42 protein-coding genes and 1 pseudogene are annotated in these 47,994 nt (G+C 72.4%); 28 read left to right on the plus strand and 15 right to left on the minus strand.

Annotated features, from left to right (window positions below):
• The first annotated feature begins 172 nt into the window (after window positions 1–172).
• From ABZ646_RS01860 to ABZ646_RS01875, 4 genes are all read left to right on the plus strand, one after another.
• On the plus strand, window positions 173–367 hold the full coding sequence (locus ABZ646_RS01860) for a hypothetical protein (protein ID WP_360511905.1): 195 nt from the start codon (window positions 173–175) through the stop codon (window positions 365–367).
• A 248-nt stretch (window positions 368–615) separates the two neighbouring features.
• Window positions 616–894 (plus strand): Sec-independent protein translocase subunit TatA, encoded by a 279-nt coding sequence (tatA, locus tag ABZ646_RS01865; protein WP_360237225.1) that lies wholly within the window; start codon window positions 616–618, stop codon window positions 892–894.
• 47 nt (window positions 895–941) lie between these two features.
• On the plus strand, window positions 942–1,886 hold the full coding sequence (tatC, locus tag ABZ646_RS01870; protein ID WP_360511907.1) for a twin-arginine translocase subunit TatC: 945 nt from the start codon (window positions 942–944) through the stop codon (window positions 1,884–1,886).
• 83 nt (window positions 1,887–1,969) lie between these two features.
• Entirely contained in the window at window positions 1,970–4,825 is a 2,856-nt protein-coding gene (locus tag ABZ646_RS01875; RefSeq protein ID WP_360511909.1) for a DEAD/DEAH box helicase, read from the plus strand.
• A 99-nt stretch (window positions 4,826–4,924) separates the two neighbouring features.
• Here ABZ646_RS01875 and atzF read toward each other — a convergent pair whose 3' ends face one another.
• The 4 genes from atzF to ABZ646_RS01895 are packed head-to-tail and all read right to left on the minus strand — an operon-like array spanning window position 4,925 to window position 11,549.
• Window positions 4,925–6,580 (minus strand): allophanate hydrolase, encoded by a 1,656-nt coding sequence (gene atzF, locus ABZ646_RS01880; RefSeq protein ID WP_360511911.1) that lies wholly within the window; start codon window positions 6,578–6,580, stop codon window positions 4,925–4,927.
• Window positions 6,581–6,598: 18 nt separating this feature from the next.
• Window positions 6,599–10,117 (minus strand): 5-oxoprolinase/urea amidolyase family protein, encoded by a 3,519-nt coding sequence (locus ABZ646_RS01885; RefSeq protein ID WP_360511913.1) that lies wholly within the window; start codon window positions 10,115–10,117, stop codon window positions 6,599–6,601.
• Window positions 10,114–10,728 carry an urea amidolyase associated protein UAAP2 gene (locus ABZ646_RS01890; RefSeq protein ID WP_360511915.1) on the minus strand — a complete coding sequence of 205 codons (615 nt, stop codon included), beginning with the start codon at window positions 10,726–10,728 and terminating at the stop codon, window positions 10,114–10,116. Before ABZ646_RS01890 ends, ABZ646_RS01885 begins: the two co-directional genes overlap by 4 nt.
• Entirely contained in the window at window positions 10,725–11,549 is an 825-nt protein-coding gene (locus tag ABZ646_RS01895) for an urea amidolyase associated protein UAAP1 (protein ID WP_360511918.1), read from the minus strand. Before ABZ646_RS01895 ends, ABZ646_RS01890 begins: the two co-directional genes overlap by 4 nt.
• A gap of 258 nt (window positions 11,550–11,807) precedes the next feature.
• Between ABZ646_RS01895 and ABZ646_RS01900 the strand changes: the two genes are divergently transcribed.
• The 6 genes from ABZ646_RS01900 to ABZ646_RS01925 all read left to right on the plus strand — a co-directional run bounded on the left by ABZ646_RS01900 (window position 11,808) and on the right by ABZ646_RS01925 (window position 17,329).
• Entirely contained in the window at window positions 11,808–12,437 is a 630-nt protein-coding gene (locus tag ABZ646_RS01900; RefSeq protein WP_360511920.1) for a helix-turn-helix domain-containing protein, read from the plus strand.
• 299 nt (window positions 12,438–12,736) lie between these two features.
• A complete protein-coding gene (locus ABZ646_RS01905) occupies window positions 12,737–14,359 on the plus strand; it encodes an ATP-binding protein (protein ID WP_360511922.1) in 1,623 nt (540 codons plus the stop codon).
• Window positions 14,356–14,763 carry a roadblock/LC7 domain-containing protein gene (locus ABZ646_RS01910; protein ID WP_046726726.1) on the plus strand — a complete coding sequence of 136 codons (408 nt, stop codon included), beginning with the start codon at window positions 14,356–14,358 and terminating at the stop codon, window positions 14,761–14,763. Before ABZ646_RS01905 ends, ABZ646_RS01910 begins: the two co-directional genes overlap by 4 nt.
• Window positions 14,760–15,188, plus strand: coding sequence for a DUF742 domain-containing protein (locus ABZ646_RS01915; protein WP_360511924.1), 429 nt, complete (start codon window positions 14,760–14,762; stop codon window positions 15,186–15,188). The genes ABZ646_RS01910 and ABZ646_RS01915 overlap by 4 nt, the downstream gene beginning before the upstream one ends.
• Entirely contained in the window at window positions 15,169–15,789 is a 621-nt protein-coding gene (locus ABZ646_RS01920; protein ID WP_360511926.1) for an ATP/GTP-binding protein, read from the plus strand. Before ABZ646_RS01915 ends, ABZ646_RS01920 begins: the two co-directional genes overlap by 20 nt.
• A gap of 22 nt (window positions 15,790–15,811) precedes the next feature.
• Complete coding sequence (locus tag ABZ646_RS01925; protein WP_360511928.1) at window positions 15,812–17,329, plus strand: cytochrome P450; 1,518 nt, start codon at window positions 15,812–15,814, stop codon at window positions 17,327–17,329.
• Window positions 17,330–17,408: 79 nt separating this feature from the next.
• Here the strand turns inward: ABZ646_RS01925 and ABZ646_RS01930 are convergent, their stop codons facing one another.
• Window positions 17,409–18,365 carry an RluA family pseudouridine synthase gene (locus ABZ646_RS01930; protein ID WP_360511930.1) on the minus strand — a complete coding sequence of 319 codons (957 nt, stop codon included), beginning with the start codon at window positions 18,363–18,365 and terminating at the stop codon, window positions 17,409–17,411.
• Window positions 18,355–19,896, minus strand: coding sequence for an amino acid permease (locus tag ABZ646_RS01935; protein ID WP_360511932.1), 1,542 nt, complete (start codon window positions 19,894–19,896; stop codon window positions 18,355–18,357). Before ABZ646_RS01935 ends, ABZ646_RS01930 begins: the two co-directional genes overlap by 11 nt.
• Before the next feature lie 409 nt (window positions 19,897–20,305).
• Here ABZ646_RS01935 and ABZ646_RS01940 point away from each other — a divergent pair.
• Window positions 20,306–20,449: pseudogene (locus tag ABZ646_RS01940) on the plus strand (ABC transporter permease); the annotation flags it as partial.
• A 47-nt stretch (window positions 20,450–20,496) separates the two neighbouring features.
• Here ABZ646_RS01940 and ABZ646_RS01945 read toward each other — a convergent pair.
• Window positions 20,497–21,342: a siderophore-interacting protein gene (locus ABZ646_RS01945; RefSeq protein ID WP_360511934.1), complete on the minus strand. Its 846-nt coding sequence runs from the start codon at window positions 21,340–21,342 to the stop codon at window positions 20,497–20,499.
• 123 nt (window positions 21,343–21,465) lie between these two features.
• Complete coding sequence (locus ABZ646_RS01950; protein ID WP_360511980.1) at window positions 21,466–22,395, minus strand: 5'-3' exonuclease; 930 nt, start codon at window positions 22,393–22,395, stop codon at window positions 21,466–21,468.
• 503 nt (window positions 22,396–22,898) lie between these two features.
• Here ABZ646_RS01950 and ABZ646_RS01955 point away from each other — a divergent pair.
• Window positions 22,899–23,468, plus strand: coding sequence for an XRE family transcriptional regulator (locus ABZ646_RS01955; protein WP_360511936.1), 570 nt, complete (start codon window positions 22,899–22,901; stop codon window positions 23,466–23,468).
• Window positions 23,455–24,195, plus strand: coding sequence for a helical backbone metal receptor (locus tag ABZ646_RS01960; RefSeq protein ID WP_360511983.1), 741 nt, complete (start codon window positions 23,455–23,457; stop codon window positions 24,193–24,195). The genes ABZ646_RS01955 and ABZ646_RS01960 overlap by 14 nt, the downstream gene beginning before the upstream one ends.
• Here the strand turns inward: ABZ646_RS01960 and ABZ646_RS01965 are convergent.
• Entirely contained in the window at window positions 24,107–25,225 is a 1,119-nt protein-coding gene (locus tag ABZ646_RS01965; RefSeq protein WP_360511938.1) for a TDT family transporter, read from the minus strand. The genes ABZ646_RS01960 and ABZ646_RS01965 overlap by 89 nt on opposite strands.
• A 70-nt stretch (window positions 25,226–25,295) precedes the next feature.
• Between ABZ646_RS01965 and ABZ646_RS01970 the strand changes: the two genes are divergently transcribed.
• Complete coding sequence (locus ABZ646_RS01970) at window positions 25,296–26,216, plus strand: LysR family transcriptional regulator (protein ID WP_360511941.1); 921 nt, start codon at window positions 25,296–25,298, stop codon at window positions 26,214–26,216.
• 71 nt (window positions 26,217–26,287) lie between these two features.
• Entirely contained in the window at window positions 26,288–27,244 is a 957-nt protein-coding gene (locus ABZ646_RS01975; protein WP_360511944.1) for an aminoglycoside phosphotransferase family protein, read from the plus strand.
• Here the strand turns inward: ABZ646_RS01975 and ABZ646_RS01980 are convergent.
• On the minus strand, window positions 27,228–27,917 hold the full coding sequence (locus ABZ646_RS01980; protein ID WP_360511946.1) for a gamma-glutamyl-gamma-aminobutyrate hydrolase family protein: 690 nt from the start codon (window positions 27,915–27,917) through the stop codon (window positions 27,228–27,230). The two genes, ABZ646_RS01975 and ABZ646_RS01980, sit on opposite strands and share 17 nt — an antisense overlap.
• Window positions 27,918–27,990: 73 nt before the next feature.
• Window positions 27,991–28,725: an FCD domain-containing protein gene (locus tag ABZ646_RS01985; RefSeq protein WP_360511949.1), complete on the minus strand. Its 735-nt coding sequence runs from the start codon at window positions 28,723–28,725 to the stop codon at window positions 27,991–27,993.
• 107 nt (window positions 28,726–28,832) lie between these two features.
• Between ABZ646_RS01985 and ABZ646_RS01990 the strand changes: the two genes are divergently transcribed.
• The 3 genes from ABZ646_RS01990 to ABZ646_RS02000 are packed head-to-tail and all read left to right on the plus strand — an operon-like array spanning window position 28,833 to window position 32,367.
• Window positions 28,833–30,191 (plus strand): glutamine synthetase family protein, encoded by a 1,359-nt coding sequence (locus ABZ646_RS01990; protein ID WP_360511951.1) that lies wholly within the window; start codon window positions 28,833–28,835, stop codon window positions 30,189–30,191.
• Between the two features lie 8 nt (window positions 30,192–30,199).
• Window positions 30,200–31,579 carry an aldehyde dehydrogenase family protein gene (locus ABZ646_RS01995; protein WP_360511953.1) on the plus strand — a complete coding sequence of 460 codons (1,380 nt, stop codon included), beginning with the start codon at window positions 30,200–30,202 and terminating at the stop codon, window positions 31,577–31,579.
• Window positions 31,576–32,367 (plus strand): 3-oxoacyl-ACP reductase, encoded by a 792-nt coding sequence (locus tag ABZ646_RS02000; RefSeq protein ID WP_360511955.1) that lies wholly within the window; start codon window positions 31,576–31,578, stop codon window positions 32,365–32,367. The genes ABZ646_RS01995 and ABZ646_RS02000 overlap by 4 nt, the downstream gene beginning before the upstream one ends.
• Window positions 32,368–32,410: 43 nt before the next feature.
• Here ABZ646_RS02000 and ABZ646_RS02005 read toward each other — a convergent pair whose 3' ends face one another.
• The gene (locus tag ABZ646_RS02005; protein ID WP_360511957.1) at window positions 32,411–33,613 is read right to left on the minus strand and encodes an amino acid deaminase/aldolase; all 1,203 of its coding nucleotides are present in this window, start codon (window positions 33,611–33,613) and stop codon (window positions 32,411–32,413) included.
• Window positions 33,614–34,608: 995 nt separating this feature from the next.
• Window positions 34,609–34,869, minus strand: a complete 261-nt coding sequence (locus ABZ646_RS02010) for a hypothetical protein (protein ID WP_360511959.1) — start codon at window positions 34,867–34,869, stop codon at window positions 34,609–34,611.
• A 739-nt stretch (window positions 34,870–35,608) separates the two neighbouring features.
• On the opposite strand from ABZ646_RS02010, the gene ABZ646_RS02015 reads away from it, so the two are divergent.
• A complete protein-coding gene (locus tag ABZ646_RS02015; protein WP_360511985.1) occupies window positions 35,609–36,472 on the plus strand; it encodes a hypothetical protein in 864 nt (287 codons plus the stop codon).
• Window positions 36,469–37,641 carry a type VII secretion-associated serine protease mycosin gene (gene mycP / locus ABZ646_RS02020; RefSeq protein WP_360511962.1) on the plus strand — a complete coding sequence of 391 codons (1,173 nt, stop codon included), beginning with the start codon at window positions 36,469–36,471 and terminating at the stop codon, window positions 37,639–37,641. The genes ABZ646_RS02015 and mycP overlap by 4 nt, the downstream gene beginning before the upstream one ends.
• Before the next feature lie 5 nt (window positions 37,642–37,646).
• Here mycP and ABZ646_RS02025 read toward each other — a convergent pair whose 3' ends face one another.
• The gene (locus ABZ646_RS02025) at window positions 37,647–38,639 is read right to left on the minus strand and encodes a serine hydrolase (RefSeq protein WP_360511964.1); all 993 of its coding nucleotides are present in this window, start codon (window positions 38,637–38,639) and stop codon (window positions 37,647–37,649) included.
• A 150-nt stretch (window positions 38,640–38,789) separates the two neighbouring features.
• Between ABZ646_RS02025 and ABZ646_RS02030 the strand changes: the two genes are divergently transcribed.
• Window positions 38,790–39,521 carry an SseB family protein gene (locus ABZ646_RS02030; RefSeq protein ID WP_360511966.1) on the plus strand — a complete coding sequence of 244 codons (732 nt, stop codon included), beginning with the start codon at window positions 38,790–38,792 and terminating at the stop codon, window positions 39,519–39,521.
• An 18-nt stretch (window positions 39,522–39,539) separates the two neighbouring features.
• Here ABZ646_RS02030 and ABZ646_RS02035 read toward each other — a convergent pair whose 3' ends face one another.
• Complete coding sequence (locus ABZ646_RS02035; RefSeq protein WP_360511968.1) at window positions 39,540–39,914, minus strand: DUF1844 domain-containing protein; 375 nt, start codon at window positions 39,912–39,914, stop codon at window positions 39,540–39,542.
• A 400-nt stretch (window positions 39,915–40,314) separates the two neighbouring features.
• On the opposite strand from ABZ646_RS02035, the gene infC reads away from it, so the two are divergent.
• From infC to pheT, 7 genes are all read left to right on the plus strand, one after another.
• Window positions 40,315–40,977: a translation initiation factor IF-3 gene (gene infC, locus ABZ646_RS02040; RefSeq protein WP_360511987.1), complete on the plus strand. Its 663-nt coding sequence runs from the start codon at window positions 40,315–40,317 to the stop codon at window positions 40,975–40,977.
• Window positions 40,978–41,114: 137 nt separating this feature from the next.
• The gene (gene rpmI / locus ABZ646_RS02045; protein ID WP_046726698.1) at window positions 41,115–41,309 is read left to right on the plus strand and encodes a 50S ribosomal protein L35; all 195 of its coding nucleotides are present in this window, start codon (window positions 41,115–41,117) and stop codon (window positions 41,307–41,309) included.
• A 100-nt stretch (window positions 41,310–41,409) separates the two neighbouring features.
• The gene (gene rplT, locus ABZ646_RS02050; RefSeq protein WP_360511970.1) at window positions 41,410–41,793 is read left to right on the plus strand and encodes a 50S ribosomal protein L20; all 384 of its coding nucleotides are present in this window, start codon (window positions 41,410–41,412) and stop codon (window positions 41,791–41,793) included.
• Between the two features lie 197 nt (window positions 41,794–41,990).
• Window positions 41,991–42,845: an RNA methyltransferase gene (locus tag ABZ646_RS02055; RefSeq protein ID WP_360511990.1), complete on the plus strand. Its 855-nt coding sequence runs from the start codon at window positions 41,991–41,993 to the stop codon at window positions 42,843–42,845.
• Window positions 42,846–42,898: 53 nt separating this feature from the next.
• Window positions 42,899–44,035, plus strand: coding sequence for an ATP-binding protein (locus ABZ646_RS02060; RefSeq protein ID WP_360511973.1), 1,137 nt, complete (start codon window positions 42,899–42,901; stop codon window positions 44,033–44,035).
• 134 nt (window positions 44,036–44,169) lie between these two features.
• Window positions 44,170–45,291, plus strand: coding sequence for a phenylalanine--tRNA ligase subunit alpha (pheS, locus tag ABZ646_RS02065; protein ID WP_360511976.1), 1,122 nt, complete (start codon window positions 44,170–44,172; stop codon window positions 45,289–45,291).
• Entirely contained in the window at window positions 45,291–47,813 is a 2,523-nt protein-coding gene (gene pheT, locus ABZ646_RS02070; protein ID WP_360511978.1) for a phenylalanine--tRNA ligase subunit beta, read from the plus strand. The genes pheS and pheT overlap by 1 nt, the downstream gene beginning before the upstream one ends.
• The last annotated feature ends 181 nt before the right edge of the window (window positions 47,814–47,994 follow it).

Genomic DNA, 47,994 nt, shown 5'->3' on the forward strand with positions numbered 1-47,994 from the left:
GCCTGCCCCCGCCCAGGGAGCGGGCGCCGGGCCTCCGGCACCGAGTACCGGGCCTCGGATGCCGAGTGCCGGGCCTCCGGCCTGGCCTCCTCGGGCGAGCGGATCGTCGAACTGCTCACCGGCGGCGGGGTCAGGACCCTGCGGCTGCATCCCACCGTCTAGGCTCGGTGCCATGTTCTGGGCGATGGTCGCGGTGGCTGTGGGTTTCGTGGGTCTCGCCGTGCTCGGTGTCCTCGCCGTACGGGTCTTCGTGGAGGCGCGGCGGCTGGGGGCACAGGTCACGGAGTCGGCACGGCGCATCAACCGCGCCGCGGAGGACCTGGAGCGGGCGGCCGGGAGCGCGGCCAGGACTGTCGACGCACTGTGAAGGCGGTGTGAGTAGTGGGCCGCAAGCGGTTTGCGTCACTTCGCCCTGTCACGTCGACCGCCCCGGCGGGTACGCTGCTGCTCGCGGCACGGAGAACGAGGCACGTTCCGCGGACCGGGAGTACGCACGGGGATTGCCTCACGTTTACCCCTGAGCGTTACGATCGCTGAGAGCACGATCACTCGGACGCATGTCCGACCGATCGGACAGCACCCCACCCAGCCGCCTCGGTGAGAAGGTAAAGACTTATGTTCGGAAGGCTCGGAGCCCCCGAGATCATTCTCATCCTTGTCGTCGTCATCCTGCTGTTCGGCGCGAAGAAGCTTCCGGACATGGCCCGCTCGCTCGGCAAGTCCGCGCGCATCCTCAAGAGCGAGGCCAAGGCGATGAAGGAAGAGGGCAGCACCACCTCCCAGGCGCCCGCCTCCGGCGAGCAGCCCCAGGCCCAGCGCACCATCCAGGCGTCCCCCGGTGACGTGACCAGCTCCCGCCCGGTCAACGAACCCTCGGACACCACCCAGCGCTGACGCAGGGCCGGTAGCCCCCGGCCTGCCGCACGAGATGAGGACGTGGGTTGCCCAAGTCTGCCCGCAAACAGGAGAAGGATCCCGAGGGGCGGATGCCTCTCGCGGATCACCTGCGTGAGCTCCGCAACCGGCTCGCGAAGGCCATGCTGGCCATCGTCGTTGTCACGGTGGTCGCTGCCTTCTTCTACAACGACATCATCGACTTCCTCACCAAGCCGGTCCTCGACTCGGTCGGGTGTGCGCAGAGCTTCGGGGAGCTGGCCAGGGCCAAGTCGCACTCCCAGCCGTGCGCCCAAATCACGATCAACGGTCTGCTCGCGCCCTTCACGCTGGCCCTCCAGGTCTCCCTGATGGCCGGTGTGGTGGTCGCCTCGCCGATCTGGTTGTACCAGCTGTGGGCCTTCGTCGCCCCCGGCCTGCACCGGCACGAGAAGAAGTACGCCTACGCGTTCGTCGGGACCGGTGCCCCGCTCTTCTTCGGCGGCGCGTACTTCGCGTACAAGGTCCTGCCGACCACTGCGAAGGTGCTCCTCCAGTTCACGCCGAACCGCGTGAGCAACCTGCTGCCGCTCGACGACCTGCTGCAACTGGTCACCCGTATGGTGATCGTCTTCGGTCTCTCCTTCGAGCTGCCGCTGCTCCTGGTGATGCTCAATCTCACCGGCATCATCAGCGGCAAGCGGATGCTCGGCTGGTGGCGGGCCATGATCCTCGGCATCACCGTCTTCGCCGCCGTGGCCACCCCGAGTACCGACCCGCTGACCATGCTGGCGCTCGCCGGACCGATCTGGGTGCTGTATTTCGGCGCGGTCGTGTTCTCGCTGCTGAACGACCGGCGCAAGCGCCTGCGCGACGAGAGCGGCCTCGACGACGACGAGGCCTCCCGCCTCGATCTCACCCCCGAGGACATCGGCGAGGTGGAGACCGTCTCCGCGAACCGCGCGCTGTCCGAGGCTCCGGAGCGCGTCAACGGCTACGACGACGTGACCTGACAGGCCCCGTCACCAGCCCCGGAGGTGCCCGCGTCCCAGGACACGGGCACCTCTTCGTCGTCCGTCGTCCCCTCTTCCGGATAATGATCGTCCTCTTGTCAGTGGGGACCGGTACGCTCGAAAGCACGATGACAGAGGATCTCTCACCGGCCGAGCGGTATGCGGCGGCCCGCAGGCGGGCCGCCGAGCAGGCCACCGCGCTCGCGTCCTTCCGCGAGATGTACGACTTCGGCCTCGATCCCTTCCAGATCGAGGCCTGCCAGGCACTCGAAGCCGGAAAGGGCGTACTGGTGGCCGCCCCCACCGGCTCCGGCAAGACGATCGTGGGCGAGTTCGCCGTCCATCTCGCCCTCATGCAGGGCAAGAAGTGCTTCTACACGACACCCATCAAGGCGCTGTCGAACCAGAAGTACGCCGATCTCTGCCGCCGCTACGGCGACGGCATGGTCGGCCTGCTCACCGGCGACAACAGCATCAACCCGGACGCCGCCGTGGTCGTCATGACCACCGAGGTCCTGCGGAACATGCTGTACGCGGGCTCCCAGACCCTGATCGGCCTCGGGTACGTGGTCATGGACGAGGTCCACTACCTCTCCGACCGGTTCCGCGGCGCCGTCTGGGAAGAGGTGATCATCCACCTCCCGGAGTCCGTCACCCTGGTGTCCCTGTCGGCGACCGTCTCCAACGCCGAGGAGTTCGGCGACTGGCTCGACACCGTCCGCGGCGACACCGAGGTCATCGTCTCCGAGCACCGCCCGGTCCCGCTGTTCCAGCACGTGCTCGCCGGACGCCGGATGTACGACCTGTTCGAGGAGGGCGAGGGCCACAAGAAGGCCGTCAACCCCGACCTCGCCCGGCTGGCCCGCATGGAGGCACAGCGGCCGTCGTACCAGGACCGCAGGCGCGGCCGCGCCATGCGCGAGGCCGACCGGGAGCGGGAGCGCCGGCAGAGCTCCCGGGTGTGGACCCCGGGCCGCCCCGAAGTCATCGAACGGCTCGACAACGAGGGCCTGCTGCCCGCCATCACCTTCATCTTCAGCCGCGCCGCCTGCGAGGCCGCCGTCCAGCAGTGCCTGCACGCCGGCCTGCGGCTCAACGACGACGAGGCACGGGAACAGGTCCGCGCTCTCGTCGAGGAGCGCACCTCGTCCATCCCGCCGGAGGACCTGCACGTCCTCGGCTACTACGAGTGGCTGGAGGGCCTGGAGCGCGGCATCGCCGCCCACCACGCGGGCATGCTCCCCACCTTCAAGGAAGTCGTCGAGGAACTCTTCGTACGCGGCCTGGTCAAGGCCGTGTTCGCCACCGAGACCCTCGCGCTCGGCATCAACATGCCCGCCCGGTCGGTGGTGTTGGAGAAGCTCGTCAAGTGGAACGGCGAGCAGCACGCCGACATCACCCCCGGCGAGTACACGCAGCTGACGGGCCGTGCGGGCCGCCGCGGCATCGACGTCGAGGGCCACGCGGTGGTGCTGTGGCAGCGCGGGATGAGCCCCGAGCACCTCGCCGGGCTCGCCGGTACCCGCACGTATCCGCTGAGGTCCAGCTTCAAGCCGTCGTACAACATGGCGGTCAACCTGGTCGAGCAGTTCGGGCGGCACCGCTCACGGGAGCTGCTGGAGACCTCGTTCGCGCAGTTCCAGGCCGACAAGTCGGTCGTCGGGATCTCCCGGCAGGTGCAGCGCAACGAGGAAGGGCTCAGCGGCTACAAGGAGTCCATGACCTGCCACCTCGGCGACTTCGACGAGTACGCGCGGCTGCGCCGGGAACTGAAGGACCGTGAGACCGAACTGTCCCGGCAGGGCGTGGCCCAGCGCCGCGCCGAGGCGGCCGTGGCCCTGGAGAAGCTCAAGCCGGGCGACGTCATCCACGTGCCGACGGGCAAGTACGCCGGGCTCGCGCTGGTCCTCGACCCCGGGCTGCCCGCCGGGCGGTCCAACGGCCACCGCGGCTTCGAACAGCACGACGGGCCGCGCCCGCTGGTGCTGACCGCCGAACGGCAGGTCAAGCGGCTGGCGTCGATCGACTTCCCGGTGCCCGTCGAGGCGCTGGAGCGGATGCGCATCCCCAAGTCCTTCAACCCCCGCTCCCCGCAGTCCCGTCGCGACCTCGCCTCCGCGCTGCGCACCAAGGCCGGGCACATCCCGCCGGAGCGGGCCCGCAAGAAGCGCTCGCAGGCGGCCGACGACCGCGAGATCGCCCGGCTGCGCACCGCGATCCGCGCGCACCCCTGCCACGGGTGCAACGATCGTGAGGACCACGCCCGTTGGGCCGAGCGTTACCACCGGCTGCTGCGGGACACCTCACAGCTGGAGCGGCGCATCGAGGGCCGGACCAACACCATCGCCCGCACCTTCGACCGGATCGTCGCCCTGCTGACCGAACTGGACTACCTGCGCGGCGACGAGGTCACCGAACACGGACGGCGGCTGGCCCGGCTCTACGGGGAACTGGACCTGCTCGCCAGCGAATGCCTGCGCGGCGGCGTCTGGGAGGGGCTCGGCCCCGCCGAACTCGCCGCGTGCGTCTCGGCGCTGGTGTACGAGGCCCGGGTCGGGGACGACGCGATGGCCCCGAAGCTGCCCTCCGGCAAGGCCAAGGCCGCGCTCGGCGAGATGGTGCGGATCTGGGGGCGGCTCGACGCCCTGGAGGAGGAGTTCCGTATCAACCAGACCGAGGGCGTCGGGCAGCGTGAGCCCGACCTCGGGTTCGCCTGGGCCGTGTACATGTGGGCCTCCGGGACGGGACTCGACGAGGTGCTCCGGGAGGCCGAGATGCCCGCGGGGGACTTCGTCCGCTGGTGCAAGCAGGTCATCGACGTGCTGGGGCAGCTGTCCGCGGCGGCGCCGGTGGGTGAGGGGTCGACGGTGGGGAAGGCTGCGCGCAAGGCCGTGGATCTGGTGCTGCGGGGGGTTGTGGCCTACTCGTCGGTGGGGTGATCGCTGAGCGGTGGGTGCGGGTGCCTGGGGGCTGGTCACGCAGTTCCGCCCCCAGCCTTCGGCCGGGGGTACCCCCAGCGCCCTTGACGGGGCGCCGTTCTAGGCTCCTGCCAGGAAGGCTCGCCAGCCTCCGTACCGGGTGATGTCCTCGGCGTCCGTCAGCGCGCTCGGTTCACACAGGAAGCCGGGGGCGGTGGTGCCGTCCGCCAGTTCCACGGTGCCCAGGGTCATCGGGCGGGGGAGGGACGACAGGAGGCGGCCCAGGCCCTCCGCCGGGAGCGTCCACACCTCCGTCTCGATTGCCGCGCCGCCCTCGCCCACGTACACCAGGCCCGGCTTGGGCGGGTCGGTCCGCAGGGCGTGGAAGCGGTACGCCGGGGCCGTGGTCGTGGTGCGGTCCAGTACCGCGCCCTGTGCCAGGAGCTGGGAGTTGAGGGGCTGGCCCGTGAGATGGGCGCCCAGGACCGCCAGGCTCACCCTCGGCTCCAGGGTGCGGGCGATCGTGGCCAGGCGTTCGTCCGTGAACGCCGGGCCGATCAGCATCACACCGAAGGGAAGGCCGTTCACCTCGCCGGCCGGAACCGCCACCGCCGCCAGGTCGAAGAGGTTCGTGGAGTTGGTGAAGCGGCCCAGCCGGGCGTTGGCGCCCAGCGGGTCGGCCGCCACCTCCGCCAGGGTCGGGTGGCCGGGTGCCGTGGGCAGGAGGAAGGCGTCCGCGTCGGCCAGCTCGGCCAGGGCGCGGGCGCGCAGGTCCGCGAGCCGCTCCTGGTCGGTGAAGAGCCGGTGCGCCGGGATGTCACGGGCCCGGGTGATGATGCCGGCCACGGTCGGGTCCAGACCCTCCGCACCCGATGAGATCGACTTGTCGACGAAGGAACCCACCGCTGTGTAGCGCTCCGCGACGAACGCGCCCTCGTAGAGCATCGCCGCCGCCTCCGTGAACGGGGCCAGGTCGAGCGGGCGGACGGCGGCGCCGGCGGCGCTCAGCCGGGCGACCGTCTCCTCGTAGGCCCGCGCCCAGCCTTCGTCCAGCTCACCGAGGTGTTCGAGGGGCGGGACCGCGATACGCCAGGGGCCGGGCGTGCGCTGGGGCAGGATCGGGAGCGGACGCTCCGGCGGCCGGGCGGCATGGCCCAGTGCCTGCTCGGCCTCCGCCAGGGTGCGGGCGAACACCGTCACGCAGTCGATCGAGGCGCAGGCCGGCACCACCCCGGCCGTCGGTACCAGGCCCCGGGTGGGTTTGAGGCCGACGATGCCGTTGAAGGCCGCCGGGATCCGGCCCGAACCCGCCGTGTCCGTGCCCAGGGCGAAGTCGACGATCCCGAGGGCCACCGCCACCGCCGAACCCGAGCTGGAGCCGCCGCTGATCCTGGTGGGGTCGATCGCGTTGCGCACCGCGCCGTACGGGGAGCGGGTGCCCACCAGGCCCGTCGCGAACTGGTCGAGGTTGGTGGTGCCGAGCACCAGCGCGCCCGCCGCACGCAGCCGCGCCACCACGGGCGCGTCGGCCGCCGGCTCGTACGCGTACGCCGGACAGCCCGCCGTGGTGGGCAGGCCCCGGACGTCGATGTTGCCCTTGGCGGCGAACAGCCGCCCGGCGAGGGGGAGTCGCTCGCCGGCGGCCACCCGTGCGTCGATCGCCCGGGCCTCCGCCTCGGTCTCCTCCCGCGGGCGCAGATCGATCCAGATCTCGGGACGGCCGACGGCTTCGATGCGCGCGTAGGCGGCGCGGACACGGGAGAGGGTGCTGGACATGTTCTGCGCTCCTCGGGGTCAGTTCGCGGCCGGGGCGGACGGGGCCAGGACGAGCAGTGCCGTGCCCGCCTCCACCTGGTCGCCGGGCCGTGCCAGGATCTCCGTCACCACACCGGCCATCGGCGCGTGCACCCTGGACTCCATCTTCATCGCCTCCAGGGCGAGCAGCGGCTGCCCGGACGCCACCTCGTCGCCCGGCCGGACGTTCAACTGCCATACCGATGCGGCGAACTCGGCTTCTATCAGCCTGCCGCCCGGTGGTACCGACACCTCGGCCGGTGCGGCGGCGGGGGCCGTGGCCGCCTCGGCCCGCGCGAACTCGCCGGCCGCCTCCCAGGCGTCGCGCTCCGCGGTGAACGCCTTCTGCTGACGTGCCCTGAACTCCGCGATGCCGTCCGCGTGTGCGGAGAGGAAGTCCTGGTACGACGCCAGGGAGAAGGTGCCCTCCTCGATCCGCGGCACGAACCGGCCGGAGGTGATGTCGGCCCGCAGGTCGAGGAGTTCGTCCGCGCTCACCGGATACCACCTGATCCGGTCGAAGAACCGCAGCAACCAGGGCGAGCCCGGCTCGAAAGCGCCGCGCTGCTGCCAACCCGACCACACCTGGGTCGTACGGCCCACGAACTGGTAGCCGCCCGGGCCCTCCATGCCGTAGACGCACAGGTAGGCGCCGCCGATGCCGACGGAGTTCTCGGCGGTCCAGGTGCGGGCCGGGTTGTACTTGGTGGTGACCAGGCGGTGGCGCGGGTCGAGCGGGGTGGCGACCGGGGCGCCCAGGTAGACATCGCCCAGGCCGAGGACCAGGTACTCCGCGTCGAACACGGTCCGGTAGACGTCCTCGACCGAGTCCAGGCCGTTGATCCGGCGGATGAACTCGATGTTCCAGGGGCACCAGGGGGCGTCGTCGCGGACGCCCGCCATGTAGCGGGCGATCGCCTCCCGCGTCGCCGGGTCGTCCCAGGAGAGGGGGAGGTGGACCGTGCGGGAGGGGACCACCAGTTCGTCGGTGGGCGGCAGCGCCGAGACGGTCTTGCGCACCGCGGCCAGGAGTTCGGCCTGCGGGAGGGTGGCCGGGTCCGTGCGGATCTGGAGCGAGCGGATGCCGGGGGTGAGGTCCGTGACCCCGGGCAGGGCCGCCGCCGTCACCGCCTCCATCAGCGCGTGGACGCGCATGCGGAGCGCCAGGTCCAGCTGCATCGGGCCGAACTCGACCAGCAGGTTGTCGTCACCGCTGCGGCGGTAGGTGACGTCCCCGTCCCGCGCCAGGACCCCGCCGTCGGCCATCTCGGGGCGGGGCTCGCCCGTCACGTCGACCGGGGTGAAGCGGACCGTGTCGCCGGGGCGGAGCTGGCCGAGCTTCCAGCGCTCACCGCTGAGGACGGTCGCCGGGCAGACGAAACCGCCCAGTGAGGGGCCGTCGGGGCCGAGCAGGACCGGCATGTCGCCGGTGTAGTCGACGGCGCCGACCGAGTAGGGGGTGTCGTGGATGTTGGAGGGGTGCAGGCCCGCCTCACCCCCGTCGGTGCGCGCCCAGCGCGGCTTGGGCCCCACCAGGCGGACCCCGGTGCGCGCCGAGTTGAAGTGCACCTTCCACTCGGCCGCGTAGAAGTCACGGATGTCGTCCTCGGTGAAGAACTCCGGGGCGGCATGCGGGCCTTCGACGGCCGCGAGGTGCCAGACGGTGGTGAAGCGCGGGCGTTCGGCCACGGGCTCGCCCGCCGTCACGGCGCCGCCGTGCAGGACGTCACCCGTGCGCAGTGCCCGCCCGCCGTGGCCGCCGAACCGGCCCAGCGTGAAGGTGCTCGCACTGCCCAGGAAGGCCGGGACGTCCAGACCGCCGCCGGCGAACAGGACATAGGTGCGCAGGCCGTGCTCGGAGGGGGCGCCGATCTCCAGCAGCGCGCCCGCCGGGACCGTCACCGGTTCCCACTGGGGGACGGCGGAGCCGTCGACGGTCACCGGAGCCGGGGCGCCGGTCACACAGACGGTCGTGGGGTGGGTGAAGCGCAGCGACGGGCCCTGCAGGGTGCATTCCAGGCCGGGCGCGCCCTGCGGGTTGCCGAGCGCGCGGTTGCCGAGGCGGAAGGAGCGGTCGTCCATCGGGCCGCTCGGCGGGACGCCCACCTGCCAGTAGCCGGTGCGGCCCGGCCAGTCCTGGACCGTGGTGAGGGTGCCGGCCGAGACGACCTCGATCCGGGGGGTGGGGTCGGTGACCGTGGCGAGGGTCGCGGTGGAGTGGGTGGCGGCACGGAAGGCGGGTTCGGTGAGCGCGGCGCGCACCAGGCCCAGGTTGGTCTCGATGCCGTCGACGCGGGTGCGGGCGAGCGCCCGGTCCAGCTCGCGCAGCGCCCCCGCGCGGTCGGAGCCGTACGCGATCACCTTCGCGAGCATCGGGTCGTACGACGTCGTCACCTCGGTGCCGGTCTCCACCCAGCCGTCGACGCGTACACCCTCCGGGAACTCCACCCGGGTCAGCAGACCCGCGCTGGGCCGGTGGTCGCGGGACGGGTCCTCGGCGTAGACGCGGGCCTCCACGGCGTGCCCGCGCGGTGCGCCCGGGTCGCGTACGACGTCGGTCTCGCCCCGCGCGAGGCGCAGCATCCAGGCGACCAGGTCGACGCCGTAGATCTGCTCGGTGACCGGATGTTCCACCTGGAGGCGGGTGTTGACCTCCAGGAAGTAGGCCTCCTCGCGGGCCGCGTCGTACACGAACTCGACCGTGCCCGCGGAGCGGTAGCCGACCGAGGCGCACAGGTCACGGGCGGACGTGGCGAGTCGGGCACGCACCTTGGGCGGCAGACCGGGGGCGGGGGCCTCCTCGACGACCTTCTGGTTGCGGCGCTGCAGGGAGCAGTCCCGGTCGCCGAAGGTGACGACCCGGCCCGCCCCGTCCCCGAAGACCTGCACCTCGACGTGGCGCGCGTGCTCGACCAGGCGTTCCAGGAAGACCCCGGCGGAGGAGAAGGAGGCGGCGGCGACCCGCTGCACCCGCTCCCAGGCCTCGGTCAGCTCGCCTGCCGATCGACAAGCCGACATACCGATACCGCCGCCTCCGCCGGTGGCCTTGAGCATGACGGGATAGCCGATGGCCGAAGCCGCGCGCAGCGCCTCGTCCCGGTCCGCCAGCAGCCCTGTTCCCGGGGCCAGCGGGACGCCCGCCGCCTGGGCCGCCGCCCGGGCCGTGTGCTTCGCGCCGAACAGCTCCAGCTGTTGCGGGGTCGGGCCCACGAACACGATCCCGGCCTCCTCGCAGCGCCGGGCGAACGCGGCGTCCTCGGAGAGGAACCCGTAACCGGGGTGGACGGCGTCGGCGCCGGTGTCCTTGGCCGCCTTCAGGACCAGATCGGCGTCCAGGTACGACTCCTTCGCGGGCGCCGGCCCGAGCCGGACCGCCTCGTCGGCCAGGCGTACGTGGGGTGCGGCGCGGTCGGGGTCGGAGTACACGGCGACCGTGCGCAGGCCCAGTTCGCGGGCGGTGCGGATGATGCGGACGGCGATCTCGCCGCGGTTGGCGACCAGCAGGGTGTGGAAGGTCATCCCGCGACTCCGGTGATCGTCATCTGTACGGCGGTCGGGTCGAAGCCGTTGCAGGGGTTATTGATCTGGGGGCAGTTGGAGACCAGGACCAGGACGTCCCGGTCGGCGCGCAGGGTCAGCTTCAGGCCCGGCGCCGAGAGGCCGTCGACGATGCCGAGGGTGCCGTCCTGCTCGACGGGCACGTTCATGTACCAGTTGATGTTGGAGACCAGGTCGCGTTTGCCGAGGCCGTACCTGGCGCCCTCGGCCAGGAAGTTGTCCACGCAGGCGTGCTGGGACCAGGTGTGGTGGCCGTAGCGCAGGGTGTTGGACTCCTTGGAGCAGGCGCCGCCGACCGTGTCGTGGCGGCCGACCTCGTCCTCGGTCACCGTCATCAGCGCGGTGTGCTCGTTGGAGAGCAGGACGCTGCCGGTGGTGAGGAAGATGCCGCCCTGGGCGTGGATGGTGTCGGGCGCGCTGTAGCGGACGGCCGTGTCGTGGGCGTCGTAGGCGAGGAAGTCGACGGCCTGGTTGCCGTGCAGGTCGGTGATGGTCAGCGTCTCGCCCTCGCGGATCACGCCGGACCAGGCGGCGCGGGCCGGGACGACGGCGGTCCCCCTGTCCGTGCTCATGCGAGCCCCCTCGCGGCGAGGAATCCGGTGGTGTTGAGGAAGGCGCGACGGCCCTCGGGGGTGGCGTCCCACAGCGGGTCGCCGGGCGACGTCGGGGCGGCGCGCCAGGCCAGCACCTCCAGGGTGGTGCTGACGTAGTCGGGGCGGGGGTCGGCGGGGTGCGGGACGTTCGCGATCAGGACGGTCAGGTCCTGCTCGGCGCGGAGCGTGACGCTGCCGCCGGGGCCGGCCGAGCCGGTGAAGTCCAGCGTGCCGTCGTCGCGCACCGCCACGCCCTGGAAGAACGACAGGGAGGGGGGCAGGTCGCGGGGTTCCAGGCCGTTCTTGGCCGCCGCCAGCTTGAACAGCTCGCGGCCGGCGGGGGAGGGGGACTGCGGGGTGCCGTCGCCGTAGCGGTCGGTGTTGCGGACCAGGGTGGAGGTGCCGCACAGGGCGTCGTGGCGGCCGGAGGTGTCGGCGACGACCGAGGCCAGTACCCGGCCTTGGTCGGACAGGAGCAGGACCCCTTCGCCGAGGTAGGCGTTCCACTGCACCTTGACCGTGTCGGCGACGTTCAGCCGCTCCCAGGGGCGGTCGGCGACGTACAGCAGCAGGTGGGCGCAGGCGTCGCCGTGCCGGTCGGTCAGGCGCAGCTCGGTGCCGCGGGCCAGGACGCGGTGGGTGTAGTTGCCGCCGGCCACCGTCTCGGCCCACACCAGGTGGCCGGCCTCGCAGGGCGGGTCGGGCCAGTCGGCGGCCGGGACGACCGGCATCGCGTCGGCCCGGGTGCCCTCCTGCGCGCGGGCGTGCGCCCGGGCTCCGTATGTGGTCGCTGTCGCCATCGCTCGACCTCCGGTCGCTTGGGCTCGGGTTGTTTCTGTCGCCCGACAGAAATTAGGGGCGGGCCGCGTCGGGCGCGTTGCACGGGCGTTCCGGGGCGGTTACCGAGGGCTCACGGGGGTGTGGGGTGGTGGCCGGGGGGGCGTGTGGCGGTTCCGGGCCGTGTGGTGCCGCGGTCCTGTTCCGTGCGGGGTGCCGCGGTTTCGTGTCGTGCGTGGGCGCGTGATCGTCGGGTGGCGGTGTGTGCGAGGATCGAACGCATGGGGACGAGCAGCGGTGGCCGTCGGGTCGGGCGGCCGCGGGTCGTGCAGCGGCCGGACAGCGGTCTGGAACCGCGGGCCGAACTGCTCGCGGCGGCGGCCGAGTTGTTCACCACCCGGGGGTACGCGGCCACCACCACCCGGGCCGTGGCCGAGCGTGCGGGCATGCGGCAGGCGTCCATGTACCACTACGTCTCCGGCAAGGAGGAACTCCTCGCCGAGTTGCTGGAGTCCACCGTCACGCCGTCCCTGGCCTACGCGCGTGACCTGCTCGCGGACGACGCGACCCCGGCCGCGGAGCGGTTGCGGGCTCTGTGCCGGGCCGACGTGGAGCTGCTCTGCGCGGGGCCGCACAACCTCGGGGCGCTCTACCTGCTGCCCGAGGTGCACGCCGAGCGGTTCGCCGGCTTTCGTGCCGTACGCGCCGAACTCAAGGACGCCTACCGGCGGTTGATCGCCGCCACGGCAGCCGGCGGCGGCCAGGCGAAGGGCGAGCTGGAGCTGCGGACCGATCTCGTCTTCGGGCTGATCGAGGGCGTCATCCTGATCCACCGCTCCGAACCCGAGCGCCCCGCCCGTGAGTTCGCCCGGGCCACCGCCGACGCCGCGCTGCGGATCGTCGGCGTCTGAGGGGCTCTTTCACTCGTCACGGTGAGTGACTCCGCACGCGCATGTGCTGTGACAGATTGTGTTCGAACGAATCCCGTGCGTGCAAAACGACCGAGAGTACTCCGCCCATTCGGGTGTTTTCAGGTGCTTGCCGAATATGACACGGCGTTGATCCGGTCGGACTAAGCTCGCCCGCGGCGCACCGAGTTGAGGTGAATTCGTGCGCCTGTTCCCAAACATACGGAAGATCCAGACTGCTCCATGAACCTTCCCCCCACGAAGTCCCCCGACACCCAGCCGATTCGTCTCAGAAGGCATACATGGTGAGTGTGCAACCGCCTCCCAATGGCCGTGAACTTTCCCTGGCGCGTGTGCTGTTGCTGCCCGCCATACTGATGGCCGCGGCGACCGCCGCCGCCGTCGTCCTGGTGGCGGAATCCGCCCGGATCGCCGTCGGCGTATGCGGTGCCGTCGGCACGCTGCTGGTGCTCGCGACGGCGGCGGAGGCGGTACGGCGCGGCCGTGAGCTCCAGGACGCCCGGGCCGAGCACGACCGTCACAGCGCGTATCTGGAACGGCGCCTCCTCGCCCATGAGCAGGAGATCGAACGCCTCGCCAAGGAGGTGTTCCCGACCGCGCTCTACCGGCTGAAGGCCGGCGAGTCCCCCAAAGAGGTGATCCGCCAGGTCTTCGACCTCGACCCCCACCTGCGCCACGCCCCCGAGCCGCAGCGCCTGCTGATCCGCACCATGCTCGACATCGTCGACGAGGAAGACCTCCAGCGGGACTCCCTGGAGCGCTCGTTCGTCAGCGTCGCCCGCCGTGTCCAGGCCATCGTCCACCAGCAGGCACACGAACTGCGGGAGATGGAGGAGGACCACGGCCGCAACCCCGAGGTCTTCGACGACCTGCTGCGCATCGACCACGGCACCGCGCTGATCGGACGCCTCGCCGACTCGGTCTCCGTGCTCGGCGGCGGCCGGCCGGGCCGCCAGTGGCCCAACCCCGTCGCCCTCTACAGCGTGCTGCGCGGCGCCATGTCCCGGATCCTGGAGTACCGGCGCATCGAACTGCACTCCATCTGCCAGGTCAACATCAAGGGCACCTCGGTCGAGCCGATCATCCACGCGGCCGCCGAACTCCTCGACAACGCCACCCGCTACTCGCCGCCCTCCACCAAGGTGCACGTCACCGCCGTCGAGGTGCAGTCCGGCGTGTGCATCGAGATCGAGGACGCCGGTGTCGTCCTCAACGAGGAAGCCCGCGGCCGCCTGGAGAACCTGCTGGAGAAGGCCAAGCAGGGCAAGGACATCCAGGTGCTCGGCGAGAACCCGCGCCTCGGCCTCTCCGTCGTCGGCCGCCTGTGCACCACGTACAACATGGACGTCTCGCTGCGCGCCTCGGCGTACGGCGGGGTCCGGGCCGTCCTCATCGTGCCCAGCGACATGATGACCACCGACCCCGCCCCCGGCATCGCCCACGGCATCGGAGCCACCGGCATCCCGAAGCCCGAGCTCGGCGCCCTCGAAGGACCCAAGCGGCCGCCCAAGCGGCGCCGCCCCACCAGCCCCCGCATCCCCGCCGGGATCTCCATGGAGGACGACGTCCCCGAGGTCACCGAATGGACCGCGGGCGGCCTGCCGCAGCGGCGCAGCCGGATGAAGACGCCGCTCAGCCAGCGGCTCGCCGAGCAGGCCGCCATCGAGCGCGCCGAACGCGAGGGCACCCCGACCGTCTGGTCGCAGCACAAGGAACCGGAGCCCGTGAAGCCGGAGCCGGAGCGCCGTGAACCCGGCCTCTGGGTCGAGGCGTTCTGGGAGGGGCTCAAGAAGAACAACCCGGGTGTCCACCCCACCGACTTCACCCGGAACCCGACCAAGTACCTGCACCTGATCAACGACCCGGCCGGCCCCGAGGCCGACGACGAGGGGGACCTCAAGTGATCCAGCAGCGAGGCAACTTCGACTGGATGCTCAAGCAACTCGCCGACGGAGTACCGGGCGTCGAGATGATCGTCGTGCTCTCCGCCGACGGACTGCGCATCGCCCGGCACGGCGGCGACCCCGACGCGGCCGACCGGCTCGCCGCGGCCTGCGCGGGCGTGCAGAGCCTGGCCGGTGCCGTCGCCCAGGAACTGCCCATCAGCAACGGCGACATGAACCTCGTCCTCATCGAGATCGACAGAGGTTACTTCTACCTCATGTCAGCCGGCGCCAACGCCTACCTCGCGGTGCTCGCCGACGTGACCTGCGAACCGGGCCGGATGAGCGAGATGATGCGCGACCTCGTCGTCCGCATCGGCGCCCACCTCACCAGCCCGCCCCGGCGCAACGGGCAGACCGTATGACTCCTCCGCAACGCAAACGGCGCCTGCCCAACCCGGAACACGTCCAGCCGCCGATCCCGTCCGTGCCGCCGCTCCCCGAGAGCGGCGGCGAGGACGGCGACAACAAGAACCCCGAGCGGCTCTACGTCATCAGCGGCGCCGACGGCGCACGGGCCGAACTCGACCTGGTCACCTTAATCGTGGCGCGCGCCGACCCTCCTCCCTCCGTCACGCCCGAGCAGGCGGTGCTGCTCAGGCTCTGTCTCGCGCCCCTGTCCGTGGCCGAGCTCTCGGCCTACCTCAACCTGCCGTTCAGTGCCATGACGGCACTGATCACGGAGCTGATCACGGCCGAACTGGTGCAGGCGCGCGCCCCCATCGTCCGTCAGGCGCTCCCCGACCGTTCACTTCTCGAAGCGGTGATGCATGGACTTCAAAGGCTCTGAGATGATCCCCGGCCCCCGCACCGAGGACCACCTGCCGCACACCGCCCAGGCCGCGGTGAAGATCGTGATCGTGGGCGGCTTCGGAGTCGGCAAGACCACCATGGTCGGTTCCGTCAGCGAGATCAGACCGCTGACCACCGAGGAGACCATGACCCAGGCCGGCATCGGGGTCGACGACAACTACGGCTCCGAATCCAAGACCGCCACCACCGTGGCCATGGACTTCGGCCGGATCAGCATCACCGACCAGCTGGTGCTCTACCTCTTCGGCACCCCCGGCCAGGAACGCTTCTGGTTCCTGTGGAACGGCCTGTTCGAGGGCGCCCTCGGTGCGGTCGTCCTCATCGACACCCGGCGCCTGGAGGTCAGCTTCGACGTCATGGGCCGCCTGGAGGAGCGCGGAGTGCCCTTCGTCGTCGCCGTCAACTCCTTCCCGGACGGACCCCGTTACCCCATCGACGAACTACGCACCGCGCTGGACCTGCCCCCCGAGATCCCCATCGTCGACTGCGACGCCCGCCGCCGGGCCTCCAGCCGGGACGTCCTCATGACGCTGATGCGCTTCCTGCACTCGCTCGCCATGTCCGGCGCGCTCACCTGACACCTCTTCCGGAGCGATCACTGTGACGCCAGAATCCCCCCGACCCGCCGCACCCGGCACGGACCCGGCCCCACCGCCCGGCTGTCCGGCGCACGACCGCGGCCCCGCGCACGACCGCGGCCCCGGCGGACTGCAGCGGCTCTTCGGCGCCGACGCGGACCATCTGGGCGAGCTCTACGAGAAGCTGCGCCAGGAACACGGTGCGGTGGCACCCGTGCTCCTCCACGACGACGTACCGGTCTGGGTGGTCCTCGGACTCACCGAGAACCTCCAGATGGTCCGCACCCCCGCCGTCTTCACCCGGGACAGCCGCATCTGGACCCCGCTGCGCGAAGGCATGGTCAAGCCCGACCACCCCCTGATGCCGCACATCGCCTGGCAGCCCATCTGCTCCCACGCCGAGGGCGACGAACACCTGCGCCTGCGGGCGGCGGTCCAGGGCGCCATGACCACCATCGACCACCGCAGCATCCGCCGCCTCATCGGCCGCTACACCCAGCTGCTGGTCAACGAGTTCTGCGAGAACGGCCGCGCCGAGCTGGTCTCCCAGTACTCCGAGCACCTCCCGATGGCGGTCATGTGCGAACTGCTCGGCATGCCCGAGGAGTACAACGACCGGATCGTGGAGGCGGCCCGGGACATGCTCAAGGGCACCCAGACGGCGATCGCCAGCAACGAGTACGTCATGGGCTGCCTGACCCGGCTCACCGCCCGCCGCCGGACCCGCGCCGAGGACGACTTCACCAGCCACCTCATCAACCACCCGGCACGGCTCAACGACGACGAGGTCGCCCAGCACCTGCGGGTCGTCCTCATCGCCGCCTACGAGACCACGGCCAACCTCCTCGCCAACGCGCTGCGCATGGTCCTCACCGAGCCCGGCTTCCGGGCCCAGCTCAACGGCGGCCAGATGACGGTGCCCGAGGCGATCGAGCAGTCCCTGTGGGACGAGCCCCCCTTCAGCACGGTCTTCGCCTACTTCGCCAAGCAGGACACGGAACTCGGCGGCCAGCGCATCCGCAAGGGCGACGGACTCCTCTACGCGCCCGCGCCGGGCAACGTCGACCCGCGCGTCCGCCCCGACCTCAGCGCCAACATGCAGGGCAACCGCTCCCACCTCGCCTTCGGTGGCGGCCCGCACGAATGCCCCGGCCAGGACATCGGCCGTGCCATCGCCGACGTCGGGGTCGACCAGCTGCTGACCCGCCTCTCCGACATCCAGCTCGACTGCGACGAGGAGGAGTTGCGCTGGCGGGCGTCGATCGCCTCCCGGCACCTGGTGGAACTGCCGGTGCGCTTCGACCCGAAGCCGAAGCAGGACGTCACCCTCATGCCGAGTCCGGCCCTCGTGCCGCCGCAGCGCACCGACTGGCAGATCGGCACCGTCCGGCCGACCCCGACCCCGGCCTCGACCCCGGGCCCGGCCATGGCGCCGATCGCCCCGGAGCCGGTGGCGCCCCCTGCCTCGGGTGTGCCGGAGCCGGCGGCCGAACCGCGCGGCATCTGGCCACGGCTGCGCCGTTGGTGGCTGGGCCGCTAGGGATCTTCGCACCGCCGGGGACCACCAGCGCACGCACCGGACGCTGCTCCGTCACGGGCCGACGTTGCCTGCCGCGGCACTAGACGACCTTGCGGCCGTTCCAGTCCCGGTACGACTCCCAGGCGGCCAGCGTCCGAGCGCTGCACAGCCGATGCGCCACCCCCGTGACCGGGTCGGTGAACTCCAGCCTCCGCGCCAGCAGTTGCAGCGGACGCCGGAAGTCACCGGCCGGCACGGGGCCGGTGACGACCGGGTACAGCGGATCGCCGAGGATCGGCACGCCCAACGCGCTCATGTGGACCCGCAGCTGATGGGTCTGCCCGGTGTGCGGGGTGAGCCGGTACCGGCCCAACTCGCCGCTGTGCTCGATGAGTTCCACCAGGGTCTCGGCATTGACCGGCCCGTCGACCTCCCGGGCCGCGAGCACCCCGCGGTCCTTGAGGATCCGGCTCCGCACGGTCCGGGGCAGGGCCAGCGAGGGATCGTACGGCGCGATCGCCTCGTACTCCTTGTGCACCCGCCGCTCCCTGAACAACGACTGGTACGCGCCCCGCTCCCCGGGCCGCACGACGAACATCACCAGCCCGGCGGTGAGCCGGTCCAGCCGATGGGCCGCACCCAGCTCAGGAATGTCCAGCTCCCGCCGCAGCCGGGCGAGCGCGGTCTCGGTGACGTGACTGCCACGGGGCGTGGTGGCGAGGAAGTGCGGTTTGTCGACGACGACGAGGTGCTCGTCGCGGTGGACGACGTCGAGGGCGAAGGGGACCGGGACCTCGGGCGGCAGGTCGCGGTGGAACCAGAGGTGGAGACCGGGGGTGTAGGGGGATCGGGCGCCGACGGGGCGTCCGTCGACGCCCACGACCAGCCCCGACTCCAGCATGTCGGCGACGACGCCGGGGGCGGCTCCGGAGAGGCGTTCGATCAGGTAGTCACCGACCGTGGCCCACTCCTCGGACAACGGCAACCGCACCCGGACGGCGTCCACCCCTTGCCGCTGGGGAAGAGGCGAAGGCGGGGCAGAGGTCTTACGTCTCATTTGCAGCAAGGGTACGGGTGGCGGCGACCGCACGTCGCGACTCCGCCCGCACAAGCCGCCAGGCACCGCCCACCACCACGGTCCCGGTCAGGAACAGCACGGTGAACCACCGGAAGTACCAGTGACCCCCGGCCGGGTCGTACACCGCACCCCGGGGCCACGCCAGGTTCACCGCCATCACCAGGCCCCACAGCAGCGCCACCGCGTTCACCGGCACCCCCCACCGTCCCAGTGAGAACAACGGCGCCCCGGTCTCGTCCGCCCCCTCGGCCCGGAACTCCCCGCGCAGTCGCCGCACCAGCAGCGGTCCGGTGACCATCGCGTACGCGAGGTACAGCAGCACGATGCACGTCGTCCCGATCGCGAGGAACGCGTCCGGGGAGGCGAAGTTGAGCAGGAGCAGTACGGCGGCCAGCACCCCCACCACCACGGCCGGCGCACCCGGCATGCCGGTACGGGGATTCACCCGGGCCAGCCGTGAGGCGAACGGGAGCTGCCCGTCCCGTGCCATGGAGAACAGCATCCGGGAGGCCGCGGTCTGGATCGCCAGCGTCGCCACCGCGATCGCCACCACCACGTCGGCCAGCAGCACCCGCCCGACACCGTCCCCGAGGCTGCTGGTGAGGACGTAGCTCAGCCCGTCGACGCCCAGGTGCCCGTCGGTCAGGCTGGGCGCGGCCAGCAGGCCGCCGAGGATGACCAGGCCGCCGAGCAGGCCCGCGGCGGACAACGCGGTGAGGATCGTCCGCGGCGCCGTCCGCCGCGGCTGGTGCGTCTCCTCGCTCATCTCACCGGCGCTGTCGAACCCGATCATCACGTACGCGGCCGTGAACGAACCGACCAGCAACGCGCCGAGCAGACCGCCCTCGGCGGCCGTCCCGGTGTGGAAGGTGATGCCGGGGGCGCGCCTGGAATGGGTGAGCAGCAGTACGACGATCAGCACCGCGCCGATGATCTCGGCGGTCACCCCGACCCGGTTGATCACGGACATCACCCGGTTGTCCAGGATGTTCACCAGGGTGGTCAGCACCAGCAGGACGACGCCCAGGACGGCCGCGTTGGCGGCGCCGTCGGGCGAGGTCGGCGTGGAGTCGGTGCCGATCAGCTGGAAGCCGGACCAGAGCGCGGGCAGCACCATCTGCAGGGCGAGCGCGGCCGCCGCGACCACCACGATCTGCCCTATCACCATGATCCAGCCCGCGAACCAGCCGAAGGACGGGTTCGACAGACGTGAGGACCACTGGTAGATCGCACCCGAGAGGGGATAGCGCCCGGCGAGCTCGGCGAAGCAGGCGGCCACCAGCAGCTGGCCGACCAGCACGGCGGGCCAGGCCCAGAAGAAGACCGGGCCGCCGAAGGCGTACCCGAAGGCGAAGAACTGGAAGACGGTCGTCAGTACGGAGATGAAGGAGAACCCGGCGGCGAAGGAGGCGTACCTGCCGAGGCTGCGGTGCAGCTCCTGGCGGTAGCCGAACTCCTCCAGGGAGTGGTCGGCGGTCGTTTTCAGCGAGCGGTCGTCGGTCGTCGTCACGGCGGTACCTGCCTGTCAGGCGGACTTCCTGTCGAGCGACAGAAATTAGGGACCAGCTGTTTCGACCGCGTCACGCCGGCGTGTCCGGAGCGGGCCCAAGTCCTCACGCTCTTACGGCGGGCGCCCGAACGCGATACATCGCGTGTATGGGTGAGTGCCGATGGCCGCCGGGATCCGCAACGAGGTGACGGACGTGGAGCGGCAGGGCGACCGCCTGGCCGCCGTGCCCGCCGAGGTGGCCCGGCTGCTGGAGGAGCGGCTGTAAGTCCTCGACCAGTTGCGCATGGTGGAGGCGGAGGCCGGGTGGGTGTGCGGCTTCCTGGTGGAGCTGACGCGCTCGGCCCCACCATGCGGGCCGCGCTGATGAACGCCGACTACCCGGGCGGGTCGCGGGCATCGCGGTCCTGGTGCGCGGTTCATGGCGCCGTCCCAGGTGCCCGGCTGGACGCGGCACATGGCCGACTTCAACCCGCTCGACTGGGCGATGGCGACGGTCGGGGCGCTGCCGGCGCTCGCGGCCGCGGCGGTGCGGCGGTCGATCAGGACGTTCCGCTTCCTCTGCCCGGGCCCGGGGCTTCTCGGGCCACGGCCCGGGGCTGCTCAGGCCGCGGCGGCGCCGCCCTCCTGCTCCGCCTCGATACGGGCGTTCCAGTCACGCTTGGAGGCCTGCCAGCCGTCCTCGTTGTGGCCAAGGCGCCAGTAGCCGGAGATCGACAGGTCGTCGCGCGGGATCTGGCGCTCGACCCTCAGCAGGGCCCGCAGTTCCTTCACGAAGCTCGCCTCGCCGTGGACGAAGGCGTGCACCCGGCCCTCCGGGAACTCCAGGGCCCGGACGGCCGCGACCAGGGCCTCACCGACCCGCCGCTCGCCCCGGTGCAGCCAGACGACCTCCACGTCGGAGTCGATCTTCTGCTCCTCCTCGGGCCCGGACACCTCGATGAAGGCGAAGGCGCGGGCGCCGGTGGGCAGGGACTCGAGGGAGCGGGCGATCGCGGGCAGTGCGCTCTCGTCGCCGGCCAGCAGATGCCAGTCGGCGTCCGCGGCGGGGGAGTAGGCGCCGCCGGGGCCCATGAAGTGCACGGTCTCGCCGGGCTGTACCCGGCAGGCCCACGGCCCGGCCAGGCCCTCGTCGCCGTGCACGACGAAGTCCAGGGTCAGTTCCCGCAGCTCGGGGTTCCAGGAGCGCACCGTGTAGGTCCGGGTCACCGGCCAGTGCTCCCGCGGGTACTCCGCGCGGATCTGCTCCAGGTCGAAGGGGTCCGGGTAGGTGACGCCCTCCGGTCCGAAGAGGAGTTTCACGTAGTGGTCGGTGCAGGTGTCCGCGGCGAAGCCGGCCAGTCCGTCGCCGCCGAGGACCACGCGCTGCATGTGCGGGGTCAGTCGTTCGGTACGCACGACCTGGGCGGATTGCGGCTTACGCGGCTTACGTCCCGGGCGCTCTGCCATGGCCGGCCTCCTGGTCCAATGGTTAGGGTTACCTAAGTTAGCACCTCTTTCCTGGTTGCCGCCTCTTCCATGAACACTTGCTGAGCCTGTTTTACCGGTGTTTTGCCGGGAAAATGCTCCGCCTCACGCTTCCAGCGTCGTCAGCAGGCGATTCAACGAACCGCCCAGACCCCAGCGGGCCGCCAGGGTGTTCAGCTGCTCCGGGTCGCGCGGGGCCTTCGGCAGTGTCGTGTCGACCTCCGGCAGCGGTACGTCACCGGCGACCCGGACCACCTTCGGTGCCACCGCGACATAGGGCCGCGCCTCGTCCAGCCGCTTGCGCTGCGACGGCGTGAGCTTCGCCTTCGGGTCGTCGACCGCCGCCATGATCCCGGCCAGGTCGCCGAACTCGGCGAGCAGCTTGGCGGCGGTCTTCTCGCCGATGCCGGGCACACCCGGCAGGCCGTCGCTCGGGTCGCCGCGCAGCAGCGCCAGATCCGCGTACCTCTGTCCGTCCACCCCGTACTTCTCGCGCAGCCACGCCTCGTCGGTGGTCTGCAGGGTGCCGACGCCCTTGAGCGGGTACAGCACCCGCACGCCGCGCTCGTCGTCCACCAGCTGGTAGAGGTCGCGGTCGCCGGTGACGATATCGACCGGGCCGTCGGCGCGCGCGGTGAACGTGCCGATCACGTCGTCCGCCTCGTAGCCGGCGACACCGACCCGGGCGATGCCGAGGGCGTCCAGCACCTCCTCGATGACCGGCACCTGAGGGGAGAGGGTGTCCGGTACCTCTTCCTCGTCCGGACCGGACTCGTGTTCCTCGGCGACCCGGTGCGCCTTGTAGGAGGGGATCAGGTCCACCCGCCACTGCGGTCGCCAGTCGGCGTCCATGCAGGCCACGAGCAGGTCCGGCCGGTGGTCCCTGACCAGCCGGTCGATGAAGTCCAGCAGCCCGCGCACGGCGTTCACCGGGGTGCCGTCCGGCGCCTTCACGGAGTCCGGGACGCCGAAGTAGGCGCGGAAGTACAGCGAGGCGGTGTCGAGAAGCATCAGTCGTGCGGTCACGCCACGCATCATGCCGCACACCACCGACACCGTCGGGGCGCGCCGACCGGCCCGGGCCCGCGCCTACGAAAAGGATCCGGCCAACCACACAGCGCTACAGCACTGCCCAGGCCTCGGCGGGCGCCCCCGACGCCGGGAACATCGTCGACCGCTCCCGCATTGAACTTCAGGGGCGTCTCCTCGGCCGTGTCGGCCGTCCGGCCCGCGCGCCACCGGCCGCGGCGGGCCCTTCGGCGGCCGTCCGGCCGTGCCCGGTCGCCGGCCCAGACGGGCGCTCGGCCGTCCTGGTCGGCGTCTTCGTCCCGCCGGGGTGGTCCCCGCCCGGCGCGCCGGGGGACCGCGCGCACTGGCGTGAACCGTGAGGGTCGTACCGACCGGACGTGACAGGGATGTGACGCCCGCCTGAAACGGTTTGCCGAACATGCGTAGGGTGCAGAGAACCCCTCAGGAGGGGCCGGCCGAAGCCGCAGGATCCGAAAGACGGACGACGAGCGAAGGAGGGAGCCGGAGCGATGGGCGACCACAAGGACCAGCAGCCCGTGCGGGTGGGCGCGGCAGTCCGGCGGCGCCGCCGCGCGCTGGAGCTCACCCTCGCCGTGGTGGCCGAGCGCAGCGGCCTGTCGGTGCCCTTCCTGAGCCAGATCGAGAACGACAGGGCCCGGCCCAGTCGCACCTCCCTGGAGAAGGTCGCCGACGCCCTGCGCACCACGGCCGTCGAACTCCTCGCCGCGGCCGACCCGGCGTGCAGTGTGGACCTCGTACGCTCCGACGCCGCCGAGCCCGACTTCGCGCCCAGGGTGCGTTCCCTGGTCCGCGGCCATCATCAGCTGCACGCCTCGGAGTTCACCGGCGATCACGACGCCGGCCGTGAATTCCAGCACCGCAACGACGAGTTGATGTACGTCGCGGACGGCGCGGTGGAGATCGAGGCCGAGGGCCGCGCCTACCGCCTCGGCCGCGGCGACACCCTCTACCTCACCGGCGGGGTCCGCCACCGGTGGCGCGCCACGGTCCCCGACACCAGGGTCGTCGTCGTCGCGGTGGCGGAACACATCGAGGCGGTCCAGGATCGCTCCCGCTGAAGCTCCCCGAACGGTCTCCCTGGTCCCCTCCCTCACCGAGGCGATCGCCGAGACCGACCGCCGGGTGCTCGTCGGCGCCACCGACTGGTGCACCCACCCGGCCGACCTCGACGTCCCCCGTGTCGGCGGCACCAAGAACCCAGCCCTCGACCGCGTCCTGGCCCTCGCTCCCGACCTGGTGATCGCCAACGAGGAGGAGAACCGCGCGCCCGACCTGGACGCCCTGCGCACCGCGGGTGTGGAGGTGCTGGTCACCAAGGTGCGGAACGTACCGGAGGCTTTCGGGGAGCTGTCCCGGGTCCTGGCCGCGTGCGGGGTGAGCGACCGTCCCCGGTGGCTGGACGAGGCGGAGGCGGCCTGGGCCGTGCCGTCGCCCGCCGGACCGGCCCGGGCGACCGCGGTCGTACCGATCTGGCGGCGCCCGTGGATGGTCCTCGGCCGGGACACCTTCGCCGGTGACGTACTGGCCCGGCTGGGCGTACGGAACCTGTTCGCGGACCACCCCGAGCGGTACCCCCGCGTCCCGGTCCCGGACCTGATCGGCACCTCCCCGGAACTGGTCGTCCTCCCCGACGAGCCCTACCGCTTCACCGCCGACGACGGACCGGAGGCGTTCGGCGGGCTGCCCTGCGCGCTGGTCAGCGGCCGGCACCTGACGTGGTACGGCCCGTCACTGGCGACGGCGCCACGGGTGCTGGGCGAGGCCCTGCGAGCAGCTCGCCGCTGAGCAGCCCGCGCACGGTGCCGCAGGCGGCCGTGAGCCAGCCGGCGACGAGGACGCCGTACAGACCCGTCGCGAGGCAGTCGTACGCGGCGAGCCCGGTGTGCCGGCCCTGGGCGGCAGCGCCGGTGACACACGTGCCCACCGGGAAGGTGAAGGCCCACCACGTCATGGCGAACCGCATGCCCTGCCGCCGGGCCCGCACCAGATGGGTGACGGCGAGTGCCAGCCACAGCAGCGCGAACCCCATGACGGGCACGCCGTAGACCACGGCGAGCACGCCGAAACCGGTGGCGGTGGGGGCCGGTACGACCCCGGGCGCGAAGTCCGCGAAGGCACCCGCCGCGGTGGTCGACTGCCCGAGCGGGCCCAGCACCAGGAAGAGCGCCGGGGTGAGCGCGAGGGGCAGCGGACCACCGGTCACCAACCGGGCGAAGACGAGGGTCAGCATCAGCAGCGTGGCCAGCAGACTCAGCCCGAACAGCGCGAAACAGCCGTAGAGCAGGGTCGCGCGCGGCTGTCCGGGCGGCAGGTGGGGGACCAGCCGGGGCCCCAGCGCCGCCGACACCATCGGCGCGACCAGTGGCAGCAGCCACACCGGGGAGGCCTGCCCCGGTTCGACCCGGTGCCGTACGGCCATGAGGTACGGCACGGCGACGGCCGCCGTGAGCCCGACCGCCGTACCCGCGACGAACAGCACGCAGTCCAGTACGACGGCGGCCGGCTCGCCGATCCAGTCCCGGCCGAGGGTGAGGGCACCGCCGCCGACCGCGAGCAGGGCCATGGACAGGCAGCCGTAGAAGGGGGCCGTGGCAGGGTCGCGGAGGTGGGCGCGGGCCTGGTCGGTGTGGCAGGTCCAGTGCAGGGCGCGGGCGGCCAGCAGGACCACCAGGTGCAGCAGGGACAGCGCCCAGATGCCGACGAAGAGCGCACGCGTGCCGCCGGTGGCGAGCGTGCCGCCGCCGACGGCGAGGGCGGCGGTGCCCATCACGGAGGCGTACCAGTTGGGGCCCAGATGGCGGACTGCGGTGACCATGGGACCACGCTCCCGCCGACCTGGGCCCACCACCAGGGACCGTTTCCCTATGAGGACATAAGCTGGTCTTATGAGCGAGACGGAGGAGCGGAGGGGCGGCGGCACGCTGGCGCACCGGGTGCCGGACCTCGGCGCGCTGGAACTGCTGCTCGCGGTGGCGCGGCTGGGCAGCCTCGGGGCGGCGGCGCGGGAGGTCGGCATCAGCCAGCCCGCGGCCAGCAGCCGGATCCGCTCCATGGAACGGCAGCTGGGCGTGGCCCTCGTCGACCGCTCACCGCGCGGCTCCCGGCTCACGGACGCGGGGGCGTTGGTGACCGACTGGGCGCGCCGGGTGGTGGAGGCGGCCGAGGCGTTCGACGCGGGGGCGCAGGCACTGCGGGACCGGCGGGACTCACGGCTGCGGGTCGCGGCGAGCATGACGATCGCCGAGTACCTGCTGCCGGGCTGGCTGCTCGCGCTGCGCGCCCAGCGTCCCGACACGGCGGTGTCCCTGCTCGCGGGCAACTCGGCGGCGGTCGCGGAGCGGCTGCTCGCGGGCGAGGCGGACCTGGGGTTCGTGGAGGGGCTGACGGTCCCGCAGGGGCTGGACTCGACGGTGATAGCCCACGACCGTCTGATCGTCGTGGTCGCCCCCGCCCATCCCTGGGCCCGCCGCCGGCGCCCGCTGGCCGCGGCGGAACTGGCGGCGACCCCGCTGATCCTGCGCGAACGCGGTTCCGGCACCCGGCAGGTCCTCGACGCGGCCCTGGGCGGCCTGGCCCGCCCGCTGATCGAGCTGTCCTCGACGACGGCGGTGAAGGCGTCGGCGGTCGGCGGCGCGGGACCCGCGGTCCTGAGCGAACTCGCGGTGGGCGAGGAACTGGCTATGCGGCGGCTGCTGGGCATCCCGGTGGAGGGGGTGGCGTTGCGGCGCGACCTGCGTGCGGTGTGGCCGACGGGGCATCGCCCGACGGGCCCCGCGCGAGAACTGCTCTCCCTCACCCGAGGGTGACCTGCGCCGGTTCGGCACCCGCCGCGGAAAAGCCGTGGCGGCGGCCCGGCCGCGACGGTCACCATCCGTCCATGGCCACCCCCACCGCCCCACCCGCCGAAGGCACCCGCATCCCCTGGGAAGCGCTCCCCGCCCGGGTCCGGGACGCCGTCGCCGACCTCCTCGGCGGCGCCCCCGTGACCCAGGCGGTCACCCAGGCCGGGGGCTTCTCCCCGGGTGTCGCCGCCAGAATCCGGACCGCCGCCCACCGCGCCGCCTTCGTCAAGGCGGTCGGCGCCGACACCAATCCGGACAGCCCCGCCCTCCACCGCGCTGAGGCCCGTAACGCCGCCGCCCTGCCCGCCGCCGTGCCCGCGCCGCGACTGCTCGGCAGCTACGACGACGGCACCTGGGTCGCCCTCGTCTTCGAGGAGGTCGACGGGTGCCAGCCGCACGTCCCCTGGCGCCCGGAGGAACTCCGCCGGGTCCTGGACGCGGTGGCCGCCCTGGGCCGTGCCCTCACCCCTTCCCCGGTCGACGCGCCACCCGCCGCGGAGCACCTCGCGGACGCCTTCGACGGCTGGCGCAGGCTGATCGAGGGGCCCGGGGTAGCCGCCGACCGGCTGGACGACTGGACCGTCTCCCATCTCGCGGAACTGGCCGCAACCGCCGCCCCCTGGCCCGGGTCGGTCACCGGCGACACCCTCGCCCACGGCGACCTGCGCGCCGACAACATGCTGCTCACCGCCGACGGAGGGGTCGTCTTCGTCGACTGGCCGCACGCCGTGCGAGCCGCCCCCTGGTTCGACCTCCTCGTGATGCTGCCGTGCGTGCGGGCCCAGGGCGGCCCGGACCCGGAGCGGGTCTTCGCGGCGCATCCGCTCGGCCGGGACGCGGACCCCGACCGGGTCACCGCCGCCCTCGCCGCGCTGACCGGCTACTTCCTGGAGCACTCGGTACGGCCCGCGCCGCCCGGTCTGCCCACCCTGCGCTCCTTCCAGCGCGCGCAGGGCGACGCGGCGCTGAGCTGGCTCAGGACGCGGCTGTGACCAGCGCCCGCATCACCCGCAGGTCCTCACCCATCTCCGGATGCCACTGCACCCCGAGGACCCAGCCCCGCCCGGCGGGCAGCTCGATCGCCTCGGTCGTGCCGTCGTCCGTCGCATGGGCCGAGGCCACGAGCCCCGCCCCGAGGCGGTCCACCGCCTGGTGGTGGAAGGTGGGGACCGAGGTCTCCTCCGGGACCGCCGCGGCGTACAGCGTGCCCGGGACCGGTTTGACCGGGTGCCGGCCGAAGACGCCGGGAGTCTCCGCGTGGCCGTCGATGTGCTGGACGAGGGTGCCGCCCAGGGCGACGTTCAGGAGCTGCATGCCCCGGCAGATCCCGAGGAGCGGGATCCGCGCCGTCAGGGCCGCGTCGATCAGGGCCAGTTCCCAGGCGTCCCGGGGGCGGTCCGGGCGGCCGGTGTGGGGGCCGGGCTCGGCACCGTAGCGGACCGGCTCGACGTCCGGGCCGCCCGCGATCACCAGGCCGTCCAGCCGGGCCACCGTCGCCGCCGCGTGCTCGGGGGCGTCCGGGGGCAGCATCGCCGCCAGGCCGCCCGCCCGCTGCACCAGGCGCGGATAGCCGGCCGGCAGCAGGGCCGCCTCCAGCTCCCAGACTCCCCAGCGCGTGGCGGCCTCCAGATATGTGCTCACGCCGATCAGTGGCCGTCCGGACATGGGCCCCTCCCGAGTCGTAAAGGTATGCGCTCGCACCTTTATGTGCACCCCTTTATGACATGCCGGTCGGGCCTTACGCCAGGAACCCCCGCAGCAGCGCCGCCGTTCCCGCGCAGTGTTCCCGCATCATCTCCCGGGCACCTTCGGCGTCCCCGTCCAGCACCGCCTCCACCAGCGCGACGTGCTGGCGCTGCGAGTGCTCCAGGTTGCGAACCAGCAGCGGGATGCAGTCCAGCAGGTCGTTCACCGCCGCCCGTACCGCCGCGTACTGGGCGGTGAGCGAGGGTGAGCCGCACAGCTCGGCGATCGTCAGGTGCAGCAGCGTGTCCAGGCGGCGGTAGTCCGCGAGGGGTGCCTCATGGGTGCGGGCCAGGGCCTCGCGGAGGCGGTGCGCATGGTCGGGGGGCAGGCCGTGCGACGCGCACAGCCCGGCCGCCCCCACCTCGAGCACCTCGCGGAACCGCAGCACGTCCTCGATGTCGACCTCGGCGACCCGCCGCCGCAGTTCGTCCTCGCCGCCCGCGTCCGCCCGCGGCAGCACGAACGTGCCGCCGTACCGCCCGCGCCGGGACTCCACCAGACCCTGGTCCTGAAGCACCTTCAGCACCTCGCGCAGCGTCACCCGGCTGATGCCGAGGCGCTCCGCCAGCTCCCGCTCGGCGGGCAGCCGTTCACCGCCCGGAACCAGTCCGAGGCGGACGACCTGGAGGATCTGCTCCAGCGCCTCCTCGAAGCCGTTGCCGGCCCGCACCGGCCGCAGCACCGGGGTCAACGGGTCGTCGAGGGTGCCGTCCGCGTCCGGCGACATAGGGCCGTACCCCCTTCCCAAGCAATGGTTGTCACCCATACCTTAGAGCTCCCGGACCGCCCGCAGCAGTGCAGCACCGTCGTGACAGACGCCGAAGGAGCTCCCCCGTGGCAGACCGCACACCCCCGCTGAGCGTCGAGGAACTGCACACCCTCGTCGCGGGCGGTGAGATCGACACTGTCGTCCTGGCCTTCCCCGATATGCAAGGGCGACTGCAGGGAAAGCGGTTCGCCGCCCGGTTCTTCCTCGACGAGGTCCTCCGCCACGGCACCGAGGGCTGCAACTACCTGCTCGCCGTCGACACCGAGATGAACACGGTGGACGGCTACGCCATGTCCTCCTGGGACCGCGGCTACGGCGACTTCGCCATGCACCCCGACCTCGCCACCCTCCGCCGCGTGCCCTGGAACGCGGGTACCGCGCTGCTCGTCGCCGACCTCGCCTGGAACGACGGCTCCCCGGTCGTCGCCGCGCCCCGCCAGATCCTCCGTCGCCAGCTGGAGCGACTCGCCGAGCTCGGCTACACCGCACAGGTCGGTACGGAGCTGGAGTTCATCGTGTTCAAGGACACCTACGAGGCGGCCTGGGACGCGAACTACCGCGGGCTGACCCCGGCCAACCAGTACAACATCGACTACTCGGTGCTGGGGACCGGGCGGATCGAGCCGCTCCTGCGCCGCATCCGCAACGAGATGGCCGGCGCGGGGCTGACCGTCGAGTCCGCGAAGGGCGAGTGCAACCCCGGCCAGCACGAGATCGCCTTCCGCTACGACGAGGCCCTGGTCACCTGCGACCAGCACGCCGTCTACAAGACCGGCGCCAAGGAGATCGCAGCCCAGGAGGGCGTCTCCCTCACCTTCATGGCCAAGTACAACGAGCGCGAGGGCAACTCCTGCCACATCCACCTGTCACTGACCGACGCGGACGGCCGCAACGTGTTCGCCGACGGCGACGGCATGTCCGACGTGATGCGGCACTTCCTCGCCGGACAGCTCGCCGCCCTCCGAGACTTCTCGCTCCTCTACGCCCCGAACATCAACAGCTACAAGCGGTTCCAGCCGGGCTCCTTCGCCCCGACGGCGGTCGCCTGGGGCCACGACAACCGCACCTGCGCGCTCAGAGTCGTCGGCCACGGCCGCTCGCTGCGCTTCGAGAACCGGCTGCCCGGCGGCGACGTCAACCCGTACCTCGCCGTCGCGGGACTGGTCGCGGCCGGGCTCCACGGCATCGAGCAGAAACTCGAGCTCCCCGACCCCTGCCCCGGCAACGCCTACGCCGCCGACTTCGCCCACGTCCCCACCACCCTCCGCGAGGCCGCCGAGCTCTGGGAGAACAGCCCCGTCGCCAAGGCCGCCTTCGGCGACGAGGTCGTCGCGCACTACCGCAACATGGCCCGCGTCGAGCTGGCGGCCTTCGACGCCGCGGTGACCGACTGGGAGCTGCGCCGCTCCTTCGAACGCATGTGAGGCACCCCTTGTCGCAACAGTACGAACTCGACGTCCTCAACCCGGCCACGGAGGAGGTGATCGCGACCGTCCCGGGAGCCGCGGCGCAGGACATCGACACCGCCGTGCGGCGGGCCGCGCGGGCCCAGGAGCGCTGGGCCGCGCTCGCGCCCGGCGAACGGGCCCGGCTGCTGCGCCGGTTCGCCGCCGTGGTGGACGAACACCGCGAGGAACTGGCCCGGCTGGAGGTCCGGCAGGCCGGCCACACCCTCGGCAACGCCCGCTGGGAGGCCGGCAACGTCCGTGACCTGCTCGACTACGCGGCCGGGGGAGTGGAGCGGCTGACCGGACGCCAGATCCCGGTCGCCGGCGGTCTCGACGTCACGCTGCTCGAACCCCTCGGGGTCGTCGGCGTCATCGCCCCCTGGAACTTCCCCATGCCCATCGCGGCCTGGGGCACCGCCCCGGCCCTCGCCGCCGGCAACGCGGTGCTTCTCAAGCCCGCCGAGACCACCCCGCTCACCGCTCTCCGCCTCGCCGAACTCGCCCTGGCGGCAGGGCTCCCGGAAGGCCTCTTCCAGGTGCTCCCCGGCCGCGGCGACATCGCGGGCGAGGCCCTGGTCCGCCACCCCGGCGTCGCCAAGGTCGTGTTCACCGGTTCCACCCGGGTCGGCAGGCGCATCATGGCGCTCTGCGCCGACCAGGTGAAGCGCGTCACCCTCGAACTCGGCGGCAAGAGCCCCAACATCGTCTTCGCGGACGCCGACATCGAGGCCGCCGCGGCCGCCGCGCCGATGTCCTTCCTGGACAACTCCGGGCAGGACTGCTGCGCCCGCACCCGCATCCTCGTCCAACGGTCCGTCCACGACCGCTTCCTGGCGCTGCTCGCCCCCGCGATCGAGTCCGTCACCGTGGGCGACCCGGCGGACGAGAAGACCGACATGGGCCCGCTGATCTCCAAGTCCCAGCTGGAACGCGTCCGTTCGTACGTGGACGCGGACGCGCCGGGCATCCGGGGCAAGGCTCCCGACGGCCCCGGCTTCTGGTTCCCGCCCACCGTCCTCACCGGCGTCGACCCGCACGCGCGCGTCGCCGTCGAGGAGGTCTTCGGACCGGTCGCCGTCGTCATCCCGTTCGAGGACGAGGCCGACGCGATCCGGCTCGCCAACGACACCGAGTACGGCCTCTCCGGCTCCGTCTGGACCCGGGACGTGGGGCGGGCGCTGCGCGTCTCGGGGGCCGTCAAGGCCGGCAACCTGTCCGTCAACTCCCACTCCAGCGTCCGCTACTGGACCCCCTTCGGCGGCTTCAAGCAGTCGGGGATCGGCCGCGAACTCGGCCCGGACGCGCTCACCGCCTTCACCGAGACCAAGAACGTCTTCATCAGCACGGAGGGCCCCGCACAGTGACCGCATCCACCGAAGAGATCGTCTGCCGCCGGCTCGTCGGCCGAACCGCCGTCATCACCGGGGCCGGCAGCGGCATCGGCCTCGCCACCGCCCGGCGGCTGGCCTCCGAGGGCGCCCACGTCGTCTGCGGCGACGTCGACGAGACCCGCGGCAGGGCCGCGGCCGAGGAGGTCGGCGGGACCTTCGTGAAGGTCGACGTCACCGACCCGGAACAGGTCGAGGCCCTGTTCCGGACGGCCTACGAGACCTACGGCAGCGTCGACGTCGCCTTCAACAACGCCGGTATCTCACCGCCCGACGACGACTCCATCCTGGAGACCGGGCTGGAGGCCTGGAAGCGCGTCCAGGAGGTCAACCTCACCTCCGTCTACCTCTGCTGCAAGGCGGCCATCCCCTACATGCGGCGGCAGGGCAGGGGCTCCATCATCAACACGGCGTCCTTCGTGGCCCGGATGGGCGCGGCCACCTCGCAGATCTCGTACACCGCCTCCAAGGGCGGGGTGCTGGCCATGTCCCGTGAACTGGGCGTGCAGTTCGCCCGCGAGGGCATCCGCGTCAACGCCCTGTGCCCCGGGCCGGTCAACACCCCGCTGCTCCAGGAGCTGTTCGCCAAGGACCCCGAGCGGGCCGCCCGCCGACTGGTGCACATCCCCGTGGGCCGGTTCGCCGAGGCCGAGGAGATCGCCGCCGCCGTCGCCTTCCTGGCCAGCGACGACTCCTCCTTCGTCAACGCCAGCGACTTCCTGGTGGACGGCGGGATCTCCGGGGCGTACGTCACGCCCCTCTAGACGTCCGGGGGCCGGGCCGGGCGCCGCCCGCCCGGCCCCGGGGTCAGAGGAAGGTGTGACCCTCGCCCCGGTACGTCGGTACGGTCGCCGTCACCCGGTCGCCCTCGACCAGCTGCAACTCGGCGAACCGCTCGCACAGCTCGCCCGCCTTGGCGTGCCGGAACCACACCTTGTCGCCGATCAGGAGATCGTCCGCCGCGGCGCCCAGCAACGGGGTCTGCACCTCGCCGGGGCCCTCCTGCGGGTCGTACGACAGTCCCTCCGGCAGGTACGGCACCGGGAGGCGGTCACGGCCGGCGACGCCCGAGGCCGGGTAGCCGCCGCCGAGCACGGTGACCACGCCGACCCCGGGCCGCCGCACCACCGGCATGGCGAACAGCGCGGCGGGGCGGCCGGTGAACGACGTGTAGTTGTCGAAGAGGCGCGGCACGTACAGGCCGGAGCCCGCCGCGATCTCGGTGACCGCCTCCTCCGCCGCCGTGGTCTGCACGCTGCCCGTGCCGCCGCCGTTGACGAACTCCAGGTCAGGGGCGACGGCCCGGACTGCCCGCACCACCGCGGCGCGCCGCTCCGCCAGCTCGCGGCGGGCGGTGGCCTGCATCAGCCGCACCGCGCGGGAGCGCAGCGGCCGGCCGGCGACGGAGTCGCCGACCCCGGCGATGTGCCCCTCGTACCCCATGATCCCGACCAGCCTGAAGCCCGGCCTGCGGGCCACGGCCCGTGCGAGGTCGGCGAGCTGGGCGGGGGAGTGCAGCGGCGAGCGGCGGGCCCCGATCCGCACCCGGCCGCCCAGCAGCTTCAGCGAGGTGTCCAACTCCAGGCAGACCCGCACGACTTCGGTGCCGCCGTCGCGGGCCGCGTCGATCAGGTCGAGATGGGCGGTGTCGTCGATCATCACCGTCACGGCGGCGGCGAGCTTGGGGTCGGCGGCCAGCTCGGCGAACCCGGTCCGGTCGGCGGACGGGTAGGCGAGGAGGACGTCGTCGAAGCCGGACCTCGCGAGCCACAGGGACTCCGCGAGTGTGAAGGACATGATCCCGGCGAACCCGTCCTTGGCCAGCACCCGTTCCAGCAGGTGGCGGCAGCGCACGGACTTGCTCGCCACCCGTACCGGCTTGCCGCCGGCCCGGCGCAGGATGTCGTCCGCGTTGGCATCGAAGGCTTCCAGGTCGACGATCGCGAGAGGGGCGTCGAGGTGGGCGGTGGCCCGGTCGTAACGGGCCCGGTCGGCGGCGCGCGCAGTCATGAACGAAGCCTGCCAGACAGGATTACCGCAGGGTAGGGGGACGATCCGGGCAGATGCCCCGGGGGCGTGGACTGGTTCCCGTTCGCGCTCGTACAACCCGTAGAGTGACGCGCACGTACGGCGGAACCGGCCTGGTCGCCCGACCCGCGCCGGGATGCGGATCCGCGGGCAGGGGTATGTGTGCCCGGGGCGGACTCTCCGCGCCGAGAGCGAGACGGCCCGTACGAGGAGTTGGCCCGGGCACGAGGAAACGGGGGGCGCATGAGCGGGGAAGCGCAGCACGCCCCGATCCCAGGACGCCCTTCGTCCGAGGAGCCGGCACCCACCGCCGAAGGTGACCGGGGGCGGGGTGACGGGCCGGGTTTCTTCGAGCGCCCCGACCGGATGAATGGGTCGCGCCGGTCCGACGTATTCACCGGCGGGACCGGGGAGACCGGGCAGGACCAGCTGCCGGGTCGGCCCGGTGGACAGCAGAGTCGTGACGACCGGACGAGTCGGGGGGGTGCGGTGGGGCAGGGCGAGCAGGGCACGGGGGGCCGGTCGGCCGACGGTTCGGCCCGCACCGAACGCATCACCCGCCCCCGCTACCCCAACCTTCGTCCGCCCCGCCCCACCCCCCTCCCGCCCCCGCCTCCCTCGGCCCGTTTCCCCGACACCCCGCCACCCCGCACGGACGACGACCGGAGCACACCGCGGAAGCCTCCGGGACGGGACGCCGACGGCCGAGGTACGCCGACGGAATCTTCGGGACGGGACGCCGACGGCCGAGGTACGCCGACGGATCCTTCCGGGCAAGGGGCCGATGGCCGAGGTGCGCCTGCGGGGCCTTCGTGGCGGGGTGCCGATGGGCGAGGTGCGCCTGCGGGGCCTTCAGATCGGCGCGTCGACGGGCGAGGTGTGTCGGCGGAGCCCTCGGGGCGGGAGTCGGCCGGGTGGGATGCCGGGAGGGGCGTGCGGTCCGGGTCCGCCGGGCGGGGTGCGCCGTTCCGGTTGTCCTACGGGGCGCCGCCGTCGCGGCGTCCGGCGGCCGGGACGGAGCCGGACGGCTCGTCGCGTGCCGCCCGTGCCGCCGCGGAACCGGAGCCGCCGCGGGACGTGCGACCGTCGTCGGGTGAAGCGGCCGGAGGCTCCGGCTCCGCCAGGGCGACCGGGTCCGCGCGGGTCGAGCGGCCCCGCAGTGACTTCCCGACCACCCTCGGTGCGCCGGTGTCGGGCAGCGCCTGGAGCCCCCACATGCGGACGTTCCCGGTACCCACGGCCCCGCCTCGCCCCGCGTCACCCCCGAAGACCGCCCCACCGCCGCCGCGCACGGCGCAGTCCCCGACGACCGGCACCCCGCCCCGCCCGTCCGAGCCTCCGACGGCCGGCGGTGCGTCGCGTCCCGCGCGCGCCCCGGCGCGGCCGACGACCCCTCCGGCCTCCGGCTCCGCCCCGGCACCTGCCCCTCCCCCCCGACCGACGGCCCCTCCGACGGTCGGCGCCCCCTCACGCCCGGACGGTACTCCGACTCCCCGTGGCGCTTCGACGTCCGTGAGTGCCTCCCGCCCCGGCGACGCCCCGGCTCCCGCGAGCGCCTCGCGTCCAGCCGGGGGCCCTCCGTCCGGTGACGTGCCGCGTCCCGGTGGGGGCTCGGCGGCCGGTGGTGTGTCGCGTCCCGGTGGCGGCCCGGCGTCTGGGGGCGCTGCCCGTTTCGACGGTTCCTCCGCCCCCGCGAGCGCCTCGCGTCCCGTTGGGGGCCCGGCGGTCGGTGGTGGGTCGCGGGGTGGTGGGGGTTCCGGGGCTGCCGGATTCACCTCGTCCGTTGCGGCGCCGCGAGCGGCGCGGTCCGCGGTTGTCGATGCTCCGTCGGGTCCGGCGGCGGGCATGCCGGGCGGTGCGCCGCCCCGTCCGGCGGTGCCCCCGATGCCGGCGCCGGTGCCGACCGCCGGTTCGGGAGGCCCCGTCGAGGCCCACGGCACCCCCGCCGCGCCGCTCGCCCCGATGCCGGACCCCGCCATGTCCTGGAGCGCCTCCATGGGAACTCCCGGCAGGGACCGGCCCGTTGTCACGTTCGGTGAACCCGAGGGGTACGACGAGCGCGGGCGGGGGCTGTCGTTGATCGGTCGCGTGGCCCCCCGCACCGCCGCTGCCGCCGCCTGCCTGGTCCTCGGCCTCGGCCTCATCGGCGGCGCGGTGACCGGGAGCTGGATAGTCGACGACGGCGGTGACGTGACCGCCGCCGGCACCTTCAGCGCCGCCGCGGGCCTGTGGCACAACGTCCCCGTCGACGAACTGTTCCCGCCCACCGTGCTCGGCACCGGCGCCGGCCCCGGCGGAGCCGACCGCACCTGGACCCGGATCGCCGTCGCCCCGGCCACCGGCTGCGCCGACGCCTTCGACCCGCTGCTGCGCAAGGTACTCGCCCCCGTCGGCTGCCGGCGCCTGATCCGCGCCACCTACACCGACGCCACCCAGAGCTACGTGACGACCGTCGGGCTGCTCTTCACCACGGCCGACCCGGCCGCCATGACCGCCCTGGCCAAACGCTTCGATGACGAGCGCCTGGACCGCCGTACCGACCTGATGCCCCTCCCGTACGCCGCGAAGGGCACCGCGGCCGAGCGGTTCGGCCCGCATCAGCGCGCCTCCTGGACCGTCTCCGTGCTCACCGACTCCCCGGTCGTCGCCTACGCCGTCTCCGGCTGGGCCGACGGCCGTACCGTCGACACCCCGCAGCCCGCCGCCGACGCCGAGGCGTCCGGTGCCACCACGGCCGCCGCCCAGGCCGGCCTCGGCAACGAGGCCCAGGGCCTGGCCGACCGCATCGAACGGCGACTGCGCCAGCACATCGCAGGCCCGGCAACGGAGAAGCCCTCATGAAGCGCCGCGCGACCGGAGCCGTGCTGAGCCTGCTGTGCGCCGGTTCGCTCGCCCTGCTGCCGTCCACGACCGCGTACGCGGACAGCATCCGCGCCCAGCAGTGGGGCCTGTCCGCCCTGCACCTCGACGAGGCCTGGAGGACCACCAAGGGCCGGGGCGTCACCGTCGCCGTCCTGGACACCGGTGTCGAGGCCGACCATCCGGACCTCGTCGGCAACGTCCTGGCCGCCAAGGACATGATCGGCTTCGGTGCTCGGCAGGGCCAGCGCGACTGGGCCCGGCACGGCACCGCCATGGCCGGGATCATCGCCGGTCACGGCCACGGGGTCGGCAACGGCGACGGTGTGATGGGCGTGGCGCCCGAGGCCAGGATCCTGCCCGTCCGGGTGATCCTCGAAGACGGCGACAGCGCCCGCGGCAAGGCCCGCTCCACCCGGGGCGACGCCCTCGCCGAGGGCATCCGATGGGCCGCCGACCACGGCGCCGACGTCATCAACCTGTCCCTCGGCGACGACTCCGACTCCGCGCACCCCGAGCCCAGCGAGGACGAGGCCATCCAGTACGCCCTGAAGAAGGACGTCGTGGTCGTCGCCTCGGCCGGCAACGGCGGCGACAAGGGAGACCACATCTCGTACCCGGCGGCCTATCCGGGTGTCATCGCGGCCACCGCCGTGGACAAGTTCGGCACCCGCGCCTCCTTCTCCACCCGCCGCTGGTACGCCACGGTGAGCGCGCCCGGCGACGACATCGTCATCGCGGACCCGGACCACAAGTACTACGAGGGCTGGGGCACCAGCGCCGCCTCCGCCTTCGTCTCGGGCGCCGTGGCCCTGATCAAGGCCGCCCACCCCGGGCTCACGCCCGCTCAGGTCAAGAAGCTCGTGGAGGACACCGCCCGGGACGCCCCGGCGGGCGGCCGGGACGACTCCCGCGGTTTCGGCATGATCGACCCGGCGGCCGCCATCAAGGCGGCGGGCAGCCTCAGGACGGAGGACCTGACGGCGGCGTCGTACGGGAAGAAGTACTTCGGTCCCGGCCCCGACGCCGAGAAGGACACGACGAGCGCCACCGACTGGGCGGCCCCCCTGGCAGGCGGCACGGGCGGGGTCCTGCTGGTGGCCGCGGTGGTCCTGTGGCGAGACCGCCGCCGATCCCTCGAAACCCCCTGACCCGCTTACTGCGGAGCCGGAGCAGACGCCGACGGACCAGCTCCGGTGAAGGACCTCACCGCCGCCTTGGCAGCCGCCTCCACCAGCGAGATCCCCTTCGCCTGGCTCACGGTCCCGTTCGACAGCACGGCCACCAGATAGTCCGTCCCGCCCACCGTCACCCGCCCGATGCTGTTGACGTCCCACAGCCCCGTCGTGCTCCGCGCCAGCCACCCGTTCTTCAGCGCGAACCCGGAACCGTCCGCCGCGGCGGAAACCCCCCACCGCTGGTCCGACTCGACCGTCTTCATCAGTCCCTGGACATATGCCCGCGAGGCCTCGCTCAGCTGCGAATCGTCCCCGAACACCTGCCGCAGCAGGGTGAGCTGGTCCGCCGCCGTGGTCTGGGTCAGCCCCCACAGGGGCCCCTCGCCCCCCTCGGTCGAGGTCAGCCCGAACCGCTTGTTCGCGGCGTCGAGCCCCTCCGCCTTGCCGATGGTGTCCCACAGCTCGGACGCCGACGTGTTGTCGCTGTTCTCGATCATCTTCGTGGCGTACGCCCGCTCCGTCGCCGTCAGCTGTCGCCCCGCGTCCTGCGCCTGCAGGAGCAGCGTCGCCAGGATGTCGACCTTGACGATGCTCGCGGTGTCGAAGGCCGCGTCGCCATGGACCGCGCCGTCACCGGAGTCCAGGTCGAGGACCGCCGCCGACACCTGCGCACCGGACGGCACGCTCACCGTCGCCATCGCCGAACTCAGCAGCGCTTCCCGGTCCACGGCCGGCTCCGTCACAGGCTCCACCGACGCCTCCCCGTGCGCCGAGGCCGAGGAGGAGGGCGACGGCGACGCAGCCGAGGATACGGTGCCTTCGCGGGCGTGCGCCTTCACGTACACGGTCCCCGCCGCGGTCGCGCCGAGGACGGCGACCACGGCGAGGGAGGTGGCGAGAAGGGCCCGGCGCCGTGGCCGGGCGCGGCGCCGGCCGCGACGGGAACCGGAAGTGGCTCTGGGGGACTCCATGCCCGCGATGCTCGGGGCGGGGACTGTGCGAGCCGTTTGCCGGACGTTAGAGGAAGGTCAGGGAATCCTGAGATTCGTGTGAAAGCGGTGTCGGCCTGGTTTCGGGGGGCGCACAACCGCAGCAGCATCCCACCGATAGGGTCGGGGACCGTGGCGAACAAGAACATTCCCGACTCCGGCTACTCCGACGACGACGGTTCCGCCGACCCCCGGCTGACCGCCGCGCTGGCCGCCTGGGCCGAGGACCGTACGGCGGTGGGCCCCGTCCTGGAGGCGCTGAAGGGCGCCCGGCTGCTGGTTCCCGTCGTCGCCGTGCTCGGCGAGGTGGAGGAGGACGAGAACGGGCTGCGCCGCGAGAAGACCAGCGACATGGCGGTGCCCACCCTGAAGGCCGGCCAACGCACCGCCCTGCCCGCCTTCACCTCCATCGGGTCGCTGGCCCGCTGGGACCCGGCGGCCCGGCCCGTCGCCGTACCCCTGCACCAGGCGCTGCAGGCCGCCGCACACGAGAAGGCGGACACAGTGGTGCTGGACCTGTCGGGACCGGTGCCGTTCGAGCTGACCGGCGCCGCGCTGCTGGCCCTCGCGGAGGGGCGTACGGCGGCCGATCCGCTCGCCGACCCCCTGGTGCTGGAGGCCGTCCGTACGGCGGTGGCCGCCGAGCCCGCCGTGCTCCGCGCCCACCTCGGCCCCGGGCAGGCGGACGGCGTCCTCGCCCTCGTCCTCGACCCGGCCGTGCCGCCCGCGGCCGCCGCCCGCTCCGTCGCCGAGCGGCTCGCCGCCGACGAGACGCTGCGGGCCCGCCTGGTGCGCGGCCTCGACCTGGCACTCCTGCCGGCCGGGACCACGCCCCCGGGCGAGCCCCTGTACGTACGGGACTGAGCCAGTGCCGCGGAGGCCCTAGCCGTAGACCGGGCCGGTGTACTTCTCGCCGGGGCCCTGGCCCGGGTCGTCGGGGACGATCGAGGCCTCGCGGAAGGCCAGCTGGAGCGACTTCAGGCCGTCCCGCAGCGGGGCGGCGTGGAAGGAGCTGATCTCGGTCGCGGACGCGTCGAGCAGTCCGGCCAGCGCGGTGACCAGCTTGCGGGCCTCGTCGAGGTCCTTGTACTTGTCGCCCTCCTCGGTCAGACCGAGCTTCACGGCGGCCGCGCTCATCAGGTTGACGGCGACCGTCACGATCACCTCGACCGCGGGGACCTCGGCGATGTCGCGGGTCATCTCGTCGAAGTCGGGCTGCTCGGCGGAGCCGGGGCCGGAAAGGGGCGTCTCACTCATGCCCCACACGATAGGCGCAGCCGCGAACGGCGCTCACCAGGGCCCGCCTCGCCCCAATTAGCCCTCTCTCCGATTGGCTGCTAGCCTGGTGTGACGACCGGCCGGACAGATGTGCCATACGGCTAGCTGATCCGGCCCACAAGTGGAGGCTTCGAACTCCCACCCGACCACCCCCAGGGCGGCGGGTCACCGGTCAGGCGGTCGCTTCGCCGTTTCACGGCGACGGCGTTCCGTCCGATAGTGCGCCCCGCGATCCTCGCGGCGGTGTCTCCGGTAGTTCGAGGAGTCCCGCCTGTGATCGTCCGGGGCATTTTTTCTGCTTCGGTGCGGTTAGGTCTTACGACACAGACGTTACGCGGCTGTCCGCCAGACCGTCGCGTGGTGCTACCGAGGAGGATCCATCAGCACCGAGCCCCGCATCAACGACCGGATTCGCGTTCCCGAAGTGCGACTTGTCGGTCCCAGCGGCGAGCAGGTCGGGATTGTTCCGCTTGCCAAAGCCCTGGAGCTTGCCCAGGAGTACGACCTCGACCTGGTCGAGGTGGCGGCGAGCGCACGCCCGCCGGTCTGCAAGCTCATGGACTACGGCAAGTTCAAGTACGAGTCGGCCATGAAGGCCCGTGAGGCGCGCAAGAACCAGGCGCACACGGTCATCAAGGAAATGAAGCTCCGGCCGAAGATCGACCCGCACGACTACGACACCAAAAAGGGTCACGTCGTCCGGTTCCTCAAGCAGGGCGACAAGGTCAAGATCACGATCATGTTCCGTGGTCGCGAGCAGTCCCGGCCCGAGCTGGGCTACCGACTGCTGCAGCGGCTCGCGGAGGACGTCCAGGACCTCGGTTTCGTGGAGTCGAACCCGAAGCAGGACGGCCGGAACATGATCATGGTTCTCGGTCCGCACAAGAAGAAGACCGAGGCGATGGCCGAGGCCCGGCAGGCGCAGGAAGCCCGCAAGGCGGACGCGAAGGCCAACCCCGGTCGGTCGCAGAACCCCGCCGAGGCCGAGGCTGAGGCCGACGCCGAGGTCGAGGCGCCGGCCGAGGAGCACGCCGAGGCGTGATCCCGGGGTACACCCGCCCCAGGGCAGCAGCCGGGGGCGAGAGTCCCAGGATGTAACCGATACAAGAGCGACGTTCCACAGTGCCCGGTTTTCGCGACCGGGCACCGGAGCGCCACCGACGAGGAGATAACGGCGCTATGCCGAAGAACAAGACGCACAGCGGTGCCAGCAAGCGCTTCAAGGTCACCGGCTCCGGCAAGGTGCTCCGTGAGCGCGCCGGCAAGCGCCACCTGCTCGAGCACAAGTCGTCCCGCGTGACGCGTCGCCTGACCGGCAACGCCGAGATGGCCCCGGGTGACACCGCGAAGATCAAGAAGCTTCTCGGCAAGTGACACGTGGGCGCCTCGCCGCGCCCTGAGTCAGCACAACCGGGACCCAGTCGTTTCCGGGCCGCGTGAGTCCAACCGCGGCCCCGCTACAAGGAGTTAACAAGTGGCACGCGTCAAGCGGGCAGTCAACGCCCACAAGAAGCGCCGGGCGATCCTCGAGGCGGCCTCCGGCTACCGCGGTCAGCGTTCGCGCCTGTACCGCAAGGCCAAGGAGCAGGTCACCCACTCGCTGGTCTACAACTACAACGACCGCAAGAAGCGCAAGGGCGACTTCCGTCAGCTGTGGATCCAGCGCATCAACGCCGCTGCCCGCGCCAACGGCATCACCTACAACCGCTTCATCCAGGGTCTGAAGGCCGCGAACGTCGAGGTCGACCGCAAGATCCTGGCCGAGCTGGCGGTCAACGACACGAACGCGTTCGCCGCGCTCGTCGAGGTGGCGCAGAAGGCGCTGCCGTCGGACGTCAACGCCCCCAAGGCGGCGTGACGCTGCGCTGGCTTCGGCCGACGTGAGGACCCGCAGGCTGAAAAGCTTGCGGGTCCTGTTGTTGGTCCACGGCATTCGTTCGGCTGCGGGCTCGTGCGGGCTGATCGCGCGCACGCTGCGGTAGCCGCATATATGTACAGTTCCGCGCCCCTGAAGGGGCGCTCGTCCGTCGCGTTTCTTCGAAAGTGACCGCCACGATGGCCACCCCCGAGCTGATCTCCCCCCGTTCCGCGCGTGTCTCCGCTGCCCGGCGGCTCGCGAAGCGGAACTTCCGGGGGAAGGACCGGCTGTTTCTCGCCGAGGGGCCGCAGGCCGTCCGGGAGGCGGCCGGGCATCGGGCCGGGGACGCACCGACGCTCGTGGAACTGTTCGCGACCGTCGAGGCCGCCGAGCGGTACGCCGACATCGTGGGGGAGGCCAGAACCGCCGGCGCCCGGATCCACCTCGCCTCCGAGGACGTGATCGCCGACATCTCCACCACGGTGACGCCCCAGGGCCTGGTCGGGGTCTGCCGGTTCCTCGACACCTCCTTGGAGGAGGTCCTCGCCGCCCGCCCCCGGCTCGTCGCCGTCCTCGCCAACGTCCGCGACCCGGGCAACGCCGGGACCGTGCTGCGGTGCGCCGACGCGGCCGGGGCCGAGGCCGTCGTCCTCACCGACGCGTCCGTCGACCTCTACAACCCCAAGGCCGTGCGCGCCTCGGTCGGCTCGCACTTCCACCTCCCCGTCGCCGTCGGCGTTCCCGTCGAGCAGGCCGTGGCCGGGCTCAAGGGCATCGGGGTGCGGATCCTCGCCGCCGACGGCGCGGGCACCGACGACCTCGACGACGAGCTCGACAAGGGCACCATGGGCGGCCCGACGGCGTGGGTGTTCGGCAACGAGGCGTGGGGGCTCCCGGAGGAGACCCGGGCGCTCGCGGACGCCGTCGTGCGCGTCCCGATCCACGGGAAGGCCGAGAGCCTGAACCTCGCCACCGCCGCCGCCGTATGTCTCTACGCATCGGCCCGTGCACAGCGTGCCCCCGGAGGGTGCCGTTCCGTCACCAGGGGCTAGTAGGGTGACCAGCCCGGGGGCCTGCTGCGCCGTCTGAGAGGTGGAGTAAGGGGATGAGTGTCGGCACCAGCAACGCGCCGGGCGGCCGGGGCACCGGCCGCGTACCCGCACCCCGGCACGGCGACCTCACCGGGCTCGGCATCGACCCCGACGAACTGCCCGACGGCCTGGTGATCGCCGACGAGCACGGCATCGTCGTCTGCTTCAACGCCGCCGCCGCCCGCATCACCGCCACCGCACCCGCCGACGCCCTCGGCCGGCGCCTGGAGAGGGCCCTGCCGTTAGAGGACCTGGAGGGCAGGCGCTGGTGGCAGCTCACCGATCCCTACGGCGGCCTCGCCATCCGGGTCGGCCAGCCCGAGCGCAACCTCCTGCTGCCCGGCGGGCGGGAGGTGATGGTGTCGGCCCGCTACGTGCGCGCCGAGCCGGCCGGCCCCGTGCGCCGGGTCGTCGTGTCGCTGCGGGACACCGAGGCCCGGCGCCGTACCGAACGCAGTCACGCCGAGCTGATCGCCACCGTCGCCCACGAGCTGCGCTCGCCGCTCACCTCCGTCAAGGGGTTCACGGCCACCCTGCTCGCCAAATGGGAACGGTTCACCGACGACCAGAAACGGCTGATGCTGGAGACGGTGGACGCGGACGCCGACCGGGTCACCCGGCTCATCGCCGAGCTGCTGGACATCTCGCGGATCGACAGCGGGCGCCTCGAAGTGCGCCGGCAGCCGGTGGACATAGGCGCCGCCGTCGGACGGCACATCCAGGCGTACGTGGCCGCCGGGCAGCCCGCCGACCGGTTCCTGCTGCGGATCGAGCAGCCGCTGCCCGCGCTCTGGGCCGACCCCGACAAGATCGACCAGGTCCTCAGCAACCTCATCGAAAACGCCGTGCGCCACGGTGAGGGAACTGTCACCATCGACGTCACGCCCTCGGCGTCCCCGCGCGAAGGGGAGGACGCCGGTACGTCGGTCACGGTGGGCGACGAGGGGCCAGGCATCCCGGAGGAGTCCATGAACCGCGTCTTCACCCGCTTCTGGCGGGGCAGCAAGCGCGGTGGCACCGGCCTGGGCCTGTACATCGTCAAGGGCATCGTGGAGGCCCACGGAGGCACCATCACCGTCGGACGCGCCCCCAGCGGCGGCGCCGAGTTCCGATTTACGTTGCCCGTGAGCACGCCGGCGTATCTCACCTGAGACCGGCCGAGCGGCCCGCGGGCGCCTTCGTCACCTCCACCCCGTTAGACTCGGCCTTTGGCACCTTTGTGTCCTTCACACGGCCACCCACGGTCACGGGGACCATCCGCCAGTAATCGGAAGCACGGGAAGAGATGTCGGCACCGAACAAGTCGTACGACCCTGTAGAGGTCGAGGCGTTGAAACCGGAAGAGATCGAGCGCATGCGGGACGAGGCGCTCGCCGCCTTCGCCGCCGCGGACTCCCTCGACGCGCTCCAGGAGGCCAAGGTCGCCCACACCGGGGGCACCTCCCCGCTGGCCCTCGCCAACCGGGAGATCGGCGCCCTGCCCCCGCACGCCAAGGCCGCCGCAGGCAAGCTGGTCGGCCAGGCCCGCGGCGCGGTGAACAAGGCCCTCGCCGGCCGCCAGGAGGAGCTGGAGGCCGAGCGCGACACCCGGGTGCTCGTCGAGGAGGCGGTGGACGTCACCCTGCCCCACGACCGCGTCCCGGCCGGCGCCCGGCACCCGCTGACCACGCTCTCGGAGCGCATCGAGGACATCTTCGTGGCCATGGGCTACGAGGTCGCCGAGGGTCCCCAGGTCGAGGCCGAGTGGTTCAACTTCGACGCCCTGAACATCGGCCCGGACCACCCGGCGCGCGGCGAGGCCGACACCTTCTTCGTGCAGGGCCCCGAGGGCGGCACCGAGTCGGGAGTCGTGCTGCGCACCCACACCTCGCCGGTGCAGATCCGCTCGCTGCTCGACCGTGAGCTGCCGGTCTACGTGATCTGCCCGGGCCGGGTCTACCGCACCGACGAGCTGGACGCCACCCACACCCCGGTCTTCCACCAGGTCGAGCTGCTCGCCGTGGACGAGGGCCTGACCATGGCGGACCTCAAGGGCACCCTGGACCACATGGTCCAGTCCCTGTTCGGCGAGGGCATGAAGACCCGGCTGCGGCCGAACTTCTTCCCCTTCACCGAGCCGAGCGCCGAGATGGACATGCTCTGCTACGTCTGCAAGGGCGAGTCCGTCGGCAACCCCGACCGCCCCTGCCGTACCTGCTCCTCCGAGGGCTGGATCGAGCTGGGCGGCTGCGGCATGGTCAACCCGCGGGTGCTCACCGCCTGCGGCGTCGACCCGGAGAAGTACAGCGGCTTCGCCTTCGGGTTCGGCATCGAGCGGATGCTGATGTTCCGCCACAACGTCGAGGACATGCGAGACATGGTCGAGGGTGACGTCCGGTTCACCCGGCCGTTCGGGATGGAGATCTGATGCGGGTCCCGCTTTCCTGGCTGCGGGAGTACGTCGACCTGCCGGCCACCCAGACCGGCCGCGACGTGCAGGCCAAGCTCATCTCGGCCGGCCTCGAGGTCGAGACCGTCGAGCAGCTCGGCGACGGCCTCAAGGGCCCCCTGGTCGTCGGCCAGGTGCTGACCATCGAGGAGCTGGAGGGCTTCAAGAAGCCGATCCGCTTCTGCACCGTCGACGTCGGTTCGGCCAACGGCACCGGTGAGCCCCAGGAGATCGTCTGCGGCGCCCGCAACTTCGCGGTCGGCGACAAGGTCGTCGTGGTCCTGCCGGGGGCCGTGCTCCCGGGCGGGTTCTCGATCAGCGCCCGCAAGACCTACGGCAAGACCTCGCACGGCATGATCTGCTCCAGCGGTGAGCTGGGCATGGGCGATGACGGCACCCACGGCATCATCGTGCTGCCGCCGGAGACCGAGGTCGGCAAGGACGCCATCGAGCTCCTGGAACTGGTCGACGAGGTCCTGGACATCGCGGTCACCGCCAACCGCGGCGACTGCCTGTCCATCCGCGGCGTGGCCCGCGAGACCGCCATCGCCTACGGCCTGCCGCTGCGCGACCCGGCCCTGCTCGACGTACCGGGACCGAACGCCTTCGGCTACCCGGTCCAGGTCTCGGACCCGTTCGGCTGCGACCGCTTCACCGCGCGCACCGTCAGCGGTCTGAGCCCCGAGGCCCGCTCGCCGATCTGGCTCCGGCGCCGCCTGCAGAAGGTCGGCATGCGCCCGATCTCGCTCGCCGTCGACGTCACCAACTACGTGATGATGGAGCTCGGCCAGCCGCTGCACGCCTACGACCGCAACCTGGTCCAGGGCACCATCGGCGTCCGCCGCGCGGCCGAGGGCGAGAAGATCGTCACCCTCGACGGTGTGGAGCGGAAGCTGCACGCCGAGGACCTGGTCATCACCGACGACCGCGGCCCGATCGGCCTCGCGGGCGTCATGGGCGGCGCCAACACCGAGATCGCCGACCACGATGCCGCCGAGAACGGGGCGAACTCCACCACCGACGTGGTGATCGAGGCGGCCCACTTCGACGCCGTCGCGATCGCCCGCACCGCCCGCCGGCACAAGCTGTCCTCCGAGGCCTCCCGCCGCTTCGAGCGCGGTGTCGACCCGCAGGCCGCGGCCGCCGCCGCGCAGCGCACCGTCGACCTGCTGGTGCTGCTCGCCGGCGGCACCGCCGAGGCGGGGGTCACCGAGGTCATCGCGCCGTCCGCGCCGCACACCATCACCCTCGCGGCGAACCACCCCGACAAGGTCGCGGGTGTCGCGTACGGCCGGGAGACCGTGGTCCGCCGCCTCCAGGAGGTCGGCTGCGACGTCTACGGGCAGGACGAGCTGATCGTCACCGTGCCGTCCTGGCGGCCGGACCTGTCCGAGCAGAACGACCTGGCCGAAGAGGTCATCCGGCTGGAGGGCTACGAGAACCTGCCCTCCACGCTGCCCAAGCCGCCGTCCGGCCGGGGGCTGACCGCCCGGCAGCGGCTGCACCGCCGGGTCGGCCGCGCGCTCGCCGGGGCCGGCTATGTCGAGGCGCCGAACTACCCGTTCGTCGGCGAGGGCGTCTTCGACCAGCTCGGTCTGGCCGCCGACGACCCGGCCCGCCGTGTCGTGAAGCTCACCAACCCGCTCAACGACGAGGAGCCCGCGCTCCGTACGTCGCTGCTGCCGGGCCTGCTCGGCGCGCTCCGGCGCAACGACGGGCGCGGGGCGCACGACCTGGCGCTGTTCGAGACCGGCCTGGTCTTCCTGCCCCGCGAGGAGCAGGGCATCGCCGGGCACCTCCCGGTCGACCGCCGCCCGACCGACGCGGAACTCGCCGCGCTGGACGCCGTGCTGCCCGAGCAGCCGCGCCATGTCGCCGTCGTCCTCGCGGGCGCCCGCGAGCAGGCCGGCTGGTGGGGCAAGGGCCGTCCGGCCGACTGGGCCGACGCGGTCGAGGCGGGACGCGCGGTGGCGCGTGAGGCCGGGGTCGAGCTGATCGTGCGGGCCGGCCAGTACGGGCCGTGGCACCCCGGCCGGTGCGCCGAGCTGGCGGTCGTCGCCGACGGTGCCGAGCGGGTCGTGGGCCACGCCGGTGAGCTGCACCCGCGCGTGCTCAAGGCGCTGGGGCTGCCCGCGCGCACCTGCGCGATGGAGCTGGACCTGGACGCGGTGGAGCAGGCCGGCGACGGCACGCCGCAGGCGCCGAGCATCTCGACGTTCCCGGTGGCCACGCAGGACGTCGCCCTCGTGGTCGACAAGCCGGTACCGGCGGCGGAGGTCGAGGCGGCGCTGCGCGAGGGCGCGGGTGAACTCCTGGAGGCGATCCGGCTGTTCGACGTGTACGTCAACGACGAGCAGCTGGGCGACGGGAAGAAGTCGCTGGCGTACGCGCTGCGCTTCCGGGCGTCCGATCGCACGCTGACGGTCGACGAGGCGTCCGCGGCTCGTGACGCCGCGGTCGCCCTGGCAGGGGAGCGTACGGGAGCGGTGCTGCGCGGCTAGTTGCCGCAGGGGGTCGCGTGGTGCCCGCGCCCCTTTCGGCGCCCCGCCACCTGCATAAATGCGGGTGTCCGGTGAGTGGTCACTCATTTGAGTGAGATCTACCGGGGACATGGCCCCTTGCGGGCACGCCGTCGACAGAATCGGACCGGCCTTTCGGGGTCGGTCCGATTCTGTCTGTCAG

The organism is Streptomyces sp. NPDC007162 (assembly GCF_040634175.1).
GTDB lineage: Bacteria > Actinomycetota > Actinomycetes > Streptomycetales > Streptomycetaceae > Streptomyces.

Coding starts and splice junctions, on each gene's coding strand:
- ABZ646_RS01860 (WP_360511905.1), top strand. CDS start 173: ATGTTCTGGGCGATGGTCGCGGTGGCTGTGGGTTTCGTGGGTCTCGCC.
- tatA (WP_360237225.1), top strand. CDS start 616: ATGTTCGGAAGGCTCGGAGCCCCCGAGATCATTCTCATCCTTGTCGTC.
- ABZ646_RS01875 (WP_360511909.1), top strand. CDS start 1,970: ATGATCGTCCTCTTGTCAGTGGGGACCGGTACGCTCGAAAGCACGATG.
- atzF (WP_360511911.1), bottom strand. CDS start 6,580: ATGTCCAGCACCCTCTCCCGTGTCCGCGCCGCCTACGCGCGCATCGAA.
- ABZ646_RS01885 (WP_360511913.1), bottom strand. CDS start 10,117: ATGACCTTCCACACCCTGCTGGTCGCCAACCGCGGCGAGATCGCCGTC.
- ABZ646_RS01890 (WP_360511915.1), bottom strand. CDS start 10,728: ATGAGCACGGACAGGGGGACCGCCGTCGTCCCGGCCCGCGCCGCCTGG.
- ABZ646_RS01895 (WP_360511918.1), bottom strand. CDS start 11,549: ATGGCGACAGCGACCACATACGGAGCCCGGGCGCACGCCCGCGCGCAG.
- ABZ646_RS01900 (WP_360511920.1), top strand. CDS start 11,808: ATGGGGACGAGCAGCGGTGGCCGTCGGGTCGGGCGGCCGCGGGTCGTG.
- ABZ646_RS01905 (WP_360511922.1), top strand. CDS start 12,737: ATGGTGAGTGTGCAACCGCCTCCCAATGGCCGTGAACTTTCCCTGGCG.
- ABZ646_RS01915 (WP_360511924.1), top strand. CDS start 14,760: ATGACTCCTCCGCAACGCAAACGGCGCCTGCCCAACCCGGAACACGTC.
- ABZ646_RS01920 (WP_360511926.1), top strand. CDS start 15,169: ATGGACTTCAAAGGCTCTGAGATGATCCCCGGCCCCCGCACCGAGGAC.
- ABZ646_RS01930 (WP_360511930.1), bottom strand. CDS start 18,365: ATGAGACGTAAGACCTCTGCCCCGCCTTCGCCTCTTCCCCAGCGGCAA.
- ABZ646_RS01945 (WP_360511934.1), bottom strand. CDS start 21,342: ATGGCAGAGCGCCCGGGACGTAAGCCGCGTAAGCCGCAATCCGCCCAG.
- ABZ646_RS01950 (WP_360511980.1), bottom strand. CDS start 22,395: ATGCGTGGCGTGACCGCACGACTGATGCTTCTCGACACCGCCTCGCTG.
- ABZ646_RS01955 (WP_360511936.1), top strand. CDS start 22,899: ATGGGCGACCACAAGGACCAGCAGCCCGTGCGGGTGGGCGCGGCAGTC.
- ABZ646_RS01965 (WP_360511938.1), bottom strand. CDS start 25,225: ATGGTCACCGCAGTCCGCCATCTGGGCCCCAACTGGTACGCCTCCGTG.
- ABZ646_RS01970 (WP_360511941.1), top strand. CDS start 25,296: ATGAGCGAGACGGAGGAGCGGAGGGGCGGCGGCACGCTGGCGCACCGG.
- ABZ646_RS01975 (WP_360511944.1), top strand. CDS start 26,288: ATGGCCACCCCCACCGCCCCACCCGCCGAAGGCACCCGCATCCCCTGG.
- ABZ646_RS01980 (WP_360511946.1), bottom strand. CDS start 27,917: ATGTCCGGACGGCCACTGATCGGCGTGAGCACATATCTGGAGGCCGCC.
- ABZ646_RS01985 (WP_360511949.1), bottom strand. CDS start 28,725: ATGTCGCCGGACGCGGACGGCACCCTCGACGACCCGTTGACCCCGGTG.
- ABZ646_RS02005 (WP_360511957.1), bottom strand. CDS start 33,613: ATGACTGCGCGCGCCGCCGACCGGGCCCGTTACGACCGGGCCACCGCC.
- ABZ646_RS02015 (WP_360511985.1), top strand. CDS start 35,609: ATGTCCTGGAGCGCCTCCATGGGAACTCCCGGCAGGGACCGGCCCGTT.
- mycP (WP_360511962.1), top strand. CDS start 36,469: ATGAAGCGCCGCGCGACCGGAGCCGTGCTGAGCCTGCTGTGCGCCGGT.
- ABZ646_RS02025 (WP_360511964.1), bottom strand. CDS start 38,639: ATGGAGTCCCCCAGAGCCACTTCCGGTTCCCGTCGCGGCCGGCGCCGC.
- ABZ646_RS02035 (WP_360511968.1), bottom strand. CDS start 39,914: ATGAGTGAGACGCCCCTTTCCGGCCCCGGCTCCGCCGAGCAGCCCGAC.
- rpmI (WP_046726698.1), top strand. CDS start 41,115: ATGCCGAAGAACAAGACGCACAGCGGTGCCAGCAAGCGCTTCAAGGTC.
- ABZ646_RS02055 (WP_360511990.1), top strand. CDS start 41,991: ATGGCCACCCCCGAGCTGATCTCCCCCCGTTCCGCGCGTGTCTCCGCT.
- ABZ646_RS02060 (WP_360511973.1), top strand. CDS start 42,899: ATGAGTGTCGGCACCAGCAACGCGCCGGGCGGCCGGGGCACCGGCCGC.
- pheS (WP_360511976.1), top strand. CDS start 44,170: ATGTCGGCACCGAACAAGTCGTACGACCCTGTAGAGGTCGAGGCGTTG.
- pheT (WP_360511978.1), top strand. CDS start 45,291: ATGCGGGTCCCGCTTTCCTGGCTGCGGGAGTACGTCGACCTGCCGGCC.